This window comes from Paracidovorax sp., assembly GCF_057642795.1.
Genome location: NZ_JBXYZY010000029.1, coordinates 225,107 through 281,860 on the forward strand (window position 1 = coordinate 225,107; position 56,754 = coordinate 281,860).

46 protein-coding genes (2 of these 46 only partly in view) are annotated in these 56,754 nt (G+C 68.6%); 23 read left to right on the forward strand and 23 right to left on the reverse strand.

From position 1 onward, the window contains the following. Positions 1–322, forward strand: partial view of a guanyl-specific ribonuclease gene (locus tag AC3A84_RS12230; RefSeq protein ID WP_487969895.1) — the 3' portion only. The gene continues 83 nt to the left of window position 1, outside the view; only the last 322 of its 405 coding nucleotides appear in the window; its start codon lies beyond the left edge, outside the window; it ends in the stop codon at positions 320–322. 144 nt (positions 323–466) lie between these two features. Next, the gene (locus AC3A84_RS12235; protein ID WP_487970072.1) at positions 467–892 is read left to right on the forward strand and encodes a barstar family protein; all 426 of its coding nucleotides are present in this window, start codon (positions 467–469) and stop codon (positions 890–892) included. 392 nt (positions 893–1,284) lie between these two features. Here the strand turns inward: AC3A84_RS12235 and rsmA are convergent, their stop codons facing one another. The 3 genes from rsmA to AC3A84_RS12250 all read right to left on the reverse strand — a co-directional run bounded on the left by rsmA (position 1,285) and on the right by AC3A84_RS12250 (position 6,173). Next, on the reverse strand, positions 1,285–2,067 hold the full coding sequence (rsmA, locus tag AC3A84_RS12240) for a 16S rRNA (adenine(1518)-N(6)/adenine(1519)-N(6))-dimethyltransferase RsmA (protein WP_487969897.1): 783 nt from the start codon (positions 2,065–2,067) through the stop codon (positions 1,285–1,287). Continuing rightward, complete coding sequence (locus AC3A84_RS12245) at positions 2,064–3,557, reverse strand: peptidylprolyl isomerase (protein WP_487969898.1); 1,494 nt, start codon at positions 3,555–3,557, stop codon at positions 2,064–2,066. The genes rsmA and AC3A84_RS12245 overlap by 4 nt, the downstream gene beginning before the upstream one ends. 84 nt (positions 3,558–3,641) lie before the next feature. Next, positions 3,642–6,173, reverse strand: coding sequence for an LPS-assembly protein LptD (locus AC3A84_RS12250; protein ID WP_487969899.1), 2,532 nt, complete (start codon positions 6,171–6,173; stop codon positions 3,642–3,644). Between the two features lie 83 nt (positions 6,174–6,256). On the opposite strand from AC3A84_RS12250, the gene AC3A84_RS12255 reads away from it, so the two are divergent. The 8 genes from AC3A84_RS12255 (at position 6,257) to AC3A84_RS12290 (ending at position 17,092) form a co-directional block, all read left to right on the forward strand. Then, positions 6,257–7,447 carry an aminoglycoside phosphotransferase family protein gene (locus AC3A84_RS12255; protein WP_487969900.1) on the forward strand — a complete coding sequence of 397 codons (1,191 nt, stop codon included), beginning with the start codon at positions 6,257–6,259 and terminating at the stop codon, positions 7,445–7,447. Positions 7,448–7,523: 76 nt separating this feature from the next. Beyond that, the gene (locus tag AC3A84_RS12260; RefSeq protein ID WP_487969902.1) at positions 7,524–8,240 is read left to right on the forward strand and encodes a 16S rRNA (uracil(1498)-N(3))-methyltransferase; all 717 of its coding nucleotides are present in this window, start codon (positions 7,524–7,526) and stop codon (positions 8,238–8,240) included. Then, on the forward strand, positions 8,237–9,667 hold the full coding sequence (locus tag AC3A84_RS12265) for a hypothetical protein (RefSeq protein ID WP_487969903.1): 1,431 nt from the start codon (positions 8,237–8,239) through the stop codon (positions 9,665–9,667). The genes AC3A84_RS12260 and AC3A84_RS12265 overlap by 4 nt, the downstream gene beginning before the upstream one ends. Positions 9,668–9,691: 24 nt before the next feature. Then, on the forward strand, positions 9,692–10,411 hold the full coding sequence (locus tag AC3A84_RS12270) for a hypothetical protein (protein WP_487969905.1): 720 nt from the start codon (positions 9,692–9,694) through the stop codon (positions 10,409–10,411). A gap of 6 nt (positions 10,412–10,417) precedes the next feature. Beyond that, positions 10,418–13,252: an ATP-binding protein gene (locus AC3A84_RS12275; protein WP_487969907.1), complete on the forward strand. Its 2,835-nt coding sequence runs from the start codon at positions 10,418–10,420 to the stop codon at positions 13,250–13,252. Between the two features lie 72 nt (positions 13,253–13,324). Further along, entirely contained in the window at positions 13,325–14,494 is a 1,170-nt protein-coding gene (locus AC3A84_RS12280) for a hypothetical protein (RefSeq protein ID WP_487969909.1), read from the forward strand. A gap of 546 nt (positions 14,495–15,040) precedes the next feature. Then, a complete protein-coding gene (locus tag AC3A84_RS12285) occupies positions 15,041–16,195 on the forward strand; it encodes a GGDEF domain-containing protein (RefSeq protein WP_487969910.1) in 1,155 nt (384 codons plus the stop codon). A gap of 126 nt (positions 16,196–16,321) precedes the next feature. Further along, positions 16,322–17,092: an SOS response-associated peptidase gene (locus AC3A84_RS12290; protein WP_487969912.1), complete on the forward strand. Its 771-nt coding sequence runs from the start codon at positions 16,322–16,324 to the stop codon at positions 17,090–17,092. 92 nt (positions 17,093–17,184) lie between these two features. On the opposite strand, the gene AC3A84_RS12295 is transcribed toward AC3A84_RS12290, so the two are convergent. Next, positions 17,185–18,693 carry a M20 family metallopeptidase gene (locus AC3A84_RS12295; RefSeq protein ID WP_487969913.1) on the reverse strand — a complete coding sequence of 503 codons (1,509 nt, stop codon included), beginning with the start codon at positions 18,691–18,693 and terminating at the stop codon, positions 17,185–17,187. 87 nt (positions 18,694–18,780) lie between these two features. Continuing rightward, a complete protein-coding gene (locus tag AC3A84_RS12300) occupies positions 18,781–19,833 on the reverse strand; it encodes a helix-turn-helix domain-containing protein (protein ID WP_487969914.1) in 1,053 nt (350 codons plus the stop codon). 199 nt (positions 19,834–20,032) lie between these two features. Between AC3A84_RS12300 and eat the strand changes: the two genes are divergently transcribed. Genes eat through eutC form a run of 3 tightly spaced genes read left to right on the forward strand, consistent with a single transcriptional unit; the run spans position 20,033 to position 23,772 of the window. Continuing rightward, complete coding sequence (gene eat / locus AC3A84_RS12305; protein ID WP_487969916.1) at positions 20,033–21,442, forward strand: ethanolamine permease; 1,410 nt, start codon at positions 20,033–20,035, stop codon at positions 21,440–21,442. A gap of 33 nt (positions 21,443–21,475) precedes the next feature. Then, entirely contained in the window at positions 21,476–22,864 is a 1,389-nt protein-coding gene (locus AC3A84_RS12310) for an ethanolamine ammonia-lyase subunit EutB (protein ID WP_487969917.1), read from the forward strand. 14 nt (positions 22,865–22,878) lie between these two features. Beyond that, positions 22,879–23,772, forward strand: coding sequence for an ethanolamine ammonia-lyase subunit EutC (eutC, locus tag AC3A84_RS12315; protein WP_487969918.1), 894 nt, complete (start codon positions 22,879–22,881; stop codon positions 23,770–23,772). A 390-nt stretch (positions 23,773–24,162) separates the two neighbouring features. Here eutC and AC3A84_RS12320 read toward each other — a convergent pair whose 3' ends face one another. From AC3A84_RS12320 to AC3A84_RS12335, 4 genes are all read right to left on the reverse strand, one after another. After that, positions 24,163–25,992, reverse strand: coding sequence for a methyl-accepting chemotaxis protein (locus AC3A84_RS12320; RefSeq protein WP_487969920.1), 1,830 nt, complete (start codon positions 25,990–25,992; stop codon positions 24,163–24,165). 490 nt (positions 25,993–26,482) lie between these two features. Further along, entirely contained in the window at positions 26,483–27,067 is a 585-nt protein-coding gene (gene metW, locus AC3A84_RS12325; protein WP_487969921.1) for a methionine biosynthesis protein MetW, read from the reverse strand. Then, complete coding sequence (gene metX / locus AC3A84_RS12330) at positions 27,064–28,194, reverse strand: homoserine O-succinyltransferase MetX (protein WP_487969922.1); 1,131 nt, start codon at positions 28,192–28,194, stop codon at positions 27,064–27,066. Before metX ends, metW begins: the two co-directional genes overlap by 4 nt. Before the next feature lie 147 nt (positions 28,195–28,341). Further along, positions 28,342–28,908, reverse strand: a complete 567-nt coding sequence (locus AC3A84_RS12335; RefSeq protein ID WP_487969923.1) for a TMEM165/GDT1 family protein — start codon at positions 28,906–28,908, stop codon at positions 28,342–28,344. A gap of 493 nt (positions 28,909–29,401) precedes the next feature. On the opposite strand from AC3A84_RS12335, the gene rbp (AC3A84_RS12340) reads away from it, so the two are divergent. Next, positions 29,402–29,803, forward strand: a complete 402-nt coding sequence (rbp, locus tag AC3A84_RS12340) for an RNA-binding regulator (protein WP_487969924.1) — start codon at positions 29,402–29,404, stop codon at positions 29,801–29,803. Positions 29,804–29,881: 78 nt separating this feature from the next. Here rbp (AC3A84_RS12340) and AC3A84_RS12345 read toward each other — a convergent pair whose 3' ends face one another. After that, a complete protein-coding gene (locus AC3A84_RS12345; RefSeq protein WP_487969926.1) occupies positions 29,882–30,019 on the reverse strand; it encodes a hypothetical protein in 138 nt (45 codons plus the stop codon). 77 nt (positions 30,020–30,096) lie between these two features. Between AC3A84_RS12345 and rbp (AC3A84_RS12350) the strand changes: the two genes are divergently transcribed. Further along, positions 30,097–30,606, forward strand: a complete 510-nt coding sequence (rbp, locus tag AC3A84_RS12350; protein WP_487969927.1) for an RNA-binding regulator — start codon at positions 30,097–30,099, stop codon at positions 30,604–30,606. A gap of 92 nt (positions 30,607–30,698) precedes the next feature. On the opposite strand, the gene AC3A84_RS12355 is transcribed toward rbp (AC3A84_RS12350), so the two are convergent. Genes AC3A84_RS12355 through AC3A84_RS12370 form a run of 4 tightly spaced genes read right to left on the reverse strand, consistent with a single transcriptional unit; the run spans position 30,699 to position 33,755 of the window. After that, complete coding sequence (locus AC3A84_RS12355) at positions 30,699–31,499, reverse strand: SDR family oxidoreductase (RefSeq protein WP_487969929.1); 801 nt, start codon at positions 31,497–31,499, stop codon at positions 30,699–30,701. 32 nt (positions 31,500–31,531) lie between these two features. Next, positions 31,532–32,170, reverse strand: coding sequence for an LPS export ABC transporter periplasmic protein LptC (gene lptC, locus AC3A84_RS12360; protein WP_487969931.1), 639 nt, complete (start codon positions 32,168–32,170; stop codon positions 31,532–31,534). After that, positions 32,167–32,754 carry a KdsC family phosphatase gene (locus tag AC3A84_RS12365; protein ID WP_487969933.1) on the reverse strand — a complete coding sequence of 196 codons (588 nt, stop codon included), beginning with the start codon at positions 32,752–32,754 and terminating at the stop codon, positions 32,167–32,169. The genes lptC and AC3A84_RS12365 overlap by 4 nt, the downstream gene beginning before the upstream one ends. After that, positions 32,754–33,755, reverse strand: a complete 1,002-nt coding sequence (locus AC3A84_RS12370; protein ID WP_487969935.1) for a KpsF/GutQ family sugar-phosphate isomerase — start codon at positions 33,753–33,755, stop codon at positions 32,754–32,756. Before AC3A84_RS12370 ends, AC3A84_RS12365 begins: the two co-directional genes overlap by 1 nt. Before the next feature lie 135 nt (positions 33,756–33,890). Here AC3A84_RS12370 and AC3A84_RS12375 point away from each other — a divergent pair, with 135 nt between their 5' ends. Beyond that, the gene (locus AC3A84_RS12375) at positions 33,891–35,876 is read left to right on the forward strand and encodes a monovalent cation:proton antiporter family protein (RefSeq protein WP_487969936.1); all 1,986 of its coding nucleotides are present in this window, start codon (positions 33,891–33,893) and stop codon (positions 35,874–35,876) included. A gap of 15 nt (positions 35,877–35,891) precedes the next feature. On the opposite strand, the gene AC3A84_RS12380 is transcribed toward AC3A84_RS12375, so the two are convergent. After that, a complete protein-coding gene (locus tag AC3A84_RS12380) occupies positions 35,892–38,981 on the reverse strand; it encodes a putative bifunctional diguanylate cyclase/phosphodiesterase (RefSeq protein WP_487969937.1) in 3,090 nt (1,029 codons plus the stop codon). Positions 38,982–39,147: 166 nt separating this feature from the next. Between AC3A84_RS12380 and AC3A84_RS12385 the strand changes: the two genes are divergently transcribed. Further along, a complete protein-coding gene (locus AC3A84_RS12385) occupies positions 39,148–39,702 on the forward strand; it encodes an adenine phosphoribosyltransferase (RefSeq protein ID WP_487969938.1) in 555 nt (184 codons plus the stop codon). A 33-nt stretch (positions 39,703–39,735) separates the two neighbouring features. Here the strand turns inward: AC3A84_RS12385 and AC3A84_RS12390 are convergent, their stop codons facing one another. The 7 genes from AC3A84_RS12390 to rpmH form a co-directional block, all read right to left on the reverse strand. Then, on the reverse strand, positions 39,736–40,536 hold the full coding sequence (locus AC3A84_RS12390; protein ID WP_487969940.1) for a hypothetical protein: 801 nt from the start codon (positions 40,534–40,536) through the stop codon (positions 39,736–39,738). A 278-nt stretch (positions 40,537–40,814) separates the two neighbouring features. Continuing rightward, positions 40,815–42,266: a tRNA uridine-5-carboxymethylaminomethyl(34) synthesis GTPase MnmE gene (gene mnmE / locus AC3A84_RS12395; RefSeq protein ID WP_487969942.1), complete on the reverse strand. Its 1,452-nt coding sequence runs from the start codon at positions 42,264–42,266 to the stop codon at positions 40,815–40,817. A gap of 261 nt (positions 42,267–42,527) precedes the next feature. Next, positions 42,528–44,114 carry an ABC transporter substrate-binding protein gene (locus tag AC3A84_RS12400; protein ID WP_487969943.1) on the reverse strand — a complete coding sequence of 529 codons (1,587 nt, stop codon included), beginning with the start codon at positions 44,112–44,114 and terminating at the stop codon, positions 42,528–42,530. 161 nt (positions 44,115–44,275) lie between these two features. Beyond that, on the reverse strand, positions 44,276–45,982 hold the full coding sequence (gene yidC, locus AC3A84_RS12405; protein ID WP_487969944.1) for a membrane protein insertase YidC: 1,707 nt from the start codon (positions 45,980–45,982) through the stop codon (positions 44,276–44,278). Continuing rightward, positions 45,979–46,275, reverse strand: coding sequence for a membrane protein insertion efficiency factor YidD (yidD, locus tag AC3A84_RS12410; protein WP_487969946.1), 297 nt, complete (start codon positions 46,273–46,275; stop codon positions 45,979–45,981). The genes yidC and yidD overlap by 4 nt, the downstream gene beginning before the upstream one ends. Beyond that, entirely contained in the window at positions 46,272–46,853 is a 582-nt protein-coding gene (locus AC3A84_RS12415) for a ribonuclease P protein component (protein ID WP_487969947.1), read from the reverse strand. The genes yidD and AC3A84_RS12415 overlap by 4 nt, the downstream gene beginning before the upstream one ends. Positions 46,854–46,942: 89 nt before the next feature. Then, complete coding sequence (rpmH, locus tag AC3A84_RS12420; RefSeq protein ID WP_005798102.1) at positions 46,943–47,077, reverse strand: 50S ribosomal protein L34; 135 nt, start codon at positions 47,075–47,077, stop codon at positions 46,943–46,945. 338 nt (positions 47,078–47,415) lie between these two features. Between rpmH and dnaA the strand changes: the two genes are divergently transcribed. The 3 genes from dnaA (at position 47,416) to gyrB (ending at position 52,934) form a co-directional block, all read left to right on the forward strand. Then, positions 47,416–48,837: a chromosomal replication initiator protein DnaA gene (gene dnaA, locus AC3A84_RS12425; protein WP_092937523.1), complete on the forward strand. Its 1,422-nt coding sequence runs from the start codon at positions 47,416–47,418 to the stop codon at positions 48,835–48,837. A gap of 164 nt (positions 48,838–49,001) precedes the next feature. Continuing rightward, positions 49,002–50,120 (forward strand): DNA polymerase III subunit beta, encoded by a 1,119-nt coding sequence (gene dnaN / locus AC3A84_RS12430; protein WP_487969951.1) that lies wholly within the window; start codon positions 49,002–49,004, stop codon positions 50,118–50,120. Between the two features lie 183 nt (positions 50,121–50,303). Beyond that, positions 50,304–52,934, forward strand: a complete 2,631-nt coding sequence (gene gyrB, locus AC3A84_RS12435) for a DNA topoisomerase (ATP-hydrolyzing) subunit B (protein ID WP_487969952.1) — start codon at positions 50,304–50,306, stop codon at positions 52,932–52,934. A gap of 309 nt (positions 52,935–53,243) precedes the next feature. Here the strand turns inward: gyrB and AC3A84_RS12440 are convergent, their stop codons facing one another. After that, positions 53,244–55,247: a sigma-54-dependent Fis family transcriptional regulator gene (locus AC3A84_RS12440; protein ID WP_487969954.1), complete on the reverse strand. Its 2,004-nt coding sequence runs from the start codon at positions 55,245–55,247 to the stop codon at positions 53,244–53,246. 186 nt (positions 55,248–55,433) lie between these two features. On the opposite strand from AC3A84_RS12440, the gene AC3A84_RS12445 reads away from it, so the two are divergent. From AC3A84_RS12445 to AC3A84_RS12455, 3 genes are all read left to right on the forward strand, one after another. Continuing rightward, positions 55,434–55,859: a YkgJ family cysteine cluster protein gene (locus tag AC3A84_RS12445; RefSeq protein WP_487969955.1), complete on the forward strand. Its 426-nt coding sequence runs from the start codon at positions 55,434–55,436 to the stop codon at positions 55,857–55,859. A gap of 72 nt (positions 55,860–55,931) precedes the next feature. Continuing rightward, positions 55,932–56,177 (forward strand): ATP-binding protein, encoded by a 246-nt coding sequence (locus tag AC3A84_RS12450; protein ID WP_487969956.1) that lies wholly within the window; start codon positions 55,932–55,934, stop codon positions 56,175–56,177. A 178-nt stretch (positions 56,178–56,355) separates the two neighbouring features. Next, positions 56,356–56,754 carry the 5' portion of an OsmC family protein gene (locus AC3A84_RS12455; protein ID WP_487969957.1) on the forward strand. Its footprint extends 42 nt past the window's final position, so only the first 399 of its 441 coding nucleotides appear in the window; it begins with the start codon at positions 56,356–56,358; its stop codon lies beyond the right edge, outside the window.

Consider the following 56,754-nt stretch of genomic DNA (forward strand, 5'->3'; position numbering starts at 1 on the left):
GGCATCGGCTCGTAACACGCCGGAAATCACCGGTTCCCCCCCTATCGCATTGGCAGAGTTGCCCCCACAAGGGCGAGCAACTTACGCCCTGATCCACCAGGGCGGCCCTTTCCCGCATGACAAGGATGGATCGGTGTTCGGCAACCGCGAGCGGTTGCTGCCGGCGAGCAAGCGGGGCTATTACCGTGAGTACACGGTCGCCACGCCTGGAGCGCGCAATCGGGGAGCACGTCGCATCGTCTGCGGTGGCCCGCCACGCACGCCAGACGCCTGCTACTACACCAGCGACCACTACGCGAGCTTTCGGGTCATCCAGGAATGACAAACGGGACGGCGGTCAGCACGCCCGCCGCCCGGTGCGAAGGCACCGGACCGATATCGCGTGACGGAAGATTTTCTCCAGCAGACTCCCCCACCCGTCTGGCTGGCCTCAATTTTGTGGACATCTAAAGAAAGAGCAGCGGAGATGGAAACGCCACTTCGTAAAGATCAGGAAAACCCCTTGCGCGGCGTGCGCGGCAACATCGTGCAGTCGATCCGGGCCTTCCGGGTCCAGGATCTGCAAACTGCCGCCAGCCACCTCGGTCACCATTTCCTGTACGCCAACCTGGCACATGCGCAGACCAAGCAGGACGTTCTCGACCTGATTGCCGCGCAATTCACCTTTCCGGCGCACTTCGGCAAGAACTTCGACGCGCTGTACGACTGCATGACGGACCCGCTGCACAAGTCGGGCCCGCAGCCGGGCTTCATCGTGGTGCTGGAACAGATTCCCGCCACGGTGAAGTTCGACAAGGAAGCCCGCGAGCAGCTGCTCGACATCTTCCGAGACGCCGCCGACTACTGGGCCGACCGCAAGATCCCGTTCCGCTGCTTCTATTCTTTTCTGTAGCCCGTTCTGCAACCACTGGCCAGGCAGAACGGGCCAGCGAGGCTGGCGTCAAGGCAGCCCCCGCCCCGGCCACCGAGATCGTGATCGAGCCCTCTTCGGGCGAGAAGATGCCTACCGACAAGCTGGTGGACGTTTCGCCGCTGGCGCTGCGCATGAGCAGCCCGTTCAATGCGGGGTATTGGCTCGCGGCGGCCTGATTCGGTACATCCCCCTGAGGCGCCTGCGCGCCTTCCCCCTTCTCTCGAGTGGCTGCGCCATTCGGGAAGGGGGACGACACCAGTGGTATGGCAAAGCCAGATCCACGGTGTCTCTGGCTGGAGCGGCGCCATTCCGGACCGCCAGGATGAGACAAGGCTAAAGCCCTTGATCCACGGCGACTTTTCGCTCTGTTTCTAGCAGCAGGCTTGCGCCAGCGCCACGTACTCGGCCACGGGCACTTCCTCGGCGCGGCGCTGGGTGTCGAAGGTGCCGGCGAAATGGCGCGCTTCGAGCCAGCGGCCCAAGGTGTGGCGCAGCAGCTTGCGGCGCTGGCTGAAAGCCACCTGCACCAACTCCTCCAGCAGCTGGGGGGCCACCGGCATGGGCTCTGTGCGGGGCACCATGCGCACGACGGCACTGTCCACGCGCGGCGGCGGGTCGAAGCTTTCGGGCGGCACGAAGAGCACGTCTTCCATGGCGTAGCGCCACTGCAGCATCACCGAAAGACGCCCGTAGTCGCTGGTGGCGGGCTGGGCCACCATGCGGTCGATGACTTCCTTTTGCAGCATGAAATGCTGGTCTTCGATGACGTCCACATGCTCCAGCAGGTGAAACAGGATGGGCGTGGAGATGTTGTAGGGCAGATTGCCCACCACTCTGATTTTCGGAGCACCCAGCGCTTGCTGCACCTGGGCGAAGTCCACTTTCAGTACATCGGACTCAATCACGTCGAGCTGGCCGTGCAGGCGCAGCCGGGCCGCCAGGTCGCGGTCGAGTTCGATGACGGTGAGGCGGCCCAGGCGCTCGACCAGGGGCTGCGTGAGCGCGGCCAGGCCGGGGCCGATCTCGACCATGGGCTGGCCGGGGCGCGGGTCGATGGCCCGCACGATGGCGTCGATGATGCCGCCGTCGCTCAGGAAATGCTGGCCGAAGCGCTTGCGCGCGACGTGTTTGCCGTGGCTGCCGGGATTGCTCATTGCGGTGGGTCGCGGTATTCGACGTAAGCGCGGCCGCGGATGTCCTGCACCCAGTTGGCATAGGCCTCGTCAAGCTTCTTCTCGCGCACGACGTCGCGCACCATGTCCCGCTGCTCGCGCTGGGTGAGCTTGGCTTCGCGCCGGTCCAGCAGCTGGATCAGGTGAACGCCGAAGCGCGACACCACGGGCTGGCTGATCTCGCCAGGCTGGAGGCCGTTGAGCGCCTCCTCGAATTCGGGCACGTAGCGGCCCGGGCCGGCCCAGCCCAGGTCGCCGCCGTCCTTGGCGCTGCCGTCCTGCGAGTGTTCGCGCGCCAGCGAGGCGAAGTCGGCGGTGCCGGCCTGGATGCGGCGGCGATAGTCGGCCAGCCGGTCGGCCGCCTGGGATTCCGACAGCTGGGGACCCACACGCAGCAGGATGTGGCGGGCATGCGTCTGCAGGGCCATGGCGGCGACGGCGCCCTTGTTGCGCTCGAGCACCTTGAGCACGTGGAAGCCGGCGGGCGAGCGGATCGGGCCAACGATGCTGCCGACGGCCGCGTTCTGCGTGGCGCTCACGAAGAGTTCGGGATAGCGATCGGCCGGGCGCAAGCCCAGCTCGCCACCGGAGGCAGCTTCGGAGGCGTCCGAGGTCTCCCGCGCCACCGTGGCGAAATTTTCGCCGGCGCGCACCCGGTCGGCCGCCTTCTGCGCACGCGCGCGGCGCTGCTCGACGATCTCGGGCGAGGCGTTCTCGGGCACCACGACGAGGATGTGACCCAGATTGATCTCGACCTTGGACGGATCGGTGGTGTTCTGCTGTTCGCGCAGGTACTGGTCCACATCCAGGTCGCTCACGCGCACGCGGGATTCGACCTCACGCTCGCGCAGCCGCTGCATGAGCAGCTGGTTGCGCAGCTCCTGCAGGAAGCGGTCGCGGGTGATGCCGTCCTGCGACAAGCGACGGTACATCTCGTCCATGCTCACGCTGTTTTGCCGCGCCACGGACTGGGCGGCCTGGGATACCGCGAGATCGTCCACCTTGATGCCGCTCTCGGCCGCCAGCTGCAGCTGGATCTTGTCGAGGATCAGGCGCTCCAGCACGTCCTTGGACAGCTGCGCGGACGTGGGCTGCGGGCCGCCCTGGGAGGCGATCTGCTGTGCCACCCTCGCCATGCGGCTGCGCACCTCATTGTTGGTGATGGGCTCGGAATTGACCACCGCCACGATGTAGTCGGCCTGGCGCGGCTGCGCGGCCGCAGTGCTGCTGGCGGCGCCCGCGGGCGGCAGGGTGATGGCCGGCAGCCCGCGCGACGACGCGGCGCCGCTGCTGCCCTTGCCGCTGCGCGGGCCGGTGCCGGCATTGCCTCTGCCGGCGCTGTCGCCCAGGCCCGGGGTGGCCGTCGCGCCAGCCGACGGGCGGAGCCCTTGGGCATGGACGGCTGCGGGCGGCAGGACGCTAGCCAGGGCGCTCAGGCAGGCCAGCCCCAGGGTGATGGCGCGTTGTTTCATGGCGTGTTCAGACAAGAAGGAAGTGAGTGCGGAGCCTGCCGCCCCGCCCGGGGCGGACCCGGCGGGCTGGGCGGACGGAAGGCGTCAATCGTAGTTGGAGAAACGGCTGGGCGGCGTGCCGCTGCCTTGTTGGAGCACCTGGTAGCCGGGGACGTTCCGTTGCAGGCTGGTCAGCGGGTTGGCGCCGACCGACAGGCGCGAGAAGCCGCGGAATTCGATCTGGAACAGCAGGCGGCTGTTGGTGGTGTTCAGGGAGTTCTGCATTCGCTCCAGCACGACCCGGCCGATCCAGCAGCAGCCTTCGTATTCCACACCCATCACGGAATCCACCAGGCGGCGGTCCTTCAGGCTGTAGTTGAGACGGCCCACGGTGTACCAGCGGCCGCCTTCGTTCAGCGGCTTGTCGTCGCGCCCACCCCAGAGCGCGGACAGCGGCCATTGCCAGCCCACGTCGATCTGCTCGCTGGGCTCGGTGATGAGGTCGGTCACACGCTGCAGGCGGTAGGCGGCGCTGATGGTGCGGTACTTGCCGGGGCTGTAGCGCGCGCCCACGGTGGTGCGCTGCGAGCGGCCCGTGTCGGGGTTGTACTGCACCAGCGTGTCCAAGCTCCACTTCGGCGTCCAGTTGATGCCGGCGCCGAGCAGCACGTCGGAGAGGCGGTCGTCCACGGGCGTGCCGCCGGGCATGGTCACGCGCTGGTCGGAAAAGCGCAGGCGCTGGGCGATGCCCAGGCGCACGGCTTCGGCGCCGGTATCCGGGTCCAGCAGGCGGCTGGTCACGCCCAGGGTGAGCAGGTTGTTGTCGGCGAAGCGGTCGTTACCGCCGAAGGCGTTTTCGGTATAGATGGAGGCGAAGTTGAAGTCGTTCGCCGCCGTGTCGTACACCGGCAGCATGCTCTGGTCGCGGTAGGGCGTGTAGGTGTAGAAGGCGCGCGGCTCCAGCGTCTGCAAGAAGCTGCGGCCGAAGTACTTCGCATCGCGCTCGAAGAACAGGCCGCTGTCGAGGCTCAAGGTGGGTACGGTGCGCTGGCGGTTGCGGTCGCCGTTGGCCAGCGGCCGGTCGAATTCGTACTGCGAGGCATGCAGCTGCACGCGCGGCGTGATGAAGCCCCAGGACGCCAGGAAGGGCCGGCTGACCTGCGCCATGGCGTAGCTGCGGCGGGCATTGGGCTGGCCGGTCAGCACGCTGTCGGCGCGGAAGTCGGTGTAGTCGGCGTCCACGCTGGCATCGAAGCCGGCGGGCAGCAGGAAGGGCGCGTAGCGCCAGTGCAGCTGCGGCAGCCGGTCGTAGGGCGGCACGATGGGCGAATCGACGTCTTGCAGGGTCTGCCATTTCACCGTGCGCACGCTGGCGCTGTAGTCGCCCTGGGCCCAGGAGAGCGATGCCTCACCGGGCAGCAGACGCTGGCTGAGCCGGTCGGCGCTGCTGGTGTTGGTGTTCAGGCTGCGCAGCGAGAAGTCGCGCCAGTACTGGTCGTCGCTCACGCGGCGCACGTTCACGTTCAGGCCCAGGCCGCCGATGGGGCTGTCGATGGCGGCCTGGTGCTTGATGCCCCAGGCCCACCGGTCGCGGTCGCGCAGGCGGTCGGACGGCAGGTAGTCGCCCAGCAGCGTGCCGCTGTAGGTCGGCTCGAGATAGCGGAATTCGCCGCCCACGTTCACGCCGCGCTTGCTCAGCAGCGTGGGGGTGATGGTGGCGTCGCGGTTGGGCGCGATGTTCCAGTAGTAGGGCTGCGAATATTCGGCGCCGCTCACGCTGTCGATGCCGATGGTGGGCGGCAGCAGGCCGGACACGCGGCGCTCCGACAGCGGAAAGCTCAGGTGCGGCACAGGCAGGATAGGAACGCCCTTGAATTCGAGCACGGCGTTGTCGGCCGTGCCGACGTCGTTCGCCCGGTCCAGGTGGATGGTGCGTGCGCGCAGGATCCAGTCGGGCTGCCAGCCGGCCTCGTCGGTGCGCTGGCAGGTGGTGTAGTTGCCTTCGTGGATGACCGAGCGCGAGCGGTCGATGAAATCCACGCGCGAGGCGTCGCCATGGGCCGAGTTGGAGAGGAAACGGTAGTTCGCGTCGGTGAAAAAGCCGCTGAACTCATCCACCCGCAGCTGCAGCTTCGAGCCCTGATAGACGTTGCCCGCATTGTTGATGCGCACCTGGCCGGTGGCGGTGGCCAGGTCGGTAGGCATGTCGTATTCCATGCGGTCGGCATGGATCACCGTGTCGCCCCGGCGCAGCTCGGCATGGCCTTCGAGATCGGCCTTGATGTCGGGCTGCAAGGTGAGCTGGTCGCCCATGACGAAGGTGGGCAACTGGCTGCGCGTTCCCTCAGGAATGGCCTCTTGCAATACGGGACTGGTGCGCAGCACGGGGCCGGCTGCCACGGCGGGTGCTGAAGAGGCCCGGGCCGCCGGCGCCGCTTCAGGATCGCCCGCCCCCGGCTGCACCTGGGCCAGCACACCCAGCGGCACGCCGCAGAGCATCCACGCGGCCAGCCGGGCCAGCATGCGGCGCTCCAGGCGCGGGCCGCGCATTCGGAGAGCGCGCGGTGCAGCGGCGGAGGCGGCGGTCAGCGGGGAAGGCAGCGATGAGAGCAGGTCGGGCAAGGAAGAGCGGTCCATGGAATCAGCCGTTCGGCGGTGCCGGCGCAGGCGCCGCGGGCCACCCGGCTTGGGGCGGACCGGGTTCTAAAATCGGATTATCCATGAGCCACCCTTGCCCCACCCCCACCTCCGGCTCCGCGCCCGCCACCTGGGCCGACCCGGCCCGCCACGCCGCCTTCGATGCCTGGCTCGCCCCGCTGGCGGCCACGCACGGCCTGCTGGCGCACAGCCTGCGCCCGGCGTCCGCCGATGCGAGCTTTCGCCGCTACCTGCGGCTGGACCGTGCCGACGGCACCGGCAGCTGCATCGTCATGGACGCGCCGCCCGACAAGGAAGACTGCCGCCCCTTCGCCCATGTGCAGCAGCTGATGCACGCCGCCGGCCTGCGTGTGCCGGACATCCTGGCCTGGGACGAGGCCCACGGCTTCATGCTCCTGTCCGACCTGGGGCAGCAGACCGTCATAGAGCACCTGGACCCCGCCCGCCCCGAGGCCGCGCGCAGCTGGTACCTGCAGGCGGTGGACGCGCTGGTGCAGTGGCAGACAGCCTCGCGCCCCGGCGTGCTGCCGGCCTATGACGAGGCCCTGCTGCGGCGCGAGTTGGCGCTCTTTCCCGACTGGTACATCGCCCGCCACCGCGGCCTGGCGCTGGACGACACCCAGCAGGCCACGCTGCAGCGCGCCTTCGACGCCATCGTGCGGCAGAACCTCAGCGCCCCGGCCGTCTTCGTCCACCGCGACTTCATGACCCGGAACCTGATGGCCCCCACGCTCCCCGCTCCGCGTGGTTCGCTGCCCCCCGAGGGGGCCCTCGCCGCCTTGGGGCGGCCCGGCGGCGGCTCGAGCGGCGGACTGCAAAGTACCCTGGGAGTGCTCGACTTCCAGGACGCCGTGTACGGCCCCGTCACCTACGACGTCGCCAGCCTGCTGCGCGATGCCTTCATCTCGTGGGACGAGGAATTCGTCATCGACATTACCGTGCGTTACTGGGAAAAGGCCCGCCGTGCGGGCATTCTCGGCGCCGCAAGCGCCAGCGGCTGGGGCGACGATTTCGGCGCCTTCTACCGCGAAGTGGAATGGATGGGGCTGCAGCGCCACCTGAAGGTGGCCGGCATCTTTGCCCGCCTGACGCTGCGCGACGGCAAGCCCAAGTACCTGGCCGACGCGCCGCGCTTCATCGGCTACATCCGCTCCACCGCCAGCCGCTACCGCGAGCTGGGCCCCCTGCTGCGGCTGATCGACCAGATCGAAGGCATCTCGGCGCCCACCGGCTACGCCTTCGGCCGCGTCTGACCCCGGCCCGGCCCCATGAACCCAATAGCCCGCAGCGCTTGATATTCCAGCGCATGCAGCTTCTTTTTTCATAGCAATGCCCCGTTTTCACTGCCCTCTGCCCCTGGCCCCCGGCGCCGTGCTGGCACTGCCGCCCACGGCCGCGCGCCATGTGCAGGTGCTGCGGCTGCAGCCGGGCGATGCCATCACGCTCTTCGACGGCCGGGGCGGCGAGCATGCCGCCACCGTCACCCGGATGGGCCGCTCCGATGTGGAGGTCGAAGTCGGCGCACACGACCCCGTCGAGCGCGAAGCCGCCCGCGCCGTCCACCTGATCGTGGGCATGCCCGCCAACGAACGCATGGACTGGCTGGTCGAAAAGGCCACCGAGCTGGGCGCCGCCAGCATCCAGCCCGTGGCAGCCGCACGCAGCGTGCTCAAGCTCGCCGGCGAACGCGCCGCCAAGCGCCAGGCGCACTGGCAGGCCATCGCCGTGGCCGCCTGCGAGCAGTGCGGGCGCAACCGCGTTCCTACCGTCCACCCGCCCCTGCCGCTGGCCGAAGGCCTGCGCAGCGTGACGGAAGCGAGCGGCACCCGCCTGGTGCTCTCGCTGCGCCCCGGCAGCCGGCCCCTGCGCGATGCGGCGGGCGGCGACGGCGCGGTGTGGGTACTGCACGGCCCCGAGGGTGGGCTGACCGCGCAGGAAGAAGACGCGGCCTTCGCCGCCGGCTTCGCGCCCGCCAGCCTGGGTGCGCGCGTGCTGCGGGCCGAAACCGCCTCCGTCGCCGCGCTGGCACAGCTGGTCTTCGCATGAGCGCGGGCCCCCACGTTCCGGCGGCCGCGCAGCCGCCCGATGCGGCGTTGCCGCTGGCCGGCGATGCCGCCGCCCTGAGCGACTTCTTCCGCGATGCCGACGCCGCTGCCGACGCGCCCCTGCTCTGGCGCATCGCCCAGCAGCAGGCGCTGACGCACGCGCTCAGCGGCCTCTTCCACGGCCCGGCCGCGCTGGTGCAGCTGCGGCTGTGGGTCTTCCTGCAGCTGGCCGTGCACGGCGAGGCGCAGCTGCCGCGCGAGCGCATCGACGAGCTGTTCCACGCCCTGCGCCCCGAGGCGCTGGAGACCGTGCTCAAGCGCCTGCGCGACGCGGGCCTGCTGGCCTGGGACGAGACCCAGCGCGCCTACGCCCTGCCCCCGCTGGCCCAGCGCGTGGCCGGCCTGATCTCGCCGCTGGCGAGCGAGGCCCCGCCGCTCGATGGCGACGACGAAGGCAGCGAGCTGGCCGCGCTGCTGGGCTCGGTGGTCGGCGCCAACCAGCTGGGCCATGTCGATGCCGGCCAGGTGCAGCTGCTGCACGCGCAGCTGGCGCGGCTGCACGGCGAATTCGCCGACGCCATCGCCAGCGGCTCCGAATTCCGCCTGCGCGAGGCGCGCAAGCGCTACGACCGCGCGGCCACGCTGATCGACCGGGCGTCCGAAGCCATCACCGCCATCATCTCCAACGCCCACGGCCACATCGCGCTGGAGCGCGCCGCGCGCGGCCTGGGCCAGGCCCAGTCGCGCCTGCTGGCCATGGCCAGCCAGTTCAACCGGGCGCTGCAGCAGGTGGACCGCCAGCGCGTCACGCTGGGCACCACGGGCCTGACCAGCACCGACGTCAAGCGCTGGCTGCAGTCCACGCCCCACCCGCACCGGCTGCTGCGCGGCGCGCTGGCCGCGCCCACACCCTTCCTGGCCGCGCTGGCCCCACACGAGCTGCTGGACGTCACGGAGGCCGAATTCGAGCGCGACCGCCCCACCCTCGAAGCGCCCGAGGACCTGCCCCAGCCGCAGGCCGCGCCCGCCGGCTCGCTGGCCGCCGTGGCGCTGCCGCACGAGCTGACCGACCTCTGCGCCCTGCTGGCCGGCTGGAACCTGCCTGGGGACGATGCTGCTGCCGCCACCCCGCGCACCGTGGCGGACGCCCTGCTGCATGCCGCCGGCGGCGAAGACGCCCGCTACGCCCAGGTGGCCTACAAGACCCAGCTGCTGCCCCTGCTGGGCGACCCGCAGGCCGCCGTGCTGCCCGGCGCCACGGGCGAGCTGGCGCGCCAGCCCTGGCGCGTGCAGTGGGAGCCGGCCACCGACGCGCTGGACCACCCCCAGGTCCGGCGCCTGAGCCGCGGCACGCTGGTGCCCGCAGACGCAGCCCCCCACCCCTCACCACCCGCCGAAGCCGCTGCGCCCGCCCGCCAAGACGACTGACCGCCCCCGAACACGATCGATTCCATGGACGAAGCCGCCCTCCTCATCTCCGAACTGCTGGCCCGCCGCTGGCTGCCGCGCAGCCACCCGCGCGTCAAGCGCGCGCTGGTCGATGCCGAACTCTTCGCCCTGGTCGAACAGCGCCTCGCGCAGTCCGGCCTGCGCTTTCTCGACAGCATCTACGCCGACCATGTCTGCCTGGGCCTCCTGCCCGCCGCGCAGAACGCCGTGCTGGGCGAAGCCGGCGCCAACGCCAACAACAACCTGGAGCTGCCGCGCGACGCGCAGGCGCTGCTGGTGGTGCTGTGGGCGCTCATCGTTTTACCGAAGCGCGAACGCCAGACCAGCCGTGTGCAGGAGGCCGATGCCGGCCAGAGCGACTTCTTTCCCGGCGCCAAGCCGCTGCCGGCAGCGAGCGTGTCCAGCCCCGTGCTGTCGTACAAGACCCTGCTGGAGGACTACGGCCCGCAGCTGGGCAAGAAGCTGCGCCTGGACGCCAACCTCAAGCTGCTGGAGCGCCACGGCTTCATCCTGCGCCGCCAGGACGAGATCGCCGAAGGCCCGCTGCTCGACGTGCTGCTGGACTACGACGTGCTGGCCTCGCGCATCCTCGAAGGCGCCCTGGCCGACGTGCTGCTGCGCGAGCGCGCCGATGCCGCCGCCGCAGCGAGCACCGAGGCGGAACCGGCCGCAGCCCTTGATGCGCCTGGGCACACCGCTATTAAAAACGAAGTGCAGGAGTAAAGCCCCTTGTTTCACCTGCAGACCCTCGAACTCGTCCACTGGGACTACTGCCAGCGCGTGGCCCTGCCGCTGGACGCATCCATCATCACCATCGCCGGCCCCAACGGCTCGGGCAAGACCACGCTGCTGGACGCCATGCGCACGCTGCTGGGCCTGCGCTGCTCGTCGCCGCGCGACTGGCGCACCTACGCCCGCCACGCCGGCGCGCAGACCGCCTGGCTGCGCGCCGTGGTGGACAACCGGCCGCAGGGCCGCCAGACCTCCAGCCGGCCGTTCGCGCGGCGCCTGATCTACACCGAGCAGGTCACGCTGGCCTGCCGCATCGACCGCAACGGCGGCGACTGGCAGCGCCGCTACTGCCTGCTCGAAGGCGACGCCAGCATCGAGCAGCTGCAGGCAACGCCCGAGAAGGACCTCGGCTTCATGGGCGTGGAAGCCTGGGGACGGGTGCTCTCGGCTGCCGGCCTCTCGCCCGCCATCGCCCGCGTGCTGTCGCTGGAGCAGGGCCAGACCGACCGCCTGTGCGAATTCAGCCCGCGCGAGCTGCTGCGGCTGGTGTTCGACGTGTTCGGCGACCAGCAGGTGCTGGACGCCTACGACCAGGCCCGCGAGCACCAGCAGCAGCTGGTGCGCGAAATGGCCCAGGCCGAGCAGGAGCTGCAGCATGCCCGCGCCCAGCTGACCGAGCTGCACAACCGCGTGAGCAGCTACAAGACCTGGCAGCTCAAGCTGGCCGAGCGCGAGCGCCTGGCCACCGAGGTGCTGCCCGTGCTGGCCTGGCACGGCGAGCGCGAAGGGCTGGCCCGGCAATCGCGCGAACTGCGCCGCCAGAAGGGCCAGCACCGCGCGGCGCTGGCCGAGCAGGCCATCCAGAACAAGCGCCTGCTGCACCTGCTGGATGAAGGCGCCCGCGCCCAGGCCGATGCCGAGCGCCTGCAGGCCGAGCGCAACGAAGCCCGCGCCCAGCTCGACACCGCCACGCGCCACGAATCGCCGCTGGAGCAGATCGCCCGGCGCGAGGCCGAACTGCTGGCCCTGGTGGACAAGGGCAGCAACGCCGACGAACTGCAGGCGCACCTGGCCGACCTGCAGCAGCAGGAAGCCGCCGCGCAGGACGAGCGCAGCGTGCTGCAGCAGCGCCGCAAGCTCGCCGGCGAGGCCCTCAAGGCGCTGGAAGGCCAGCAGCTGCCGCCGCAGCCCGCGGAGGTGCAGCAATTCCGCCGCCGCCTCGCGGCCCAGGGCATCGGCCACCAGTTTGTGGCCGAAGTGGTCGAGGTGGCCGACGAGGCCTGGCGTGCCGCCATCGAAGGCGTGCTGCGCGGCCACCGCTGGGTGACGCTGCTCGACAAGGACAGCGACCTTGCCGAGGCCTACGACCTCGGCGAACGCGAGCGCTTCCGGCACTACATCGTCGGCCCCGGAGAGAAGGTGCTGCGCGGCGAGCCCGGCACACTGCTGGCCCATGTGCGCTTCACCGCGCCCGTGCCGCGCTGGCTTGTGCAGCAGCTGCAGCAGCTGCGCTGCGTGGCCGACCCGCGCGAGGGCAAGCGCCTGGGCGGCAGCTGGATCACGCCGCAGGCCTACATGCACGACGGGCGCGGCGCCCGCTCCATGTGGGTGGAGCCGCGCGACCACCAGTTCGGCGCCGCCGCCGTGCATGCGCGCCGCTCGGCCGCCGAGCGCGACCTGGCGCAGATCGACGCGCAGCTCGCGCCCGTGCTGGACCGGCTCATGGCCGTCAAGCGCCAGATCACCGACACCCGCCGCGCCCTCGAAGGCCACAGCGCCGCCGAAGAGCTGGCGCGCCGCAGCGACGAATTCGCCCAGGCCCGCGCGGAGCTGCCCGCCGCCAGGCAGGCGCGCATCGCCGCCGCCCAGCGCTGGCAGCGGCTCGATACCGATGCCGGGCGCGCCCAGGAACGCCACCGCGCCTTCACCGATGAGCACCAGCGCGTCGAAAAGGAGCTGCAGCGCGCCCGCGGCGAGAGCGAACGCGCGGCGCAGGACTGGACGGCCCGCCGCCGCGCCCAGGCCGGCGCGGTGGAGCGCAGCCAGGCCCAGCGCGCGCGCTTTCCGGCGCGCTGGGTGGCCCCGGCCACCATCGCCTCGCTGGTCGCGGACTTCGTCAACGACACCCAGGCCCGGCTACGCCTGCAGGCCGTGGAGCAGGAGCTGGAGCACGGCAGCTGGGAGCAGGACGCCACCGTCGAGGAGCGCCATCGCCGCATGGACGTCACGGTGCGCGAGCAGGCCGCGAGCCTGGCCGACCACCAGGTCAAGAACGTCCAGGCCGGCACGGCCGTTATGAACGCGCGCGAGAGCTACATCGAGGTGCTGCGCAGCACCGTGCGCCGCTACCGCAAGAACATCCAGGAGCTGGGCGCCCTCGCCGGCGTGGAAGTGGCGGCCGAGCTGCCCCTCTTGGAGAACGACGACACCGTGCTCGCCCAGGCGGGCCTGAAGGTGCAGTTCGCCTTCGACGGCAAGGGCAGCATCGGCCTGAACGACGGCGAGGCCTCGGGCGGCCAGCAGGTCATCAAGTCGCTGATCCTGCTGGTGGGGCTGCTCAAGGACGAGGAAAGCGCCTCGGGCGGCTTCGTCTTCATCGACGAGCCCTTCGCCCACCTGGACGTGCGCAACATCCAGCTGGTGGGCCACTTCCTGCGCTCGACGCAGGCACAGTACGTGCTGACCACCCCCATCACCCACAACCTCGAAGTCTTCGAGCCCGCCGAGATCACCCTGGTGACCAGCAAGAAGCCCAAGGGCAGCCGCTGGGCGCCGCCCATCGCGGTGGCGCAGCGGCGCGGCGTACCGGTGCTGGAGGCACTGCCCACGTAGGGATTGAGGAAAATCGCATCCCGCGCGTGCGCCGTCCATGCCGCGTCGCCACGCCTGCCCGCCAGGAATGCCATGACCCTCCTTATCGACACCCAGGGCCGCGACCGCACCCGGCAGAGCGATGCCCCGCTGAACCCGGACCTGCAGCTCAACGCCCGGCAGAAAACCCTGCTCAAGCGCTGGCTGGCCAAAGAGGCGCAGCAGCGGCGCTGGCAGACCCTGCTGGAAGACGCCGGCAAGGACCTGCTGGACTGCGCCGAGGAGCTGCTGGAAGCGCTGGTGGCCGCTGGCGCCGCTGTCGCCCGCGAAAGACGCGTGCGAGGCGAGTGGCAGATCCAGGGATTGGCGTGGCGCGATCTCCCTGCGCTGCAGCAGGCGTTCGGCCTTGCCACGAAGCAAGAGCGCCATGCCAGGCGCAGCGGCACCCGGCAGCAACTGCTCACCTTGGCGCAAGCGTGCCCCTGGCTTCAGTCAGCCATCGGGAGTTGCCTGGAGAGCACCTGGAGCGCCAGCCAGCTGGAAGCCCGGGCGGAACTGCTGCACGCCCTCGCGGCCTGGCATGCCGAGCAGCGCTTCGGCAAACGCAGGGACTTCGCGCTGTACGCGCGTCATGCGACGAAGGACATCACGCCCGTTGAATGGAAGTGGCTGGACACCCATGTGCCTCTGCCTGCCCTGGGGATCGAAAAGCTCGCGTTCATCCTGTGGCTCGGCGGCAGCCTTTCCCTGCAGACCGCCAGGGGGCGCGTGGATGTGAACGCCACCGGCTTTTGCGGCCTGCCCCTGAGCACACTGGCAGGCGACGCCCAGATCGTTCGCGCGCCAGAGCGCTACTGGCTCATCGAAAACCGCACCAGCTTCGAACGGCAGGCCATGCAGGCGGCGCCAGGCACCTGCGTGGTCTGGCTGCCGGGAAGACCTCCCGAGGAGTGGCTCAACGCACTGAGCTCGTTACTGGCGCATGCACCTGCGCCCGCGCACATCAGTTGCGATCCCGACCCCGCCGGCATTGATATCGCCATGACGGCTGCGGCCTTGTGGACGGCACGGGGGCTGGATTGGGCACCTTACAAGATGGAGGCGGCGCTCTGGCAGCACGGCCCCACGTTGCCGCACAACGCGTTCGATCGCACAGCGCTGGCACGCCTGGCGGCGCGCAACGACCTGCCCGAGCCCATGGCCCAACTGCGCGATGCGATGGATCGGATCGGCCGCAAGGCAGAGCAGGAAGCATGGCTCTGACGGGTGGCGGGAGGCCCGCGCCAGCGGCCCGCCCGGCCGCGCTCGTCACAACCCTGCACCGCAGAATCTGAGCGAGGTTTTGCGGCGTTGGCCCCCGGGCCGGCCCTGCGCCACGGTGCGGCGCGGCAGGGGCGTTCAGACACCCCCGTGAAATGCTTCTTGGCGAACGGATTCCCCCGAGATGGCAGCGCCATTCGCTACATTTTGTGAACAAAAGGCATAATTTGTTAAAAAATGCGACTTACTTTCTTCTCCGTCTAGGCGACCATCAGCAACCACCATGACAGCGGCTGTCATCCTTCACGCCCACGTCCCAGGTCGCTGGCGGCCCCGCGAGGGCACACCAAGGCGGAGGTCTCCGTCCGGGCCAGGCGCACCGCTGTCATCGTGGCGCCCCCATGCGCTCAAGCCCGGAGCCCCACTGCCGAAGCGCTGGAGGGTGGCCCGAGGCGCCAGCACAGCGGAGAACACCCGTCCAACGCCACGCCCGAAAGCGAGCCGCTGCGCCCCCGCCCTCTGCCCCCCTCATCAGAACAGGATCCAGCCTTGACCGAGGCTTCACAGCCGACCATTGCCCGCAACCGCCTCGCCAGCGCCTGGCATGCGGTGCTGGACGTCGTTCTCACCACCGACTGGCAGCAGCGGCATCGGCTGACGATGTGCATGCTGGCCAATCTGCTGATGCTCTGCTGCATCCTGACCGTGCAGATCCTGTCACGGGCCGGGCTGGCGGAACCGCGGCTGGTCAACGCGTGGGCAGGGCTCAGCATGATGGGCATGGCGGTGATATTCGGGCTGATCCGCAGCGGCTTCGCGCTCCGTTTCGCGGACCCGTCCCTCACGGCTGCGCAAATCCTCTACAGCATCACATGCACCGCCATGGCCTTCGGAATCGTGGCCGTCCCCGCCCGGGGCCTGACGCTGCCGATCCTCGCCGTCATCGTGATGTTCGGCATGTTCGGGCTCACGGCTCGGCAGATGCTGGGAGTGATGTGCTACGCGCTTGCCCTCTTCGCCATGGCCATCCTGGTGGTGGACTGGCGTGGCTACTACGACCAGCGGGCCAGCCTGTCGGCGAGCTACGCGATCATGGTGGTGGTGCTGCTGATCGGCAGCACCTTCCTCACGCATCGGATACAGAGAAAGCGCAACCGCTTGCGCCGCCAGCGCCAGGAGCTGGCGCTGGCGCTCGAGCAGATCCGGCAGCAGGCCACGCACGATGAACTGACGGGGCTGCCCAACCGGCGCCACATGCTCGAGCTGATGCGGCATGAGGTGATGCGGGCCCAGCGCGGCAAGATGCAGCCGCTGTTGGCTCAGCTGGACGTGGACCATTTCAAGGTCGTCAACGACACCTATGGCCATGCCGTGGGAGACCTGGCACTGCAGTCGTTCGCGCACACGGCACGCCAGGCCTTGCGCCAGGGCGACATCCTGTCGCGCTGGGGCGGCGAGGAATTCGTGCTGATGCTTTGCGACACCCCCCGGCCGGAGGCCGATGCGCTGCTGGAACGACTGCGCATGCAGGTGTCCCAACCCCGCACGGTGCGGCCCGAATTGCCGGCGCTGCGCATCACGGTGTCGATAGGCGTGGCCTGCGTGGGCGCTGGCGAGCGCCTGGAAGCCGCGCTGGAGCGAGCGGACATCGCCCTCTACGCCGCCAAGGCCGGCGGGCGCGACCGCGTGGTCTGGGCCGACTGACGGACTGACGGACTGGCGGGCGCCCCACCGTTTTCACTATGGAAACAAGAGCGCCTGGCCTCGGCGCAATGCCCTTTTGCGGCCAACGGGGTGCAGCCCAGGCCCGCTGCGGGATACCATCCGCGCATGACGCTCCGCTACGAAGCCCTCTCCTCTCCCGACGCCTACGCCGACGTCTTCAAGACCCCCGCCCCCCACGCACTGGGGGAGCGCCGCATCAAGCCGCGCCAGCCCGGCTACATCGTCCGGCTGGCCCCTGCCGCCCCTGCAACCCCAGAGACCGCTTCAGCCGAGGCAGCACAAGCCGATCCGGCCGATGCCGGTCCCGCCCCGGATGGGTCAGACGCTGCCCCTGCCGCACGCGAACTGCTGCTTGTGCAATGGGGCCTGGTGCCGCACTGGGTGAAGTCCGCCTCCGACGGGCGCCTGCGCGCGCCCAAGCTGGTGAATGCGCGCTCGGAGACCGTCACCACCTCCACGCCGTTCCGCGATGCCTGGCTGCGCGGCCAGCGCTGCATCGTGCCCATGCAGGCCTTCTACGTGGACGACCTGCGCGGCGGCGGCAAGCCGCTGGCCACGCGGATCGCGCGCATCGACGGCGCGCCCATGGGCGTGGCAGGCCTCTGGGCCTGCTGGACGGGGCCCGAGGGCGAGACGCTGGAGAGCTTCACCCTGCTCACAGTGAACGCCAACAGCCACGCGCTGCTGCATCGCTACGGCCAGCCGGGCAGCGAAAAGCGCATGCCGGCCATTCTGAGCGAAGGCGCGCAGGCCGCCTGGCTGACGGCTCCGGTGGCCAAGGCGGCGGAGTTCATGCGCGCCTACCCGGCGCAGTCGCTCACCGCCAACCCGGTGGAAACCAAGGCGGACAAGCGGCCCAAGGGCTGGCTGGACTGAGCGGGCACAGGCAGCGGGCCGGCGATTGCTATCTTATTAATAGCTGCCAGCACTTGATGGACAAGCGCTGCGGGCTATGGGAGCCTGAAACTTCAGGCTACGGCCGGTTCGGCCTCAGCCTCGGCCCCACCCGCCGGCGGCAGGCTGGCGATGACCTGCGCCACGGCGGCGGTGAGCTTCTTGGCGTAGGGCACATGCAGGAATTCGTTCGGCCCGTGGGCGTTGCTCTTGGGGCCAAGCACGCCGCAGACCATCATCTGCGCCTTGGGGAAGCCCTGGCTCAGCAGGTTCATGAGCGGGATCGTGCCGCCCTGGCCGATGTAGCCGCAGGAGGCGCCGAACTGGGCCGTGCTCGCGGCGTTGAGGGCGCGCTCGAACCACGGCGCCGTGTCGGGCGCGTTCCAGCCGGTGGCGGCGCCCGCGGATTCGAAGGTCACCCGGGCCTGGTAGGGCGCGTTGTCTTCCAGCAGCGCCTTCATCTCCTGCACGCAGCGGGCGGCATCCACCAGCGGCGGCAGGCGCAGGCTGAGCTTGAAGGCGGTGTAGGGCCGCAGCACGTTGCCCGCGTCCTGCAGCGCCGGGAAGCCCTCGGCGCCGGTGACGCTGAGCGTGGGCTCCCAGGTGCGCCTGAGCAGCGCATCGACCGGCTCGGTCGTCGTGGGCAGCGCGAAGGTGGTGGAGCCGCCGCAGTCGTAGTGCGCCCACGGGAAGCGCCGGTAGATCTCGTCGCCCAGGATGGCGGCGGTGGCGCGCGCCTGGGCCATCCGCTCGGCCGGCACGTTGCAGTGGAAGCTCGCGGGCAGCAGGCGGCCGGTGGCGGAGTCTTCCAGCCGGTCGAGCACCTGCCGCATGATGCGGAACGACGACGGCACCAGGCCCGAGGCGTCGCCCGAATGCACGCCCTCGGTGAGGATCTCCACCTTCAGCGTGCCGCTGGCCATGCCGCGCAGGCTGGTGGTGAGCCAGAGCTGGTCGTAGTTGCCGGCGCCCGAGTCCAGGCAGATCACCAGCGCCACCTCGCCCAGACGCGGGCGCAGCTGGTCGATGTAGGGCAGCAGGTCGCGCGAGCCGCTTTCCTCGCAGGTCTCGATCAGGCCCACGATGCGCGGGTGCGGCACGTTCTGGCGCTTGAGCTCCTGCACGGCGGCAATGCTGGCATAGACGGCGTAGCCGTCGTCCGCGCTGCCCCGGCCGTAGAGCTTGCCGTCCTCGTACTTCGGCGTCCACGGGCCCAGGTCGCTGCGCCAGCCGTCGAATTCGGGTTGCTTGTCGAGGTGGCCGTACATCAGCACCGTGGGGCCGCTGGCGGCCTGCGGCTGGGTGCCGTCCACCTCGAAGAAGAGCACCGGCGTGCGGCCGGGCAGGCGCACGATCTCCAGCTTCAGGCCGGGCACCTTCTGCGCCTCCACCCACTGGGCGGCATTGCGCAGCACGCGGTCGAGCAGGCCCTGCTGCTCCCAGTCGGGCGCGAAGCCGGGCGACTTGGCGGGAATGGCGATGTATTCGGTCAGCTGGGGCAGGATGCCTTCGTCCCAGCGCTGGCTGAGCTGGGAGAGGGCCTCTTGCGGCTGGAAGGCGGAAGCGGGAATGCGGGCGTTCATGGGCGGCTCTTTCGTGCGGGGGCGTGGGCACTGGCAACCCCGACGGCCGGGTGCCAGCCCGAGCGCCACGCCAAGGAGCCGATTGTGCTACTGCGCCCGCACCACGCGCTGGCGCAGGGTCTGCGAAGGCGCTTCGCCGAACAGGGATTTGTAGTCCTGCGAGAAATGGCCCATATGGAAGAAGCCCCAGCGGGCCGCCACTTCCTGCACCGTGTCGCCCGGTGCGGCGGCGCGCAGGGCGCGGCGGCAGGCGTTCAGGCGCACGGCCTTGAGGAAATCGGCCGGCGGCTGGCCCAGCACGGCATGGAAATGGTTCTGCAGCGTGCGCCGGGTGACGTGCAGGTATTCGCACAGCGCCGGCACGTCGCGGGCCTCTTCGCCCTCGCACGGCTGGCTGGCCCACGCACGTGCGGCCATCACCAGGGCGAAGCGGCGCTGCGCCGTGCCCTGGGGCGCGGCGGCATCGGCCAGCACCGCGGGCGCGTCGCCGCACAGCAGGCCGAGCAGCTGCCGCGCCAGCGCCGCGTGCCGGGCCGTGCCGGCAGGCTCAGGTGCGTCGTCTTCGCCCAGGCGCAGCAGCGATTCGATGGTGGCGCACAGGGCCGCGTGGCTCGCGTTTTCCAGCGGAACGGCGTGCGCCGGGCTGGCCAGCAGCGCGGCCGCGCCGCGCAGCTCCATCGCGTCGGCCTGGGCGCGCAGCCATTCCTGGTCCATGACCACGCCATAGATGCCGAAGTCTTCCGGCGTGCGCAGCGTGAAGCCATCGCTGGCCCGTGCCCGCAGCACGAAGCGCTGCGCATCGGTGCGCCGCTCGCGCCCGCAGAAGTGCAGCGGCTGCGCGCTGCGGCCGTCGGGCAGCCCGAACCAGACCGAGCCCTGCCAGGGTGCGCATTGCTGGCTGGTGGGCTGGGAGGTGTGCTCGTGAAAGACCTGCAGGCGCAGATCGCCCATCCAGAGTTCGCGCACGCGCCCGGCGAACCGGCCGCCGCGCAGCTGGTCGTACTGCTGCGACCAGTCCGAGATCTGGTCGGCATGCTCATCCACGTCGTCGCTCTCGCGCACCCGCCAGCGCAGCGGGCCCGGACCAGGGGGCACCGAGGCAGTGCGGAAAGGATGCGCGGCGGCCATGTCGTGGGGCATTCGGTGGGTGGAATGGCGAATTTGATGCAAGAAAGACGCCAGATACCCAGCGCAAACCCCTAGGGCACTATCCCGGATCGGAAAAAAAACCCGCTGCCAGCCACTTTGCCCAATCGGGATAGGCAAGGCCGGCTCCGCGTTGATGCAATAGGCAGGAATTCTTCCCATCGCACCTTTCAACGCAGCAAGGTCGTTTCCCATGCACACATCGGCACCCACATCCGCTCCCACGGCCCACGCACCGCACCTGAAGAAGGTACTGGGCACCTTCCAGCTCTGGGGCATCGCCGTCGGGCTGGTCATCTCCGGCGAATACTTCGGCTGGAGCTACGGCTGGGCCACGGCCGGCACGCTGGGCTTTCTGGTCGCCACCGTGCTGGTGGCGGCCATGTACACCAGCTTCATCTTCAGCTTCACCGAACTCACCACCGCCATCCCGCACGCGGGCGGCCCCTTCGCCTATGCGCGCCGCGCGTTCGGGCCGGCGGGCGGCTTCATCGCGGGCTACGCCACGCTGGTGGAATTCGTCTTCGCGCCACCGGCCATTGCGCTGGCCATCGGCGCCTACCTGAACGTGCAGTTTCCGGCCATCAACGCCAAGTACATCGCGCTCGGCGCCTATGCGGTGTTCATCGGGCTGAACTGGGTGGGCGTGGGCATTGCCGCCACGTTCGAGCTGGTGGTCACGCTGCTGGCCATCTTCGAGCTGCTGGTGTTCATGGGCGTGGTCAGCCCCGGCTGGTCGTGGGCGCAGTTCGCCAATCTGGGCTGGGCCGGTAGCGACAGCTTCAGCGGCGCCACGGTGGCCGGCATCTTCGCCTCGATCCCGTTCGCCATCTGGTTCTTCCTGGCGATCGAGGGCGCGGCCATGGCGGCCGAAGAGGCGCGCGACCCGCAGCGCACCATTCCCCGCGCCTACATCGCCGGCATCCTCACGCTGGTGGCGCTGGCCTTCGGCGTGATGATCATGGCCGGCGGCGTGACCGACTGGCGCACGCTGGCCAACATCAACGACCCGCTGCCCCAGGCCATGAAGGCGCTGGTGGGCGCCAACAGCGGCTGGCTGCACATGATGGTCTGGATCGGCCTCTTCGGACTGGTGGCCTCGTTCCACGGGATCATCATGGGCTATTCGCGCCAGATCTTCGCGCTGGCTCGCGCCGGCTACCTGCCCCGCGCCTTCGCTGAACTCAGCCCGCGCTTCAACACGCCCCACCGCGCCCTGCTGGCCGGCGGCGCCATCGGCGTGGCCGCGATCTTCAGCGACGAATGGGTCCAGTTCGGCGGCCAGACGCTCACCGCCAACATCGTCACCATGGCGGTCTTCGGCGCCATCGTGATGTACATCGTCTCCATGGCCGCGCTGCTGCGCCTGCGCCGTACCGAGCCTGCGATGCACCGCCCCTACCGCGCGCCGCTCTACCCCTTCTTCCCCATGCTGGCGCTGGCGCTGGGCGTGGTCTGCCTGATCGCCATGGTGTGGTTCAACACGGTGCTGGCAGGCATCTTCCTCGCACTGATGGCGCTGGCCTGGGCCTACTACGCCCGCACCGCCGGCCGCCGCGCCGAAGCCGCACCCGACGCGATGCTGGACGCCGCCACCCCCTGACCCGAACACGAGCCTGCGACAGAAGAGCCCGCCATGCGCTACCACACCACCCTGGGCGGCCAGGGCCATGCCTTCGACGACCTGCGCCAGGTGATGGCCCATGCCAGCCCGGCCCGCTCGGGCGACTACCTGGCCGGCGTGGGCGCGGCCACCGCGCAGCAGCGCATGGCGGCGCGCCACGTGCTGGCCGATCTGCCGCTCACCACCTTCCTGAACGAAGCGCTGGTGCCCTACGAGGACGACGCCATCACCCGCCTCGTCATCGACGGCCACGACGCCGCGGCCTTCGCGCCCATCCGCCACATGACGGTGGGCGACTGGCGCAACTGGCTGCTGGGCGACGCCGCGACGCCCGAGGCGCTGGCCGCGCTCGCGCCCGGGCTCACGCCCGAGATGGTGTCGGCCGTGAGCAAGATCATGCGCAACCAGGACCTGATCGCCGTGGCGCGCAAGTGCCGCGTGGTCACGCGCTTTCGCAACACGCAGGGCCTGGCCGGCCGCATCGGCGTGCGGCTGCAGCCCAACCATCCCACCGACGACCTGCGCGGCGTGGCCGCCTCGGTGCTGGACGGACTGATGCTGGGCGCGGGCGATGCGGTGATCGGCATCAACCCGGTCTCCGACAGCATGGCCACGCTCGAAGGCCTGTGCCGCATGTTCGACACGCTGATCCAGGGCCTGGAGATCCCCACCCAGGCCTGCGTGCTGACCCACGTCACCAACACGCTGCAGCTCATGAACGCGGGCGTGCCGGTGGATCTGGTGTTCCAGTCCATCGGCGGCACCGAGAAGACCAACAGCGGCTTCGGCGTGAGCATCTCCGTGCTCGACGAAGCCTACGACGCCGCCCTGCAGCTGCGGCGCGGCACCGTGGGCGACAACGTCATGTATTTCGAGACCGGCCAGGGCAGCGCGCTTTCGGCCGGCGGCCACCACGGCGTGGACCAGCAGACCTGCGAGGTGCGCGCCTATGCGCTGGCGCGCCGCTACCACCCGCTACTCGTGAACACGGTGGTGGGCTTCATCGGCCCCGAATACCTCTACGACGGCAAGCAGATCATCCGCGCCGGGCTGGAAGACCACTTCTGCGGCAAGCTGATGGGCCTGCCCATGGGCTGCGACATCTGCTACACCAACCATGCCGAGGCCGACCAGGACGACATGGACACGCTGCTGGTGCTGCTGGCCACGGCCGGGCTGAACTTCCTCATCGGCGTGCCGGGGGCGGACGACATCATGCTGAACTACCAGAGCACCTCGTTCCACGACGCGCTCTTCCTGCGCGACACGCTGGGCCTGCAGCGCGCGCCCGAATTCGAGGCCTGGCTGCAACGCCAGGGCCTGACCACGGCCCAGGGCCGGCTGCGCGACGGCGCCGCGCCGCTGGCGCTGGCGCGCGTGCTGGGCACGCCAGCCCCTTGAGTGCGGCGAACGACATGGACAATTCCAACGACAAAGCCCGAGAGCCCGCCGCAGCGCCCGCCGCCCTGCCGACAGCCCCGGACACCGCCACGCCGTCCGCCGTCACCGCCATGCCCTGGCAGGGCTGGCGCCAGGCCACCCCGGCACGCATCGCCCTCGGCCGTGCCGGCGTGGCCATTCCCACCGACGAGGCGCTGCGCTTCGGTTGGGCGCACGCCATGGCGCGCGACGCCATCCATGCGCCGCTGGATGCCGAGGCCCTGGCCGACGCGCTGCGCAACGCAGGCCACGCGGTGCTGCAGGCCCGCAGCCGCGCCGACGACCGCGCCACCTATCTGCGCCGCCCCGACCTGGGCCGCCAGCTGCACCCCGAAGACGCCCTGGCGCTGCAGACGCAGGCCGCGCAGGCCGCAGGCCCGAAGCCCACGCTGTGCGTGGTGGTGGGGGACGGGCTTTCGTCGCTGGCCGTGCAGCGCCACGCCGTGCCGCTGCTGCAGGCGCTGGCGCCACTGCTGCCGGCCGATGCCACCGTGGCACCGGTCGTGATCGTGCGACAGGCCCGCGTGGCAGTGGCCGACGAAGTGGGCGAGCTGCTGGGCGCGAGCCTCTGCGCCATGCTGATCGGCGAGCGGCCAGGCCTGAGTTCCCCCGACAGCCTGGGCATCTACCTCACCCACGCGCCCCGGCGCGGGCGCAGCGATGCCGAGCGCAACTGCATCTCCAACGTGCGCGCCGAAGGCCTGAGCTACGCCAGCGCAGCCTTCAAGCTGGCCTGGCTGATGCGGCAGGCCCAGCGGCTGGGAGCGACTGGCGTCGCACTCAAGGACGACAGCGATGCGGAATGGGCCCTGGCGCAGGCACGGCCCGGGGAGGGACTGCTTCGCGGGGACGGTGGCGGTTCACGCTGACAGTGCGGGGTGCGCGGGGCGGCTCAGGACTGCGCCCGGGCCACTACCCGTGTGCATTCCGGTTCAGCCGATTCCTCGCGCCGGCGTCCGGAACGCTGGGCGCGCTACCTGGCCGCATCGGCGCAGGCGATCGGCCCCCCAGCGGTCGCCCGCGAGAGGGGTCCAGGTCGCCGTTGAAGCGCTTGAAGTGGCCGATGTCCCCCATCAGCAGCGCCCAGTCGACCACGAGGGACGCTGCTAAGGCGACAAACGACAGCGTGGGACCGTGAAGCAATGAGTCCATGACTGCCGCCGTGGCCCCAGGGTCAATCCGGGGCACCGCAGAGCATGTCCAGTCCAGCGAGGACTGCATCCAGGGCCGCCAAGCGGCCTCGGAGCCTTGCAGCCTTGCTATTGCGGCAGCGCAGGGCGCGACGCAGCGCTGTCCACCTGTGCCGGCGCAGGCCCGGAAGTCGTCTGCTGCGGCCCGGCCGACAGGCGGAAAAACTCCACCGCCTTGGCCAGCCGCGCGGCCTGGTCGCGCAGGCTCTGGGCCGCGGCGGCCGACTCCTCGACCAGCGCGGCGTTCTGCTGGGTCATCTGGTCGAGCTGATTGATCGAGCCATTCACCTGGCCGATGCCGCTCGCCTGCTCCGCCGTGGCAGCGGAGATCTCCCCAACGATGTCGCCCACGCGGCGCACCGACCCGAGGATCTCCTCCATGGTGCTGCCGGCGGCCTGCACGCGCGTCGCTCCGGCCTCGGCCTGCTGGACCGAGGCACCGATCAGCGCCTTGATCTCGCGCGCGGCCTCGGCCGAGCGGCCTGCCAGCGCCCGCACTTCACTCGCCACCACCGCAAAGCCTCGCCCCTGCTCACCCGCACGCGCGGCTTCCACGGCCGCGTTCAGCGCCAGGATATTGGTCTGGAAAGCGATGGAGTCGATCACCCCGATGATGTCGCCGATCTTGCGGCTGGAGTCCTGGATGCCGCCCATGGTGGCCACCACCTCACCCACCACCTGCCCGCCGCGCTCGGCCACCTGGCCCGCCGAATGGGCCAGCTGGTGCGCCGTGCGCGCCGCATCGGCCGACTGCCTCACCGTGGCGGCAAACTGTTCCATGCTCTGCGCCGTGCCGGCCAGGCTCGCCGCAGCGGACTCGGTGCGGCCCGAGAGATCCTGGTTGCCGGTGGCGATCTCGGCACTGGCATTGGTGATGCCGTCCACCGCAGTGCGCACCTGCTGCAGCATCTGCACGTAGCGCTGGCGCAGCCCTTCGACCTCGCGGATGAGCGTGCCCATCTCATCCTGCCGCTGCGTATTGAAGGCCTGCGTCAGGTCCCCCTGGGCCACCGTGGTGACGGCCTGCGTCAGCTCGCGCAGCGGCTGGCTGATGCCACGTCGCAGCACCAGGAAGAGACCCACGCCCAGCACCACCAGCGCACCGCCCATGACGGCCCACACCACCCGGAGCGCGCTGCGCTGGCCGGCCAGCGCCTCGTCATCCGAGACCTCAGCCACCACCCACCAGCCGGATTGCGTCTTGCTGCGCACGGACCAGGGGTGCGCGCCCTGCTCGGGCAACAGCGCCGGTGCGGGCTCGATGAACCGCTGGTCCTGCAGCGCTTGCAGATAGGCCCGCGCCTGCGGAAAGGCTTGCAGCACCTTCTTGCCGCTCTCCTTCGGGTGAGCGACGAAGACCGCCTCGTCCGGCGACGAGCGAGGATCGATCACGAAACCGCCTCCGTGCTCAAAGAAGTGCAGGGCCGCGATCTGCTTCTGGATCTGTTCGCGGAAGATGGTCAGGTCGGCGCCCACGAACAGCAGGCCGACGATCTGGCCGGACGCGTCAAGGCGCGGTTCGTAACTCGCCATATAGGGCCGCCCGAAGAGCGTGGTGCGACCGATGTAGGACTCGCCCTTGATCACCTTCGCGTAGGCGGGGCTCGCGCGATCCAGCACCGTTCCCACGGCGCGCGCGCCTCGCTCGTCCTGCAGGGACGTGGTGATGCGCACGAAATCGTCGCCCTTGCGTGCAAACACGGTCGCGACGCCGCCGGTCATCCGCGCGAAGTTGTCCACCAGATCGTTGGAGCCATTGAGCAGCGTTCCGTCGCTGCGCAGTTCACCGCTGGCGGCATCCAACTGCATGACTTTCGAGAAGTTGGACCCGAACGAGCTTGCGTTGCTGCGCACCATTCCCACGTTGGCCTGGTACATGGCGTCGAGCGAAGCGCTCACGGCATCAATGCCATTGCTGACCCCTTCGACCGCCTGGCTGCGGGCCGTGCGAGTGGTGATATCCGCCAGGCCAGGCTGACCGCCAACAGCACGACGGACAGGAGGGCAATGGCCATCAGCGTGATGCGACGCGCCACGGAACCGCGCGATGCGCCGGTATGCATGGGGCCGGGGGTTTTACGGCTCATAGTTTTCATACTCCAAAAGGACAGGCGCTCAATCATGCTATTGAATTGTGTTTTTTGTAATTACTTGTTTGCGGATGCAGGGGCGTGTCGAGCGCCCCGCAACCGTTATCGGTTGAAAGCGCCAAAAAGAGAGGGGTGAATGGGGGGCTCGATGCCACCCCCTGGCGTCAGCGCGTCCTATGTGCTTCACCATCGAGCGCAAAGCCCGGCACAGCGAGCCACGGTAGCCGCACGGGCACGGCAGCGCAGTTCGGACGAATGCGGTGCGCAGCGGGCGGCCCGCGGGCCGCTCATCCCCGCCGTCAGTCGTGTTCGAAGTGAAACACCGCCGTGCCGGCCAGTGCATTGGGCAGGCGGCGCACCTCCCGACCGTTCTGCAGGCCGAAGGCGTCGAGGATGCGCAGGCGGTTGCGTGTGGCCAGCACCTCGAAATCCTTGAACGTGCCCACACGGATGTTGGGCGTGTCGTACCACTGGTAGGGCAGGCGCCGGGTGACGGGCATCCGCCCGCGCAGCACCGACAGCCGGTTGGGCCAGTGCGCGAAGTTGGGGAAGGCGACGATGCCGCTCTTGCCGACGCGCGCGGTCTCGCGCAGCATGACCTCGGCATTGCGCAGATGCTGCAGGGTGTCGATCTGCAGTACCACGTCGAAGGCGTTGTCGCCGAACATGGCCAGACCCTCTTCGAGGTTCAGCTGCACGACGTTGACGCCACGCCGCACGCAGGCCAGCACGTTGGCGTCGTCGATCTCCACGCCGTAGCCCGTGCAGCCGCGCTCGCGCTGCAAATAGGCCAGCAAGGCGCCGTCGCCGCAGCCCAGGTCGAGCACCCGCGCTCCGTGCGGCACCCGGCGGGCAATGGCGTCCATGGTGGTGCGTTCGCTCATGCGCCCAGCTCCTCGGCAATGCGGTTGAAATAGGCGCCGATGACGCCGTGGTAGCGGGCGTCGTCCAGCAGGAAGGCATCGTGGCCATGGGGCGCGTCGATCTCGGCGTAACTCACGTCGCGGCGGTTGTCGAGCAGACCCTTGACGATCTCACGGCTGCGCGCGGGCGAGAAGCGCCAGTCGGTGGTGAAGCTGACCAGCAGGAAGCGCGCCGTGGCACGGGCCAGCGCCAGCGTGAGGTTGCCGCCATGCGCCAGCGCCGGGTCGAAGTAGTCGAGCGCGCGAGTGATGAGCAGGTAGGTGTTGGCGTCGAAGTAGTCGCTGAACTTGTCGCCCTGGTAGCGCAGGTAGCTCTCTATCTGGAACTCGATGTCCTGCGTGCTGTAGCGCGGCGCCAGCCCTTCGCGCAGCTGGCGGCCGAACTTCTCGTTCATCACGTCGTCCGACAGGTAGGTGATGTGCCCGATCATGCGGGCGATGCGCAGGCCGCGCTTGGGCACGACGCCGTGGCGGTAGAAGTGGCCGCCGTGGAAGTCCGGGTCGGTCACGATGGCGCGGCGCGCCACCTCGTTGAAGGCGATGTTCTCGGCCGTGAGGTTGGGGGCGCTGGCCACCACCACGGCATGGCGCACGCGGTCGGGGTACTGCAGCGTCCACGAGAGCGCCTGCATGCCGCCTAAGCTGCCGCCCAGCACGGCCGCCAGCTGGCCGATGCCCAGGCGGTCGAGCAACAGGGCCTGGGCGTTCACCCAATCCTCCACCGTGACCACGGGAAAGTCTGCGCCATAGACCTCCCCCGTATCGGGGTTGAGGTGCATCGGCCCCGTGGAGCCGAAGCACGAGCCCAGGTTGTTGATGCCGATGACAAAGAAACGGTTGGTGTCGAGCGGCTTGCCCGGACCGATCATGTTGTCCCACCAACCCTCACTGCGAGACTGCCCTTCATAGACACCCGCCACGTGGTGAGAGGCGTTGAGCGCATGGCAGACCAGCACGGCGTTGGAGCCGTCCGCATTGAGATGGCCATAGGTCTCGTAGGCCAGCGTGTAGCCGCGCAATGAGCCGCCGCCCTTCAGGGGCAGCGCTTCGGGAAAGCTCAGGAACTGGGGCGTGGCGATGAAGGACATGAAAAAACCCGGCATCGCTAAAAACGAGGCCGGGTCGGTGGGTGCCACTTCGCGGACGGGTCTTTAGCTGAATTTATAAAGCGCCCGCAAGCTGTAGCAAATCGGCGCGTGCGAAGACTATACCAAAGCCCTCGCACCGTCCCAGCGTCAGCCCATGGGGTGCAGCAGCGCCAGCAAGCCCAGCACCAGGAAGATCACCGCAGAGACGACATGCACGGCACGAATGGGCACGCGCCGCGTGATGCGCTCGCCCAGCCAGACCACCGGCGCGTTGGCCAGCATCATGCCCAGCGTGGTGCCGGCCACCACGGCGAAATAGGCGCTGTACTGCGCGGCCAGCATCACCGTCGCCACCTGGGTCTTGTCACCCATCTCGGCCAGGAAGAACGCCACGACCGTGGTGCCGAAGACGCCCCAGCGCGGAGTGGCGGCCGCATCGTCCTCGTCGAGCTTGTCGGGAATCAGCATCCACACCGCCATGGCGATGAACGACAGGCCCAGCCCCCAGCGCAGCACGTTCGGTCCCACCACGGTGGTCACCCACGCGCCGACGGCACCGGCCAGCGCATGGTTGGCGAGGGTGGAGACGAAGATGCCCAGCACGATCGGCCAGGGCTTGCGGAACCGTGCAGCGAGAACCAGCGAGAGGAGTTGGGTTTTATCGCCCATCTCGGCGAGGGCGACGATGGCGGTGGAGACAAAGAAGGCTTCCATGGGGCGGGGGTCGTTATCCGGCCGGAGATACGACAGACGACATTGACTGCGCCCCGTCTCCGGCCTATGGAACGGTGCGCAGTCAATGGTCTCGCCCAGCATGTCGTGCCGTGAGCGCCCCGCACAGCCTGAACAAAGGCTGGCACAGGGCCGCGCTCAACCGCCGCAGGCACCATAGACCGAGAAGGTCCAAGTTTGTTGATGCATGCTCCCTGGGCACCGCAAGGCGCCGAAGGCGGGCTACTCCCCAAAGACTGGCGCGATTGTAGCCAAGACATTGCGTTCATTCGGGTAAACACGCACGCAAAGTGTTGCGGGAGCGCTGAATGTTTGCCACCGCCGGCGAAACTATGGTTAATAATGGTTCCTGCCTTTCTGCCTTGCAGGAATGCAAGCTGCGGTGTTTGGTCGGTTTCGCGTCTTTGAAGTCGTCACAGGTTTGTTGATTGCGTAAGGCTCATCGCGTTTTCATGGTTTTTTGTAGGAGTCCTTCATGGGCAACAAACTTTACGTGGGCAACCTGCCCTATTCCTTCCGCGATAGCGACCTCGAGCAAACCTTCAGCCAATTCGGCGCAGTGAACAGCGCCAAGGTCATGATGGAACGCGACACCGGCCGTTCGAAGGGCTTCGGCTTTGTCGAAATGGGCAGCGACGCAGAAGCCCAGGCTGCCATCCAGGCCGTGCACGGCCAAAACTTCGGCGGCCGTGACCTCGTGGTCAACGAAGCCCGTCCGATGGAACCCCGTCCCCCCCGCAGCGGTGGCTTCGGCGGCGGCAATGGCGGTGGCGGCTACGGCGGTGGCCGCAGCGGCGGCTTCGGCGGCGGCAACGGTGGTGGCGGCTACGGCGGCGGCAATGGCGGCGGTTACGGCGGTGGCCGCAACAGCTACTAAGCACGCGCTTGCCGTGCCGGAATGCGCTTTTGCAGCGCTCCGCACAATCTGAAAAAAGGCCCTCTCGAGGGCCTTTTTTCATGGGCTTTTCACATCACATCCCAGCATTTCAAGCCGAAGAAAAAAGGCCTTGCTTTTTCCACGTTCTTGTGGCGCATAATGTTTCGCGCGGTGCTGCCGCGCCGAGGTCTGCGGTGATCCTTTCATTTCGCGCATAGGGCGTCTCTCGTGATTAACTGGCTGCGTTTCCGGGACTCCATCGCTTTATCAATGTGTTTTTGAGGAGTCCCTCAATGGGCAACAAACTGTACGTCGGCAATCTGCCGTACTCCGTGCGTGATGGCGACCTTGAACAGGCCTTCAGCCAGTTCGGCTCGGTCACCAGCGCCAAGGTCATGATGGAGCGCGACACGGGCCGCTCCAAGGGCTTTGGCTTTGTCGAGATGGGCAGCGAGGACGAAGCACAGGCCGCCATCCACGGCATGAACGGCCAGCCCCTCGGCGGCCGCAGCATCGTGGTAAACGAGGCCCGCCCCATGGAAGCGCGCCCCCCGCGCAGCGGCGGATTTGGCGGCGGTGGTGGTGGCGGATTTGGAGGCGGTGGCCGCAGCGGTGGCGGTGGTTACGGCGGTGGCGGAGGCGGCTACGGTGGTAGCCGTGAAGGCGGTGGCGGCGGTGGATTCGGCGGCGGCGGCCGGGGTGACGGCGGTTTCCGCAGCCCCTACGGCTCCGGCTCGCGCAACGGCGGCGGCCGCAGCGGCGGTGGCGGTGGCTACGGCGGTGGCAACGGCGGCGGTTACTGATCGACCGCCTCCCATAGCAGACGCCACCAGTGCGCCTGGCCCACAAAAAAGGCTCCCTCGGGAGCCTTTTTGCTTTTCAGCACCTGCGTGCGTTACCTGCCACAGTCCCGCCCTTCGCCCTGGCGGTGCTTGCGCGGGCGGCCGGCGAGCACCCGGTCGAAAAGGGCGTTGGGCAGCAGGCGCAGGAGCTTGGCGACGACGCCCATCTGCCAGGGAATGACACGGTAGCTGGCCCCCGCCCGGATCGCATCGAACGCGCGGGCGGCGAAGTCTTCCGGCTGCATCAGGAACGGCATGGCGTAGCGGTTCTGCCGGGTGAGCGGCGTGTCGATGTAGCCCGGGCAGAGGGTGACCACCTTCACGCCCGATGGGCGCAGTTCGCCACGCAGGCTTTCGCAGTAGCTGATGACCGCAGCCTTGCTGGAGCAATAAGCCCCGTGCCCGGGCAGTCCGCGGATGCCGGCCACGCTGCCGATGCCAACGAGCGCGCCGCTGCCGCGCTGCGCCATGCCGGCGATGAACGGCTGGAAGGTGGCCGCCATGCCGAGGTTGTTGGTGGCGAAGGTCCGCGCCATCACGTCCAGATCGCCGCGCAGCGCCGTGTCCATGCCGACGCTGATGCCGGCGTTGGCGATGACTACGTCCGGCAGACCCTGGGCCTGAAGGCAGGCGGCGCCGGCGGCAGCGATGCTGTCGGGCACGGACACGTCTGCACTATAAATTTGATAGCCATCAGCGCTGATTCCATGTGCGCTAGCCCAGGATTCGATCTCTGACGTGCGACGCGCGACCAAGGCCAGCCGCCAGCCGGCCTGGTGAAAGCGCCAGGCCAGCGCCTGGCCGATGCCGCTGGAGGCGCCGGTGATGAAGACCAGGGAGCTGGAGGGCGCCATGCGATCGTTTCCGTGAAAGGGGGCCGGCGTGGTCAGCGCCCGGCGGGCGCGGGCTGGAAGGTGCCGCGCACCCGGCCGCGCAGCTGCAAGATCTGGTCGAGGTTGTCGTAGTCCAGATTGTCGGCCGTGAATACATCGTCGCCGCGCTTGAGCGTGACGGGCAGATCGGACTTCACGCGCTCGGAATTGACCCAAGCCTGCAGGAATTCGCCCCGGAACTCCAGGCGCGGGAGAGCGTCTCGGCCGCTGCGGGGCAGCGACTCCCGGATGACGATCGCATTGCCAAAGAGCTGGACCTCCGAGCCGTCGGCATTCGACAACGCCCTGTTGGCCGAGGCGGTGGTCACGCGGCCCTCAGGCGTGCTCGCGTGCAGGCGCATGCGGTCCACCTCCAGCGTGTCGGTGTCTACGTAGTGGCGGGCCATGTCGCCCCGCATCTCGCTGGCCAGGCGACCCGTGGCGTCGAAGCTCTTGACCGAGAGGTCACGCATGAAATAGTCCACCTCGTGTGCGGGCGCGCGGGTCGGCTCCGCCTGGGGTGGCTTGGGCGCGTTGCGCACCAGCCACCAGGTGCCCAGCGCCAGCACGAACATCAGCGCCACGGGCAGGTAGATGGAGAGCCGGTCCCAGCCCAGCCGCACGCGTTGCAGCAGCAGCAGCACGCCGCTCATGCGTAGTCCGCCAGCAGCGCGGCGTAGCGGCCGCTGGCGACCAGCAGCAGATCGCAGAATTCCCGCGCGGCGCCGGCGCCGGCCGCTGCCGTGGTGACGTGGTGCGCCACGGCACGGGCCTCGATATGGCCGCCGGCAGGCGCACAGGCCAGCGCAGCGCGGCGCATCACGGGCAGGTCGGGCCAGTCGTCGCCCATGGCGGCGGCCTGGCTCCAGTCCAGGCCCAGCTCGGCCAGGATGGCTTCGGCAGCGGGGCGCTTGTCTTCGGTGCCAAAACGGGCGTGCTCCACGCCCAGCGCCTTCAGGCGCAGGCGCAGAGCGGGCGCGTCACGGCCGGTGATGACGGCCGGCACGATGCCGGCGCGCTGGAGCAGTTTGATGCCGTGGCCATCCAGGGTGTTGAAGCGCTTGAGGGTCTCGCCCGACTCGGAGAAGTAGAGGCCACCGTCGGTCAGCACGCCATCGACATCGAAGAACGCCACGCGCACGCCCTGCGCCTGGAGCAGCAGCTCGGGCGGGTGCTGAAGAGCCGGGCGCAGAGGAGGCAGGTCGGGGGCCGAAAAGGCCATGCGGTCGTCGGCCATCAGATCACCTTGGCGCGCATGAGGTCGCCGATATGCACCACGCCGACCAGCACGCCGGCCGTGTCGGTGACGAGCACGCTGGTGATGCCGTGGCGCTCCATGGCAGCGGCCGCGTCCACGGCCAACGCATCGGCGGCGATGGTGCGCGGGCCGGCATGCATGACTTCGCCGGCGGTGGCGGTGCGCAGATCGGCACCGGCCTCGATGCGGCGGCGCAGGTCGCCGTCGGTGAAGATGCCCAGCAGGCGGCCACCCCCATCGACGATGGCGGAGGCCCCCAAGCGCTTGGCACTCATCTCGCGCATGAGTTCACTGAAGGTGGCCTCGGGACCCACGCGGGGCACTTCATCGCCCGCGCGCATGACGTCGCTCACATGGGTCAGCAGCTTGCGGCCCAGCGCGCCGCCGGGGTGGGACCGGGCAAAGTCCTCGGGCCGGAAGCCGCGCGCATCGAGCAGCGCCACGGCCAGCGCATCACCCATGGCGAGCTGCGCGGTGGTGCTGGTGGTGGGTGCCAGGTTGAGCGGGCAGGCCTCACGCTCGACACCGCAATCCAGCACCGTGTCGGCATGGCGCGCCAGAGTGGAATGCAGCCCTCCGGTCATGGCGACGAGCGGCACGCCCAGGCGCTTGAGCACGGGCAGCAGCACGGTGAGTTCGTTGCTCTCGCCACTGTTGGAAATGCCCAGCACCAGATCGCCCTGGGTGACCATGCCCAGGTCGCCGTGGCTGGCCTCGGCCGGGTGCACGAAGAAGGCGGGCGTGCCGGTGGATGCGAGCGTGGCGGCGATCTTGCGGCCCACGTGGCCGCTCTTGCCCATGCCCATGACGACGATGCGGCCGGGGGTGCCCAGCATGCGGCGCACGGCCTCGACGAAGGGCTCGCCCAACCGCGCAGCGAGGCTACCCAGCGCGGCGGCCTCGATGGCGAAGGTCTCGCGGGCCAGGCGCAGGACCTCGGCAGCGTCGAAGGGTGGCAGAGCAGCGGAAGCAGATGACATGGCGAGCGATTCTATCGACCGGCCCCGGCCGGCGTACACGGACGGGTCATAGCCCCGCCGGCACGTGGCGGCGGCGTCCGACGGGCGGGGCCCGGCTGCTACCGGGCGGCACTGGCGCTCGGCTAGCATCGGAAGATGTCATCGCTTGCGCTCACTCTGCTCTACCTGCTGGCCGCCGTGCTGGGCGTGGTGGCCTGCCGCAGCCTGAAGCTGCCGCCCATGCTGGGCTACCTGGCGGCGGGCATCCTGATCGGGCCGCATGCGCTGGCCCTGGCGCAGGACTCGGCGGTCGTGAAGCACCTGGGCGAATTCGGCGTGGTGTTCCTCATGTTCGCCATCGGGCTCGAATTCAGCCTGCCCAAGCTGCGCGCCATGCGCCGCTACGTGTTCGGCCTGGGTCTGCTGCAGGTCGCGGGCACCATGGCGGCGGCCATGGTGGGCATGCTGCTGCTGGCGCGCTGGGCGGGCGGCGTGTGGGACGTGGGCTGGCAGACCGCGCTGGCGCTGTCGGGCACGCTGGCCATGAGCAGCACGGCGATCGTCGTCAAGCTGATGGCCGAGCGCGCCGAGCTGGAGAGCGAGCACGGGCGGCGGGTGCTGGGCATCCTGCTGTTCCAGGATCTGGCCGTGGTGCCGCTGCTGGTGCTGATTCCGGCGCTGGGCTCGTCGCCCGAGCGGCTGATGGTGGAAATGGGACTGGCGCTACTCAAGGCCACCGTGCTGGTGGGCGTGCTGCTGGCCGGAGGCCAGCGCGTGATGCGCTGGTGGCTCACGCTGGTGGCGCGGCGCAAGAGCGACGAGCTGTTCATGCTGAACCTGCTGCTCATCACGCTGGGGCTGGCCTGGATGACCGATCTGGCGGGACTCTCGCTGGCGCTGGGCGCCTTCATCGCGGGCGTGCTGGTGTCCGAGACCGAATACCGCCACCAGGTGGGCACGGACATCCGCCCGTTCCACGACGTGCTCCTGGGCCTGTTCTTCATCACCGTGGGGATGATGCTGGACTGGCACATCCTGCTGGATCGCTGGGCCCTGGTGCTGCTGCTGCTGGCCGTTCCCATGCTGCTGAAGATGGGCATCATCCTGCTGCTGGCACGCAGCATGGGCAGCACCACCGGCGTGTCGCTGCGCACCGGGCTCTACCTGGCGCAGGCCGGCGAATTCGGCTTTGTGCTGCTATCGCTCACGCAGAAGCACGGCTTGGTAGCTCCCGCGCTGATGAACCCCATTCTCGCGGCGATGGTGCTGTCGATGCTGTCCACGCCCTTTCTCATCCTCTACAGCAACCGCATCGTGATGAAGCTGGTGGCCAGCGACTGGCTGCAGCAGTCGCTGCAGATGACGACCATCGCGCGCAAGGCCATCAACACCGACCGGCACGTGCTGATCTGCGGCTACGGCCGCTGCGGGCAGAACCTGGCGCGCATGCTGCAGCTCGAAGGCATTCCCTACCTGGCACTGGACCTGGACCCCGACCGCGTGCGGCAGGCCGCAGCCGGCGGCGATTCGGTGGTGTACGGCGACGCCACGCGGCTGCAGGCGCTGGTGGCCGCCGGCCTGGCACGCGCCAGCGCCGTGGCCGTCACCTACCTGGACCTGCCCGCCACGCTGAAGGTGCTGGCCCACACCAGCAGCCACGCGCCGCATGTGCCGGTGGTGGTGCGCACGCAGGACGATCAGTACCTGGACCGCCTGCAGGCCGCCGGCGCCACCGAAGTGGTGCCCGAAGCCATCGAAGGCTCGCTGATGCTGGCCAGCCATGCGCTGGCGCTGGTGGGCGTGCCCATGCGGCGCGTGCTGCGCAGCGTGCAGGAGCAGCGCGATGCGCGCTACCACCTGCTGCGCGGCTATTTCCACGGCGCCGATGACGACACGGCATCGGAGCGCGACCAGGAGCGGCTGACCTCCATCACCCTGCCTCCCGATGCTGCATCGCTCGGCCAGGCACTGGGTCAGCTGGCACTGCACGCCGTGGGTGCGCAGGTGGTCAGCCTGCGGCACGGCAACGGCCAGATGTCTGCTGCCAGTGACGAGGCCCTGCTGGCCGAGGGCGACACCCTGGTGATCTCGGGCCACCCCACGGCCTTGGCCCTGGCCGAGGACCGGCTGCTGCGCGGCTGAGGTGCCCCCTCCTCCCTACGCAGCCAGCAGCTGCTCGGCCGGCGCTGGCCGACCGAACAGATAGCCCTGGAAGCGGCGGCAGCCGTTGCGCAGCAGGAACTCGCGCTGGCCCTCCGTCTCCACGCCCTCGGCCACCACGTCCAGCCCCAGGCTGTTCGCCAGCGCGACGATGGTGCAGGCGATGGCGGCGTCGTTGGGGTCGGTGAGCACGTCGCGCACGAAGCTCTGGTCGATCTTGAGCTGGTCCAGCGGCAGGCGCTTGAGATAGGCCAGCGATGAGTAACCCGTGCCGAAGTCGTCCAGCGAAAAACCCACGCCCTGGGTGCGCAGCTCCTGCATCTTGGCGATGGCATCCTCCACGTCGTGCAGCAGCAGGCTCTCGGTCAGCTCGATCTTCAGGCGCCGGGGGCTGGCGCCACTTTCCTGCAGGGCGACCGCCACCTGCTGCACGAAGTCCGGATGGCGGAATTCGTGTGCGCTGACGTTGACCGACACGGTCCACTCCGCGGTCTCCGGCCGCTGCGACCACGCGGCCAGCTGCAGGCAGGCGGTGCGCAGCATCAGCTGGCCCAGGGGCATGATGAGCCCAGTCTGTTCGGCCACCTGAATGAATTCGTAGGGCGGCACCATGCCGCGCTGCGGATGGCGCCAGCGCACCAGTGCCTCGGCGCCCAGCACGCGGCCGTCGGCATCGACCACGGGCTGGTAGTGGGGCAGGAACTCCGCCCGCTGCAGCCCGAGCCGGATATCCGCCTCCAGCGCCGAGCGCGCGTTGGCGGTGGCCTGCATCTGCGGGTCGAAAAAGCACAGCGTATTGCGGCCCTGCGCCTTGGCCTGGTACATGGCCAGGTCGGCGCGCTTGAGCAGGTCGTGCGTGGTTTCCTCGCGGCCGTGGAACAGCGCGGTGCCGACGCTGGCCGTGTTGTGGATCTCGCGCCCATCCAGCAGATAGGGCTGGTTCAACCGGCCCAGCAGCTTCTGGCCGATGGCGCGAACCTCGATGACCGCCTTGGCCTCGTTGTCCGGCAGGCCGGCAAGCACCACCACGAACTCGTCGCCGCCCAGGCGGGCCACGGTGTCGCTGGCACGCACGCTGCCGGACAGCCGCAGGGCCGCCTGCTGCAGCAGTTGGTCGCCCCATTCGTGGCCCAGCGTGTCATTGATGCCCTTGAAGTTGTCCAGGTCCAGGAACAGCAGTGCGCCGTATTGACCCGTTCGCACGCCTGTGGCCAGGACACGCTCCATGCGATCCATCAGCAGGCGCCGGTTGGGCAGCCCGGTGAGCTCGTCGAAGAAAGCCAGTCGCTCGATCTCCGCTTCGGCGCGCTTGCGGTCGGAAACATTGCGGCCCACACCCCGGTAGCCGAGGAAGCTGCCATCGGCACTGTAGAACGGCTCGCCGCTGACCCATACCCAGAGGGTCGATCCATCCGGCATGCCATATTGGACTTCCAGGTCATGGAAGACCTCGCGGGCCAGCAACCGGGCCCGATACGCCTGCCAGCTTTCCTCCGACATGCCGAAGTCCGGCAGCTGCCATGGGGTCTTGCCCATGAGGTCGGTCGCTTCCAGCCCGGTGAGCAGGCGGTTCGCACCCTCCACGCGCACGAAGCGAAAGTCGGAGTCCACCTCCCAGTACCAGTCGGAAGACAGCTGCGTCAGGCTGCGCCAGCGCGCCTCGCTGGAGCGCAGGGCTTCCTGGGTGGCGATGAAATCAGTGACGTCGGTGAAACTGCGCACGCGCCCGCCGTCGGGCAAGTGGCGCGTTCGAACCTCGACATGGCGGCCCGTGTGCGTGCGGCGCACATAACTGGCGGGCGTCTGCAGCGGCAGGCCCTGGGCCGCATATTCGCGGCGCATGTAGTCTCTGCCGCGGTCGTCCACATACTCGAAATCGGAGCCGAAATCGCCGCGCGCAGCCTGGTAGCGCACGACCTCCTCGACCTTGGGTTGGCGGGACATGAAGTCCTCGGTCATCTCCAGCAGCTCGAGGTAGCGGCGATTGAAGACGCAGATGCGTCCCTCGGCATTGACGTTGGTGATGCCCTGGTCCATGAAGTCGAGCGTGCTTTCCAGCACCTGGGTCTTTTCCACCAGCAGTGCCGTGGTGCGCGCCAGCTGCGCTTCAACGCTCAGGCGCGCGGCCTGGGCACGCTGCGCCATTGCCATCTGCACCAGGGTACTCAGCACAGGCTGCAGGGCACGCGGCAGCTCGGCGGCGTAGCCGCTCGTGCGCCCGGCCAGCAGCAGCAGCAGGACCGGCTCGTCGCCCCCCCACAGGGCCTGGGCGCAGCAGGTGCCCGTCACCGACCGGCCGTCGGGCCAGTCCTCGGATGGACACGCCGAAGCCCCCGGGTTGTGGACGACCAGGGAACGGCTGACCAGCGCACGAGCCAGCACTCCGGCCGATCCGCTGCCGGCCGGGCAGGCGGGCGCCAGCACCGTCCATTCCTCGCCCATATCAGGCGCAGCACGTCCGTCCGGCCATTGGCCTGCCTGGGCCAGCAGGCGCAGGTCGCGACGGGCATGCGCAGCGGCGTCCGCCTCGCCGGACGAGCGCACGCAGGCCAGAAAGCCGCATGGGCTGGAGGTATGGGTCAGAAGCTCCTGCAGCAGCACCGTGAAGGCGGCGCACGCCTGGCCGTCGATGAACAGCGACTGCGCGCGGGACATGGCGTTCAGCAGCCGGTGCTGGCGCGCCTGGAGGGTCTGGCACGCTTCGCGCGTCAGCAAGGTGCAGGATTGCTCCAGCACCTCCTCGATCTGCGCAGGCAGCGACAGCAGGTAGGCATGCTCCTCATCGCGCACGATGAAGTCGCGAAAGCCGTGCCGCAGCGCTCTGGCGGCGCGGGCCGCTCCGTTTTCGGGCACGGCCAGGATCACGGGAATCTCTTGCGCCACCTCCAGCACGTCGAAGGCGCTGCCATCGACGAGCTGCTCTGCCGCCACGATGACGTCGATGCCGCCGGCCGCCAGCCGCTGCAAGGCGTCAGCCACCGTGAGTGCAACATCCACCCGCCAGCCCAGCCATGCGTCGGCGAGGGCACGCACCAGGCCCTGAGAATGGGAAGAGTCGCCATCGACGAGCAGTACCGAGACAGGCATGGATTGCCGAGCTTTCATGCAGGGAGAAAAAGGGCCATGCAGCGCCCAGGCAGCGTTACAAGCTGCCCTGAGCAGTCATTATGCGATGGGCAATGGGCCTGTTTACACTGGCGGCCCGCCTGCCGTCCATCAACCAGTCCTCTTTGCCCCCCCTGAGCCTTTCGCCATGCAGCAATTCAGCGTCAACCACTACCTGCGCCAGCACATCCGCACGGTGCCCGACTGGCCGGCGCCGGGCGTGCAGTTCCGCGACATCACCCCGCTGCTGCAGGACCCGAAAGTCTTCCGCGTGCTGATAGACGCATTCGTGCATCGCTACATGGACCGCGCCCTGCGGCCTGACGTGGTGGCCGGCCTGGATGCGCGGGGCTTCATCCTCGGCGCCGTGGTGGCCTACGAGCTGAACGTGGGCTTCGTGCCCATCCGCAAGAAGGGCAAGCTCCCCTTCACCACCGTCGAGGAAACCTACGAGCTGGAATACGGCAGCGCCACCGTCGAGCTGCATGCCGACGCCGTCAAGGCTGGCGACCGGGTGCTGCTGATCGACGACCTGATCGCCACCGGCGGCACGATGATGGCTGGCAAGAACCTGCTGGAGAAGCTGGGCGCCACCGTGACTGAAGGCGCCGCCATCGTGGACCTGCCCGAGCTGGGAGGCTCGCGTCGCCTGACCGATGCCGGCCTGCCGCTTTTCACGCTGGTGGACTTCGCCGGCCACTGACGTGGCCGGGCCCGCTGGAGCTCGGCCCCAGGCTCAGAGATCGCCGAACTGCGTCTTGCTGAGATGGTCCGACCACGGCGGCGACGCCTGAGGGCTCGACGCCCGGGTATCTTCGAAGCCCGTGCGTTGCGCGGCACCGCGCTCCTGCAGCGGCCCGATGCGGACTTTCCCCCGCGGCGGCTGCGGCGCCTGCGCGGTGGGCGCAGCGGGGGACTGCTTTGCCGCGCCGTCGCCCACGCTACCGGGGGCCCCGGCCTGCAGCGCCTGCTTGAACGCTTCCACCTCGTCGGCGCCGATGGGCTCGAAGCCGCCCGCGACAGCGACAGCGCCCGCCGGCACCGGCGGCCCATCCTGGGCCGGTCGGGCCGGGTCAGGAGTGGCAGCGGGCGCCCGCGCAGCGGACCGTACTGCCGCAGCTTGCACGGCGCGGGCCCCCAGCGCAGCGGAGGGCACGCCTGCGCCGATCTGGTCGTTGATGCGCCAATAGACCGCGGTCACGCCGATCGCAAAGCGTGTGTGGGCCGTCTGCACGATCAGCGCCTCGATCGCGCTCAGGCGCACGGTCTCTCCGCCGTATTCGCGGCCGAGATCGACCATCACCATGAACTGCTGACCGCGCTGGTCCAGCGACAGCACCTTGAACTTGTAGCCGGCGGACAGCACGGAGGCCCGCATCATGGCCTCGCGCACCACCGTGTAGAGCAGTTCACGGCGCTGCGTGCGTTCGCTGCGCTGCGTGGCGGCCGGTTCGGGTGAACGCGCGTGGCCCTGCGCCTGATGGGTGCCGGCGCGATGCGGTTTGCGCGCGCCGATCAACCAGCGGAAAAAAGACATGCCTTACCTTCGCGATGCCCGGAGGAATCGATTCAACGGGAGGGGGGTGGCCCTGCGTGGCTCCTGAGGAGAGGCAAGATTCCGACGAGGGGCTGTGCTGCCGCAGCGCCCGGGCCTGGGGCCGACGCTGAACAAGAGGCATCCGCGACAACGTACCCGCGAATCCGCGCAGGCACAAGCAGCGTTCCGTCCTTTTACAACTTTGACTGAATGGTAAGCGGCGCAAGAGGCGGGTCGCGCGCTGTCCGGCCCTCGCGGCACCCGCCCGCTCGCGCGGCTCACTTGCCGATACAAAAGCTGGAGAAGATCACGCCCAGCAGGTCGTCGGAGGTGAATTCGCCGGTAATGGCGTTGAGCGCGTTCTGCGCCAGGCGCAGCTCCTCGGCCAGCAGGTCGAGCGCCGGGCCGGCCGCGTGCAGTTGCGCTGCCGCTTCCATCAAATGGCCGTCCACCGCTTGCAGAGCAGCGATGTGGCGGGCGCGGGCGATGTAGAGGCCTTCGGGCGCGGCCTGCCAGCCGGCGACCTCCAGCAGCAGCCGGCGCAGCGCGTCCAGCCCCTCGCCCGTGCGGGCCGAGAGGCGCACGGCCGGGTGGCCGCGCTCGCCGCCCTGGCAGGCCGCAGGCAGTGCTGCAGCCGCGCCCGCAGCATGCGCCACGCGGTCGATCTTGTTCCACACGTCGATGACCGGCACGCTGCCCGGCAGCTTCTGGGCGATGGTGCCGGCGATCAGCGCGTCGGCCGCCGCGTACTCGGGCGTTTCGGCGCGGCTCAGGTCGTGCAGGAAGAGCACCGCGTCGGCGGCGGCGATCTCGTCCCAGGCGCGGGCGATGCCGATCTTCTCCACCTCGTCGTCGCTCTCGCGCAGGCCGGCGGTGTCGATCACGTGCAGCGGCACGCCTTCGATCTGGATGGTCTGCTGCACCTTGTCGCGCGTGGTGCCGGCGATCGGCGTGACGATGGCCAGCTCCGCCCCCGCCAGCGCGTTGAGCAGCGAGCTCTTGCCCGCATTGGGCTGGCCCGCGATCACGACCTTGATGCCCTCGCGCAGCAGCGCGCCCTGGCTGGCGCGGCGCATCACGCCGGCCAGGGTCTGCTGCAGATTCGATAGCTGCCCGTGAGCGTCGGCCTTGCGCAGGAAGTCGATTTCCTCTTCGGGAAAGTCCAGCGTGGCCTCGACCAGCATGCGCAGGTGCACGAGCGCATCGCGCAGCGCGTGGATCTCCTGCGAGAAGGCGCCGGCCAGCGAGCGGCTGGCGCTGCGGGCGGCGGCCTCGGTGCTGGCGTCGATCAGGTCGGCGATGGCCTCGGCCTGGGCCAGGTCGATCTTGTCGTTGAGAAACGCGCGCTCGGTGAATTCGCCGGGCTGGGCCAGGCGCAGGCCGGCCAGCACCGGGCGGCCGCTGGCGGCGTCCGGCGCGGCGGCGGCTTCGAGGCAGCGGGCCAGCAGCAGCTGCAGCACCACGGGGCCGCCGTGCGCCTGCAGCTCCAGCACGTCTTCGCCGGTGTAGCTGTGCGGCGCGGGAAAGTAGAGCGCCAGGCCCTGGTCGATGGGCTGGCCCGCCGCGTCGCGGAAGGGCAGATAGGTGGCCTCGCGCGGCTTCAAGGCCTTGCCGCACAGGGCCCGCATCAGCGGGCCCAGCCCGGGCCCGGAGACCCGCACGATGCCCACGGCGCCACGCCCCGGCGCGGTGGCGATGGCGGCGATGGGTTCGTTGTGGCGGGGCAGCATGGGGCGGTGGAAGGGCAGTGGGCGGCGCGGCGGGCCGAAGGCGGAACGGAGCGCGGATGATAGCCCCGGCCCCGCAGAAGCGGCCCCCGCCGCTGGCTCGGGGCGCCCAGAGGAGACCTTTGTGTCATCAAAAAAGAGAGCTGCCTGCGCAAGTCACCCGGGCTTTTACGATGCATTTCGCATCGCAATGCCCAGAGTGCCTTGGCAGGCAGCTATTGTTTCAGGAGCACTCCAGGCCTTCGCGGACCTGGCCGCCGCTGCTTAGTTGATGGTCGTCCAGGTCGGCATCGGGCGGTCGTCCGCGCGGTGCGGCGTCTCTACGCCCTTGCGCATGGCCCACGGGCGGATCTGGTGGTGCAGCGGCAGGTAGTAGTACTCGTCCTTGACGCGCTGCAGCGCCTCGTTGACGAGCGCGTCACGCTTGGGCGCATCCATCTCCACCTTGATCTGGTTGATCGTGCTGTCGAGCTTGGGATCGCTGATGCGCCCACCGTTGTAGACGCCTGCTGCCGTCTTGCCGTCCTTGGTGGACACCAGCGAGTCCAGCGTGTAGAGGGCATCGAAGGTCGCCACGCCCCAGCCGAAGAGGTAGGCGCTGACGTCGTTGTTCATCACACGGCTGACGAACTGCGACATGGGCGCGGTCTGCAGCGTGGTCTTGACGCCGATGCGCGTCCACATCGCCGTAACGGCTTGGCAGATGGCCTCGTCGTTCACATAGCGGTCATTCGGGCAGTCGAGCTTGAGCGCAAAACCTTGCGGATAGCCGGCGTCGGCCAGCAGCTTCTTGGCGGCTTCCACGTCGTATTTGGAGGCGCGCTCGTCGAGCTGCTTGGTCCAGCCATGGACCATCGGCGCGACCATGACGCCCGCGGGCACCGACAGGTTGCGCATGGTGCGGCTGTGGATGCCGGCCGAATCGATGGCCTGGTAGAGCGCCTGGCGCACGCGCTTGTCCTTGAGCGGGTTCTTGCCCGGGGTCCCCGCGCCGGGTAACTCGTCGCGGAACTGGTCCAGGCCCAGGTAGATGGTGCGGTTCTCGGCGCCTTCGACCAGCTTGAGGTCGGGACTGGCCTTCATGCGGGCCAAATCCTGCGGCGGCGGATCGACCACGAAGTCCACCTGGCCGGAAATGAGCGCCGCCGTGCGCGTGGCGGCCGACTTGATGGGCGTGAACACCACTTCATCGACGTTGCCGGCAGGCTTGTCCCACCAGTTCGGGTTCTTCTTGAGCGTGAGCTTCACGTCGGGCTGCCAACCCACCAGCATGAAGGGGCCGGTGCCGTTGGCGTTGCGCGAGGCGAAGTTCTCTTCCTTGCTCGCATAGTCCTGCGCCTTGGCCGAGTTGTTCTTCTCGGCCCAGGCCTTGTTCATGATGCGCGCCTCGGTCAGCTCGCGCAGCAGCACGGGGTTGGGGCCCTTGAGGATCAGATCGACGGTGAAGTCATCGACCTTCTTGACCTCCTTGACGCTCTGTACCGAGGAGATCATGTTCGACGGGGGCGTCATCACGCGGGTGATGGAGAACACCACGTCATCGGCCGTGAAGGGCGCGCCATCGTGGAATTTGACGCCGCGGCGCAATTCGAAGCGCACCTGCGTGGGCGAGATCTGCGTCCACTTGGTGGCCAGCGCCGGCTGGATCTGGTAGTTCTTGTCGTAGCGCACCAGGCTTTCGTAGATCTGCTGCAGAAATGCATGCGTCGTCTGATGGTTCTGGGCGTGCGGATCGACGGTGAGGATGTCGTTGGCGCCGGCCCAGCGCAGGGGGGCTGCCTGGGCGGCCCCCACGGCCATGCAGGCGGCCAGGGCCACTACGCCCAGGGAGAGGTTCAAACGCAGCTTCATCAATCAGGCCTCCAAAAAAGGATACGAAAGGATTCCGTTGTGGAAGCCAGCAGACTAGCAATGAACGTACCGAAATGACAGCGGCCGCCCGAGGGCGGCCGCTGGGGATTGTCCGAATGGCGCGCCGAGCAGGCGGCGCACCAATCTGGAGCACAGGCGTATCAGCGGAACTTGGGCAGGTTGAACTGCGGCGGCACGCCCATGCGCTTGTTGATGATCCACTGCTGTGCGATCGACAGCAGGTTGTTCGTCAGCCAGTACAGCACCAGACCGGCCGGGAAGAAGAAAAACATCACGCTGAAGATCAGCGGCATGAACCACATCATCTTGGCCTGCATCGGGTCCGGCGGCGCGGGGTTCAGGGCCGTCTGCAGCAGCGAGCTGGCCGTCATCAGCAGAGGCAGGATGAAGAACGGATCGGGCGAGGACAGGTCATGGATCCAGCCGACCCAGGGCGCATTGCGCATTTCCACGCTGGACAGCAGCACCCAGTACAGCGCGATGAACACCGGGATCTGGATCATGATCGGGAAGCAACCGCCCATGGGGTTGACCTTCTCTTCGCGGTAGATGCGCATCATCTCCTGCTGCATCTGCTGCGGCTTGTCCTTCAGGCGCTCGCGCATCTCCATGATCTTGGGGTTGATGGCCTTCATCTTGGCCATGGAGGCGTAGGCCTTGGCGTTGAGCCAGTAGAAGGCGATCTTCAGCAGCAGCACCAGCGCCACGATGGACCAGCCCCAGTTGTTGAGTACCTTGTGCAGCTGCTCGAGCAGCCAGTAGAGCGGCTTGGCCAGGATGGTCACCCAGCCGTAGTCCTTGACCAGCTCCAGCCCGGGGGCGAGCTTTTCCAGCAGGGTCTCGATCTGCGGGCCCGCGAAGAGGCGCGCATCGACGGTCTTGCTCTGACCGGGGGCGATCTCGCCCACGTCGGTGATCATGCCCACGGCGTAGAGGTTGGTGTCCACCTTGCGCACGAACAGGTCGCGCTTGACGCCGTCGGCCAGCAGCCAGGCCGTGGCGAAGTAGTGCTGCACCATGGCCACGTAGCCGTTGCTCGACGAACGGTCGATCTCGGCCTTGCCGCTCTCGATGTCCTTGAACTCGACCTTGTGGTACTTCTTGGCTTCCGTATAGACGGCCGGGCCGGTGAAGGTGGAGTAGAACGACGACTCGCCTGGCGGCTTGTTGCCGTCGCGCACCAGCTGCAGATAGAGCTGGGGCGAGACAGGCGCCGTGCCCGTGTTGACCACCTCGTGCTTGACGGCGATGTCGTAGGCGCCACGCTTGACGGTCCAGGTCTTGACCAGCTTCACGCCCCCGAGGTCGGGCGACTCGAAGCGGATGTTCAGCTCGTCCTGGCCGTCGGCCAGGGCGCGGGGGCCGGGCACCACGGTCATCGGCGTCTTGTGGGTGGGGAACTTGCCGCCGATCAGGCCGGTTTGCGCCACATAGACCCGGTGCGAGCTCTCGTCCAACAGCTCGAACGGCTTGGACTTGTCGGCCATGTCGGGGTACTTCAGCAGGTCGCCCTCGACCAGCGAGCCGCCGTCGGTGTCGAACTGCAGGCGCAGCACATCGGTGGTGACGGTCACGCGCTCATGCGCGGGAGCCGGCGCCACGCCGCCCGGCACCTGCTGCACCGCGCCTGCGGGCGGGGTGCCCGCGGCGGCCGGTGCCGAAGGCACGCTGTTGGCGCCCGCCGCAGCGGAGGAAGCCCCGGGCGTGGCGGGCGCCGCAGCCGTCTGCACCTCGGGCGCGGGGAAGAAGGTGGCCTTGTTGCCGTTGTGGATCTGCCATTTGTCCCAGAGCAGGACCATGGAGAAGCCAAAGATCACCCACAGGATGGTGCGGCGAATGTCGTTCATGAAGAAGTCTTCTTTGGTGAGGACGAGGAAGGTGCGGGGGGCGTCCACCGCGAAAACAGCCCGGCGCCACGGGGCGCCACGTCAGGCACGGGATCACACCCGCCGTCGCACCACGGATGGCAGCGCGCCAGCCGGCGCAGCGTGAGGTAGCTGCCCATGGCAGCGCCATGGCGCTCCAGCGCCTGCAGCGAATAGACCGAGCAGGTGGGCTCGAAGCGGCAGGCCGAGCCCAGCCAGGGGCTGAGCAGCAGCCGGTAGCCGCGGACGAGGCCCATGAGCAGCGCGCGCATCATGCCTCAAGCCCGCTGCCCATCCGGCCGGCGGCCGGAACTGGCGTGGGGGAATGGGCCGCGGCCGGAGCCGTAGAAGCTGCTGCTGCAGCCGCCGCCGGCACGCTGGGCGCAGCACGCGGAGCCGCGCGCCGCACGGCGTAGCCGAAGAGCTGCAGCAGCTCTTCGCGCACGGCCTGCTTGAGCAGATCCGACGTGGCACTATGGAACTGCTTGCGGTCGAACCCGGCGCGCAGGCGCACGACGTGCGCCGCGACCGGCAGCTGCGCGGCGAAGGTGGTGGACACCGCGTAGATCTGCCGTTTGATGGCGTTGCGGGTGACGGCGCGCCGGGCCCAGCGTTTGGGCACCATCGCACCCATCCACGGGCCGGGTCGCTGGTCGGCACACAAGCCGAACAGGGCCTGCGGCCCTTGCGCTTGCGGCAAGGAACCGGGCCCTGTCGGGGTCGGTATCGCGGGGTTTTCGGCGGCGTCAGTGCCTTCCAGGCCCAACCGGTGCAGTGCGAAATGCGCAGTGCGCGAGACGGTCCCCCCGGCCATGGCGGCCTGGAACTGGGGACGGGTCTTCAGCCGGTGCATGGCAGCGGTGTCCCTGGCGGGACGTGGCAGCGCAAGATGGGAAGGAGGGACAGCTGCGGGCCGAAAAAGCCGTGCGCGAACCTGAAGGCTTAGACAGCCAGACGCTTGCGGCCCTTGGCGCGGCGAGCGTTGATGACGGCGCGGCCGCCGCGGGTCTTCATGCGCACGAGGAAACCGTGGGTGCGGGCGCGGCGGGTCTTGGAAGGCTGGTAAGTACGTTTCATGGTCGATCCTTGAGGGTTGTTCAGTTACGGAGCGCACCCGGCTCACGCGAAGGCCGCACGGGCAGGCACCGCCGAGCAACTTCCCACACGAAGGAGAAAGAGGCCGCCCGGGCTTCATCACCCTGAACGCATTCAGGGAAACCGGCGATTATTGCAGGCTTGGACGGGCGTGGCAACCGTTGCACTCACGCCTCCGCGCGGGATGCCGGGCTCACGCCGCCGGGGCAATGGCCCGGCGGGCGGGTGGGACAAGCCCGCCAGATTGTGGATAAGTCCTTGAAAAGCTAGAATCGCGCCCCTTTCCCCGTTCCTCCTATCCACAAGAAGAAATCCCCGCAATGACCGAGGAACCCTCCCACAGCCCCCTGAACGAGCCCGCCGACGACGCCGGCCAGGGACTGTGGCAAGCCTGCGTTGAACAACTGGCGCAGGACCTGCCCGAACAGCAGTTCAACACCTGGATCAAGCCCCTGGCCGCCCAGGTCGCACCGGACTTCTCCAAGGTCACCGTGCTGGTGGCCAACCGCTTCAAGCTCGACTGGATCCGTGCGCAATACGCCGGCCGCATTTCCGCGCTGCTGGAGGGCCTCTACGGCCAGCCGGTAACCCTCGAGTTAGCGCTCGCTCAGAGGGAAAGCGTCGTGCGCACGTACGTACGCCCCGCCGCAGCCGAGCCCTCCGCACAGAACGAAGCCCTGCCGCCCGCCACCGACGAGGCCGCGCCGGGAGCCGGTGCGTTCCGCACCCGGCTCAACTCTGCGCTGACCTTCGAGACCCTGGTGGAAGGTACGGCCAACCGCATGGCGCGCTCCGCTGCCATGCACGTGGCGGGCTCGCCCGGCCACCTCTACAACCCGCTCTTCATCTACGGCGGCGTCGGCCTGGGCAAGACCCACTTGATGCACGCGGTGGGCAACCGACTGCTGCAGGACAAGCCCGACGCCAAAGTTCTCTACATCCATGCCGAGCAATTCGTGTCGGATGTGGTTAAGGCCTATCAGCGCCGCACCTTCGATGAATTCAAGGAGCGCTACCACTCGCTCGATCTGCTGCTGATCGACGATGTGCAGTTCTTCGCCAACAAGGACCGCACGCAGGAAGAGTTCTTCAATGCGTTCGAGGCCCTGCTGACCAAGAAGAGCCACATCGTGATGACGTCGGACACCTACCCCAAGGGCCTGACCAACATCCACGACCGCCTGGTGTCGCGCTTCGATTCGGGCCTGACCGTGGCGCTGGAGCCGCCCGAGCTGGAAATGCGCGTGGCCATCCTGATCAACAAGGCCCGCGCCGAGAGCGCCGACATGCCCGAGGAAGTGGCCTTCTTCGTGGCCAAGAACGTGCGCTCCAACGTGCGCGAGCTCGAAGGGGCGCTGCGCAAGATCCTGGCCTATTCGCGCTTCAACCAGAAGGAAGTCTCGATCCAGCTGGCGCGCGAAGCCCTGCGCGATCTGCTGTCGATCCAGAACCGGCAGATCAGCGTGGAGAACATCCAGAAGACGGTGGCCGACTACTACAAGATCAAGGTCGCCGACATGTACAGCAAGAAGCGGCCGGCCTCAATCGCGCGGCCGCGGCAGATCGCCATGTACCTGGCCAAGGAACTCACGCAAAAGAGCCTGCCCGAGATCGGCGAGCTGTTCGGCGGGCGAGACCACACCACCGTGCTGCACGCGGTGCGCAAGATCGCCGGCGAGCGCCAGCAGCTGACCGAGCTGAACCAGCAGCTGCACGTGCTGGAGCAGACCCTCAAGGGGTGAGGCTCACCACCCCGGCCCGCATATGACGCGCACCCCGAAGGTACCGTCCCCGTTCCCGGGCAAAATGGCGTGTTGGACGGCCCGAGAGGGGGCCCGCGGCCCGGTGCCTGAGGCAGCCGGCCGCCGTCCATGCACCTCTTCCTATTCCACCGAAGGTTGACGACATGATTGTCCTCAAGGCAACACAAGACAAGGTTCTCGCAGTATTGCAATCGGTGTCCGGCATCGTCGAACGCCGGCACACGCTGCCCATCCTGGCCAATGTGCTGATCCGCAAGACGGGCAATGCGCTGCAGCTGACCACCAGCGATCTGGAAATCCAGATCCGCACCACCGCCGAGCTGGGCGGCGACACGGGCGACTTCACCACCACCGTGGGCGCGCGCAAGCTGATCGACATTCTCAAGACCATGCCCGGCGACCAGACCGTGAGCCTGGAATCGCAGCAGTCCAAGCTGGTGCTCAAGGGCGGCAAGAGCCGCTTCACGCTGCAGTCGCTGCCGGCCGAAGACTTTCCGCTGGTGCAGGAATCGGCCGCCTTCGGCCCGGCCTTCAGCGTGCCGCAGAAGGTCCTCAAGGACCTGCTGGGACAGGTCTCGTTCGCGATGGCGGTGCAGGACATCCGCTACTACCTCAACGGCATCCTGTTCGTGGCCGAGGGCAACACGCTGAGCCTGGTCGCCACCGACGGCCACCGCCTGGCCTTCGCCAGCGCCACGCTCGATGTCGAAGTGCCCAAGCAGGAAGTCATCCTGCCGCGCAAGACCGTGCTGGAGCTGCAGCGCCTGCTGTCGGACGCCGGCGGCGAGAACCAGCCCCACATCGAGATGCAGTTCGCCAACAACCAGGCGAAGTTCACCTTCGGCGGCATGGAGTTCGTCACCAAGCTGGTCGAGGGCAAGTTCCCCGACTACAACCGCGTGATCCCCAAGAACCACAAGAACAGCGTCACCCTGGGCCGCGCGCCCCTGCTGGCCAGCCTGCAGCGCACGGCCATCATGACCAGCGACAAGTTCAAGGGCGTGCGCCTGAACATCGAACCCGGCACGCTGCGCGTCGCGTCCAACAACGCCGAACAGGAAGAGGCCGTGGACGAGCTCGACATCGACTACGGTGGCGACACCATCGAGATCGGCTTCAACGTCACCTACCTCATCGACGCCCTGGTCAACATGGACCAGGACATGGTGAAGGTGGAGCTCTCCGACGGCAACAGCTCCGCGCTGATGACCATCCCCGACAACGAACGCTTCAAATACGTCGTGATGCCCATGCGCATCTGACGCGCACCGGTCTCGGGGTGCAGGCATGTTTTGCTACTATTTTGATAGCTATATGCCCGCCTCCGCTGCGCGCTAGAGCCGATTTCGGGCTCTGGACAGACCGCCACAACGATTGACAGTTTGATTGACGGAAGCGCCGGGCTCCTCCCGCCGCCTCCACGGACACCCCAAGGCTAGCCATCCATGACCGCTGAGAACCACCTGCCCGCACCCTCCGAGAACGGCGCGGGCACCGACGCCCAGCCCACGCCCACGCACAAGATCGACACCCAGCAGGCTGGCGCCAGCGAGGGCTACGGCGAAGGCGCGATCCAGATCCTGGAAGGCCTGGAGGCGGTGCGCAAGCGCCCGGGCATGTACATCGGCGACACGTCCGACGGCACCGGCCTGCACCACCTGGTGTTCGAAGTGGTGGACAACTCCATCGACGAGGCGCTGGCCGGCCATTGCGACGACATCGTCGTCACCATCCACTCCGACAACTCCATCAGCGTCACCGACAACGGCCGGGGCATCCCGACCGGCGTGAAGATGGACGACAAGCACGAGCCCAAGCGCTCCGCTGCCGAAATCGCGCTGACCGAACTGCACGCCGGCGGCAAGTTCAACCAGAACAGCTACAAGGTCTCGGGCGGCCTGCACGGCGTGGGCGTCTCGTGCGTGAACGCGCTCAGCAAGATGCTGCGCCTGACGGTGCGGCGCGACGGCAAGGTCCACGTGCTCGAATTCAGCCAGGGCTTCGTGCAAAACCGCATCCTGGAGACGGTGAACGGCGTCGAAGTCTCGCCCATGCGCGTGACCGGCGAGACCGACAAGCGCGGCACCGAAGTCCACTTCCTGCCCGACACCGAGATCTTCAAGGAAAACCACGACTTCCACTACGAGATCCTCGCCAAGCGCCTGCGCGAACTCTCCTTCCTGAACAACGGCGTGCGCATCCGCCTCAAGGACGAGCGCACCGGCAAGGAAGACGACTTCTCCGGCGCCGGCGGCGTCAAGGGCTTCGTCGATTTCATCAACGCCAACAAGAAGGTGCTGCACCCCACGCCCTTCCACGCCACCGGCAACCGCCCGGCCGACAGCTACGGCGGCATCCCCGGCACCGAGATCGGCGTCGAAGTCGCCATGCAGTGGAACGACGGCTACAGCGAGCAGGTGCTCTGCTTCACCAACAACATCCCGCAACGCGACGGCGGCACCCACCTGACCGGCCTGCGCGCGGCCATGACGCGCGTCATCGGCAAATACATCTCCGACAACGAACTGGCCAAGAAGGCCAAGGTCGAAGTCAGCGGCGACGACATGCGCGAAGGCCTGTGCTGCGTGCTGTCGGTCAAGGTGCCCGAACCCAAGTTCAGCAGCCAGACCAAGGACAAGCTCGTCTCCAGCGAAGTGCGCGCCCCGGTCGAAGACATCGTCGCCAAGACGCTGACCGACTACCTGGAAGAGCGCCCGAACGACGCCAAGATCCTCTGCGGCAAGATCATCGAAGCCGCCCGCGCCCGCGAAGCCGCCCGCAAGGCCCGCGAAATGACGCGCCGCAAGGGCGTGCTCGACGGCATGGGCCTGCCCGGCAAGCTGGCCGACTGCCAGGAAAAAGACCCCGCCCTGTGCGAGATCTACATCGTCGAGGGCGACTCCGCCGGCGGCTCCGCCAAGCAGGGCCGCGACCGGAAGTTCCAGGCCATCCTGCCGCTGCGCGGCAAGATCCTGAACGTGGAAAAGGCGCGCTACGAAAAGCTGCTCACCTCCAATGAAATCCTGACCCTCATCACCGCCCTGGGCACCGGCATCGGCAAGGCCGGCGGTGCCATGGACGGCAAGAGCGGCGCCGACGATTTCAACGTGGACAAGCTGCGCTACCACCGCATCATCATCATGACCGACGCCGACGTGGACGGCGCGCACATCCGCACCCTGCTGCTCACCTTCTTCTACCGGCAGATGCCCGAGCTGGTCGAACGCGGGCACATCTACATCGCCCAGCCGCCGCTCTACAAGGTCAAGAACGGCAAGGAAGAGCTCTACCTGAAGGACGGCCCCGCGCTCGACACCTTCCTGCTGCGCGTGGCCCTGCGCGACGCCAGCGTCACCACCGGCGGCGACAGCCCGCAGACGCTGGCCGGCGAGCAGCTGGCCGAACTGGCGCGCAAGCACCAGCTGGCCGAGCACGTCATCGAGCGCCTGTCGGCCTTCATGGACCTGGAAGCCCTGCGCGCCATCGCCGACGGCGTGAGCCTGAACCTGGATACCGTCCAGGACGCCGAAGCCAGCGCCGTCGCCCTGCAGGCCAAGCTGCGCGAGCTGTCCACCAACGGCATCCCCGCCGAAGTGGCCGGCGAATTCGACGCCCGCACCGACAAGCCCATCCTGCGCATCAGCCGCCGCCACCACGGCAACGTCAAGAGCAGCATCATCACGCAGGACTTCGTGCACGGCGCCGACTACGCCGCCCTGTCCGAAGCCGCCAACACCTTCCGCGACCTCATCGGCGAAGGCGCCCGCGCCCTGCGCGGCGAAGGCGACAAGCAGAAGGAAGAAAAGATCGGCGACTTCCGCCAGGCCATGTCCTGGCTCATCAGCGAAGCCGAACGCACCACCGCCCGCCAGCGCTACAAGGGCCTGGGCGAAATGAACCCCGAACAGCTCTGGGAAACCACGATGGACCCCCAGGTCCGCCGCCTGCTGCGCGTGCAGATCGACGACGCCATCGAGGCCGACCGCGTGTTCACCATGCTGATGGGGGATGAAGTGGAGCCGCGTCGGGATTTCATTGAGACTAACGCGCTGCGCGCTGGAAATATCGACGTCTAAAGACATCGATTTTCTTGTCTAAATAGCGCCTCAAAAACGCGCTAGACAATATATAAATCAACAACTTAGGACAACAACCATGGTTAAACAACCGTGGTTGTTGTCTAGCTAGCTACGGGTCAACACAACCGCCAAACCGCAGCGGAGCGAGCCCCATGCGGCTGTATCAGCCCAGCCCGCTTCATGCTTTGCATCAAGTTCTTGACCTTGTTGGCCTTCTGCACGTCCGTCAGAACATCTGGCAGCTTGCGAAGCAACAAGGCGTCCAGGTCAGTTCTGGTGGCCTTGGGGCCGGCCGGCTCTGTTCGGTCAATTGAGCAGATCCGGCGGCAGCAGGTTCTTCTTGCGATAGATGGTGTTGCGCGAGACCCCCAGCGCCTTGGCGGCGGCCGAGAGGTTGCCCTTGTGCAGGCGCAGCATCTGCGCCATGGCCTGCAGGGTCACGTCCTGCAGGCAGGGGGTGGCGCTGCCGGCGGCGGGTTCGGCAGCGGCAGCAACCACAGGCGTGGCCAGGCTTCGTGCTTCAGGGCCCAACGGCACGCGCAGTTCGTCGAGGAAGTCGTCGGGCAGGTGCTCGACACGGATGACGCGGTCGTCGTCCACCATGGCGCAGGCGGTGCGCAGCAGGTTGTACAGCTGGCGCACGTTGCCCGGCCAGTGATAGGCGCGCATCAGCTCCAGAGCCTGCGGCTCGATGGTGACCTGGGCGCCGCCGTCCTGCGCGTGCAGCACTTTCTTCATCACGGCGTCGAAGTCGCTGCGCTCGCGCAGCGCCGGCAGGCGCACGACCAGGCCGTTGAGGCGGTAATAGAGGTCTTCGCGGAAGGTGCCGCCGGCGATCAGTTCCTTGAGGTTCTTGTGCGTTGCGCTGATGACGGTCACATCGACTTCCACCTCCCGGCCCGCGCCGAGCGGGCTCACCTTGCGCTCCTGCAGCACGCGCAGCAGCCGCGCCTGCAGGTGCGGGGGCATGTCGCCGATCTCGTCGAGGAACAGCGTGCCGCCGTGGGCCTGCTGGATCTTGCCGGGCGCGCCTTTCTTGCGCGCGCCGGTGAAGGCGCCTTCTTCGTAGCCAAAGAGTTCGGCTTCGATCAGCGTATCGGGGATGGAGGCGCAGTTGACGGCGACGAAGGGCTGGGCGGCGCGGGCGGAGTCGTTGTGGATGGCCTGGGCCAGCAGGTCTTTGCCGGAGCCGGTTTCGCCCAGGATCATCACCGGGATGTCGCGGTCGGCCACCTTGCGCAGCTTGGCGATGATGGCGGCGAGCTGCGCGTCGCCCGTGTCGAGGTACTGCAGCGACGACAGCTGCGCCCGGCGTGTGGCCGCCGCTGCGGCGGCGGCGCTGCTGCTGCCAGAGCGCTGCGGCGGCGCGTCTTGGGCCTTGCCAGGGAGGGGCGAGGTGGCCGGTGCGGTCCAGGGCCGGGCGGGCTGGGCTTCGGCATGGCACCAGACCATGACGCCGGTGTGCAGGCAGAACTGGCGCGGCACGGTGCTGGCGGTGCTGCCGGAAAGCTCCTGCAGGGCCGAGATCGGCTGGCCGAAGAGCGAGGAAAAGGTGTGCGCCTGCAGCGCCCCGAAGGACATGCCCAGCTGCATCTGTGCGCTGCGGTTGGCCGAGATGAAGCGACCTTCGGGTGTGAACGCGGCGATGCCTTCGACGAGCGTGCCGAGGAATTCCCCGCGCGAGTGGAAATGCACGCGCACGGCGTGGGGAAAGCTGCCCGCGAACATGTGGTTTTCGATCATCTGCGCGGACATGCGCGCCAGCGCCAGCGTGTGCTGGTGGTAGCTGCGGTGATCGCCCGTCACGTCCAGCGCACCGACGAGGCGGCCGTAGGGGTCGAGGATGGGCGCGCACGAGCAGGTCAGGCCGTGATTGGCGTTCATGTAGTGCTGGCTGCCATGGACGGTGACGGGCTGCTGCACCGACAGCGCGGTGCCGACGGCGTTCGTGCCCTTCTTCCGCTCGCTCCAGTCCATGCCGGGCACCAGGGCCACGCGGTCGGCCTTTTCGAGGAAGTCGCTGTCGCCCATGGAATGCAGCACCAGCCCTTCGGCCGAGGTCAGCAGCACCATGCTGTGGGTGTTGGCGATCTGGCTGTTGAGCGCCTCCATGACCGGCACGGCGTGCTGGAACAGGAAACGGTTCTCTTCAAGGGCGTCCTTGAGCCGGCTGGGCAGCAGGCCGCAATGGTCGGGCTCGTCATCGGATGCGATGCCGAAGGCCCGCGAACGCAGATGGGCCTGGTCGATCAGCGCGAGGATGTCGTGCTCCTGGGGCAGGCTGGCGTGCCTGGCGAGGCGTGTGTCCATGTTGTCTCCTGGGACCAGGCCAGCGCGGGCCCGGAAACGCTGTGCCCGTATGCGGCGCGCCTCGTGCCGGGCGGGCTCTGTACCGGATCGCTTGGACAAAATTATTAGGGCATGCCCGGGGCTTGGCAACCTGGCAGAACCCGCATGCGGGCTCTGGGCCGCGTGCCTTGGCACAATCGCCCACCCATGCGCTCCCCGATCTCCATCGTCAACGTCGACAACCCCGCCACCTGGACCCGCTGGCGCGCCGGCCTGTGCGACAGCTGCGCGGCCAACTGCTGCACCATGCCGCTGGAGGTGCAGCTGACCGACCTGGTGCGGCTGGGTCTGGTGGATGCCTTCGAGGCCGAGCACGAGGAACCCCGGCGCATCGCCAAGCGGCTGGAAAAAGCGCGGCTGATCGACCACTTCAACCACAAGAACGTGGTGTTCACCCTGGCGCGGCGCGCCAGCGGCGACTGCCACTTTCTCGATGCGCAGACGCGGCGCTGCACGGTCTATGAGCAGCGGCCGGACACCTGCCGGCTGCACCCGCGCACCAAGAGCCCCAAGCCGGGCTTCTGCGCCTATGGCGCGGCGGCCATGACGCCCGCGCAGCGCCCGCCGCGCTGACGGACAGGGCGCCAGCACCGGAGCGGCCGCCTGCCTTCCCCTCGCAGCCTCCACCACGCCCGCCGCCATCCCATGCGCCCCGCCGCCAAGGCCCTTCCCGTGATCGACGCATGCCGCTGTACTGGCTGCGGCTGGTGCGTGGCCGTGTGCCCGCCACATGTGCTGGCCCTGCAGGTGCAGGGGCCTCAGCCCTGGGGGCCGAAGCGCTCGGTGCTGCACGACGCCGCCGGCTGCACCGGGTGCGCGTTGTGCGACGTGCGCTGCCCCTTCGACGCGATCCGCATGGTGGCGAAGAAAGCGCCACCCAGCCCTTCTTAGCGTGAGGGGCACGGCCACCCGGGGTACGGATGCCCGTGAAACGGCCACGCTGCCCAGCGGCGCCGTCCCACAGCCGCGCCGGGATGCCGGTGGTCAGATGAGGTGTGGGCTGCATGCCTGCTGCGGCGCAGTGCGCCGCACACCCCATTCGTTTTTTGACCGAAGGAGATTCACGCTCATGTCCGCAGAAAAAACCGCATCCGTGCATTGGGAAGGCGCCGGCAAGGAAGGCATCGGCCAGATCAGCACCGAAACCGGCGCGCTGAACAAGGTGCCCTACGGCTTTGCCAGCCGCTTTGGCGACGATACGAAGAACAGCAACCCCGAAGAGATCGTGGGCGCTGCCCACGCTGCCTGCTTCACCATGGCGTTCTCGTTCGCCTGCGACAAGGCGGGCATCGCCACCGAGACGCTGGACACCACGGCCAAGGTGCGCCTGGCCAAGGAAGGCGACGGCTTCAAGATCGACCGCATCGCGCTGACGCTCAACGCCAAGGTGCCCGGCATCGACGAGGCGCAGTTCCAGAAGATCGCGCACGATGCCAAGGCCAACTGCCCGCTCTCGAAGGCGCTGGCC

Coding starts and splice junctions, on each gene's coding strand:
- AC3A84_RS12235 (WP_487970072.1), top strand. CDS start 467: ATGGAAACGCCACTTCGTAAAGATCAGGAAAACCCCTTGCGCGGCGTG.
- rsmA (WP_487969897.1), bottom strand. CDS start 2,067: ATGAGCAATCCCGGCAGCCACGGCAAACACGTCGCGCGCAAGCGCTTC.
- AC3A84_RS12245 (WP_487969898.1), bottom strand. CDS start 3,557: ATGAAACAACGCGCCATCACCCTGGGGCTGGCCTGCCTGAGCGCCCTG.
- AC3A84_RS12250 (WP_487969899.1), bottom strand. CDS start 6,173: ATGGACCGCTCTTCCTTGCCCGACCTGCTCTCATCGCTGCCTTCCCCG.
- AC3A84_RS12255 (WP_487969900.1), top strand. CDS start 6,257: ATGAGCCACCCTTGCCCCACCCCCACCTCCGGCTCCGCGCCCGCCACC.
- AC3A84_RS12260 (WP_487969902.1), top strand. CDS start 7,524: ATGCCCCGTTTTCACTGCCCTCTGCCCCTGGCCCCCGGCGCCGTGCTG.
- AC3A84_RS12265 (WP_487969903.1), top strand. CDS start 8,237: ATGAGCGCGGGCCCCCACGTTCCGGCGGCCGCGCAGCCGCCCGATGCG.
- AC3A84_RS12270 (WP_487969905.1), top strand. CDS start 9,692: ATGGACGAAGCCGCCCTCCTCATCTCCGAACTGCTGGCCCGCCGCTGG.
- AC3A84_RS12280 (WP_487969909.1), top strand. CDS start 13,325: ATGACCCTCCTTATCGACACCCAGGGCCGCGACCGCACCCGGCAGAGC.
- AC3A84_RS12290 (WP_487969912.1), top strand. CDS start 16,322: ATGACGCTCCGCTACGAAGCCCTCTCCTCTCCCGACGCCTACGCCGAC.
- AC3A84_RS12295 (WP_487969913.1), bottom strand. CDS start 18,693: ATGAACGCCCGCATTCCCGCTTCCGCCTTCCAGCCGCAAGAGGCCCTC.
- AC3A84_RS12300 (WP_487969914.1), bottom strand. CDS start 19,833: ATGCCCCACGACATGGCCGCCGCGCATCCTTTCCGCACTGCCTCGGTG.
- eat (WP_487969916.1), top strand. CDS start 20,033: ATGCACACATCGGCACCCACATCCGCTCCCACGGCCCACGCACCGCAC.
- AC3A84_RS12310 (WP_487969917.1), top strand. CDS start 21,476: ATGCGCTACCACACCACCCTGGGCGGCCAGGGCCATGCCTTCGACGAC.
- eutC (WP_487969918.1), top strand. CDS start 22,879: ATGGACAATTCCAACGACAAAGCCCGAGAGCCCGCCGCAGCGCCCGCC.
- metW (WP_487969921.1), bottom strand. CDS start 27,067: ATGAGCGAACGCACCACCATGGACGCCATTGCCCGCCGGGTGCCGCAC.
- metX (WP_487969922.1), bottom strand. CDS start 28,194: ATGTCCTTCATCGCCACGCCCCAGTTCCTGAGCTTTCCCGAAGCGCTG.
- AC3A84_RS12335 (WP_487969923.1), bottom strand. CDS start 28,908: ATGGAAGCCTTCTTTGTCTCCACCGCCATCGTCGCCCTCGCCGAGATG.
- rbp (WP_487969924.1), top strand. CDS start 29,402: ATGGGCAACAAACTTTACGTGGGCAACCTGCCCTATTCCTTCCGCGAT.
- AC3A84_RS12345 (WP_487969926.1), bottom strand. CDS start 30,019: ATGCGCGAAATGAAAGGATCACCGCAGACCTCGGCGCGGCAGCACCGC.
- rbp (WP_487969927.1), top strand. CDS start 30,097: ATGGGCAACAAACTGTACGTCGGCAATCTGCCGTACTCCGTGCGTGAT.
- AC3A84_RS12355 (WP_487969929.1), bottom strand. CDS start 31,499: ATGGCGCCCTCCAGCTCCCTGGTCTTCATCACCGGCGCCTCCAGCGGC.
- lptC (WP_487969931.1), bottom strand. CDS start 32,170: ATGAGCGGCGTGCTGCTGCTGCTGCAACGCGTGCGGCTGGGCTGGGAC.
- AC3A84_RS12365 (WP_487969933.1), bottom strand. CDS start 32,754: ATGGCCGACGACCGCATGGCCTTTTCGGCCCCCGACCTGCCTCCTCTG.
- AC3A84_RS12370 (WP_487969935.1), bottom strand. CDS start 33,755: ATGTCATCTGCTTCCGCTGCTCTGCCACCCTTCGACGCTGCCGAGGTC.
- AC3A84_RS12375 (WP_487969936.1), top strand. CDS start 33,891: ATGTCATCGCTTGCGCTCACTCTGCTCTACCTGCTGGCCGCCGTGCTG.
- AC3A84_RS12380 (WP_487969937.1), bottom strand. CDS start 38,981: ATGCCTGTCTCGGTACTGCTCGTCGATGGCGACTCTTCCCATTCTCAG.
- AC3A84_RS12385 (WP_487969938.1), top strand. CDS start 39,148: ATGCAGCAATTCAGCGTCAACCACTACCTGCGCCAGCACATCCGCACG.
- AC3A84_RS12390 (WP_487969940.1), bottom strand. CDS start 40,536: ATGTCTTTTTTCCGCTGGTTGATCGGCGCGCGCAAACCGCATCGCGCC.
- mnmE (WP_487969942.1), bottom strand. CDS start 42,266: ATGCTGCCCCGCCACAACGAACCCATCGCCGCCATCGCCACCGCGCCG.
- AC3A84_RS12400 (WP_487969943.1), bottom strand. CDS start 44,114: ATGAAGCTGCGTTTGAACCTCTCCCTGGGCGTAGTGGCCCTGGCCGCC.
- yidC (WP_487969944.1), bottom strand. CDS start 45,982: ATGAACGACATTCGCCGCACCATCCTGTGGGTGATCTTTGGCTTCTCC.
- yidD (WP_487969946.1), bottom strand. CDS start 46,275: ATGATGCGCGCGCTGCTCATGGGCCTCGTCCGCGGCTACCGGCTGCTG.
- AC3A84_RS12415 (WP_487969947.1), bottom strand. CDS start 46,853: ATGCACCGGCTGAAGACCCGTCCCCAGTTCCAGGCCGCCATGGCCGGG.
- rpmH (WP_005798102.1), bottom strand. CDS start 47,077: ATGAAACGTACTTACCAGCCTTCCAAGACCCGCCGCGCCCGCACCCAC.
- dnaA (WP_092937523.1), top strand. CDS start 47,416: ATGACCGAGGAACCCTCCCACAGCCCCCTGAACGAGCCCGCCGACGAC.
- dnaN (WP_487969951.1), top strand. CDS start 49,002: ATGATTGTCCTCAAGGCAACACAAGACAAGGTTCTCGCAGTATTGCAA.
- gyrB (WP_487969952.1), top strand. CDS start 50,304: ATGACCGCTGAGAACCACCTGCCCGCACCCTCCGAGAACGGCGCGGGC.
- AC3A84_RS12440 (WP_487969954.1), bottom strand. CDS start 55,247: ATGGACACACGCCTCGCCAGGCACGCCAGCCTGCCCCAGGAGCACGAC.
- AC3A84_RS12445 (WP_487969955.1), top strand. CDS start 55,434: ATGCGCTCCCCGATCTCCATCGTCAACGTCGACAACCCCGCCACCTGG.
- AC3A84_RS12450 (WP_487969956.1), top strand. CDS start 55,932: ATGCGCCCCGCCGCCAAGGCCCTTCCCGTGATCGACGCATGCCGCTGT.